46 protein-coding genes and 3 pseudogenes (2 of these 49 cut by a window edge) are annotated in these 57,671 nt (G+C 63.3%); 28 read left to right on the forward strand and 21 right to left on the reverse strand.

Going from position 1 to position 57,671, the window contains the following annotated elements; genetic code table 11:
• Positions 1-1,531 carry the 5' portion of an MGH1-like glycoside hydrolase domain-containing protein gene (locus tag AB4Y32_RS20425; RefSeq protein ID WP_368723082.1) on the reverse strand. The gene continues 1,211 nt to the left of window position 1, outside the view, so only the first 1,531 of its 2,742 coding nucleotides appear in the window; its start codon is at positions 1,529-1,531; the stop codon falls past the left edge of the window.
• A gap of 559 nt (positions 1,532-2,090) precedes the next feature.
• Between AB4Y32_RS20425 and AB4Y32_RS20430 the strand changes: the two genes are divergently transcribed.
• Both AB4Y32_RS20430 and AB4Y32_RS20435 read left to right on the forward strand, forming a co-directional pair.
• A complete protein-coding gene (locus tag AB4Y32_RS20430; RefSeq protein ID WP_368723083.1) occupies positions 2,091-3,035 on the forward strand; it encodes a pseudouridine-5'-phosphate glycosidase in 945 nt (314 codons plus the stop codon).
• Between the two features lie 377 nt (positions 3,036-3,412).
• Complete coding sequence (locus AB4Y32_RS20435) at positions 3,413-5,098, forward strand: outer membrane protein assembly factor BamB family protein (RefSeq protein WP_368723084.1); 1,686 nt, start codon at positions 3,413-3,415, stop codon at positions 5,096-5,098.
• Positions 5,099-5,127: 29 nt separating this feature from the next.
• Here the strand turns inward: AB4Y32_RS20435 and AB4Y32_RS20440 are convergent, their stop codons facing one another.
• Positions 5,128-6,156 (reverse strand): LacI family DNA-binding transcriptional regulator, encoded by a 1,029-nt coding sequence (locus AB4Y32_RS20440; RefSeq protein WP_368723085.1) that lies wholly within the window; start codon positions 6,154-6,156, stop codon positions 5,128-5,130.
• Positions 6,157-6,306: 150 nt separating this feature from the next.
• On the opposite strand from AB4Y32_RS20440, the gene AB4Y32_RS20445 reads away from it, so the two are divergent.
• The 3 genes from AB4Y32_RS20445 (at position 6,307) to AB4Y32_RS20455 (ending at position 9,624) form a co-directional block, all read left to right on the forward strand.
• Positions 6,307-6,849 (forward strand): gluconokinase, encoded by a 543-nt coding sequence (locus AB4Y32_RS20445; protein WP_368723086.1) that lies wholly within the window; start codon positions 6,307-6,309, stop codon positions 6,847-6,849.
• 72 nt (positions 6,850-6,921) lie between these two features.
• Positions 6,922-8,268 carry an MFS transporter gene (locus AB4Y32_RS20450; protein ID WP_368723087.1) on the forward strand — a complete coding sequence of 449 codons (1,347 nt, stop codon included), beginning with the start codon at positions 6,922-6,924 and terminating at the stop codon, positions 8,266-8,268.
• Between the two features lie 126 nt (positions 8,269-8,394).
• Complete coding sequence (locus AB4Y32_RS20455; RefSeq protein WP_368723088.1) at positions 8,395-9,624, forward strand: porin; 1,230 nt, start codon at positions 8,395-8,397, stop codon at positions 9,622-9,624.
• A 125-nt stretch (positions 9,625-9,749) separates the two neighbouring features.
• On the opposite strand, the gene AB4Y32_RS20460 is transcribed toward AB4Y32_RS20455, so the two are convergent.
• Positions 9,750-12,482, reverse strand: coding sequence for a UPF0182 family membrane protein (locus tag AB4Y32_RS20460; protein WP_368723089.1), 2,733 nt, complete (start codon positions 12,480-12,482; stop codon positions 9,750-9,752).
• 423 nt (positions 12,483-12,905) lie between these two features.
• Between AB4Y32_RS20460 and AB4Y32_RS20465 the strand changes: the two genes are divergently transcribed.
• The 4 genes from AB4Y32_RS20465 to AB4Y32_RS20480 all read left to right on the forward strand — a co-directional run bounded on the left by AB4Y32_RS20465 (position 12,906) and on the right by AB4Y32_RS20480 (position 17,647).
• On the forward strand, positions 12,906-14,171 hold the full coding sequence (locus AB4Y32_RS20465) for an ABC transporter substrate-binding protein (protein ID WP_368723090.1): 1,266 nt from the start codon (positions 12,906-12,908) through the stop codon (positions 14,169-14,171).
• Between the two features lie 127 nt (positions 14,172-14,298).
• Entirely contained in the window at positions 14,299-15,174 is an 876-nt protein-coding gene (locus AB4Y32_RS20470; protein ID WP_368723091.1) for a branched-chain amino acid ABC transporter permease, read from the forward strand.
• Positions 15,175-15,194: 20 nt separating this feature from the next.
• Positions 15,195-16,118: a branched-chain amino acid ABC transporter permease gene (locus tag AB4Y32_RS20475; RefSeq protein WP_368723092.1), complete on the forward strand. Its 924-nt coding sequence runs from the start codon at positions 15,195-15,197 to the stop codon at positions 16,116-16,118.
• On the forward strand, positions 16,115-17,647 hold the full coding sequence (locus tag AB4Y32_RS20480) for an ATP-binding cassette domain-containing protein (RefSeq protein WP_368723093.1): 1,533 nt from the start codon (positions 16,115-16,117) through the stop codon (positions 17,645-17,647). The genes AB4Y32_RS20475 and AB4Y32_RS20480 overlap by 4 nt, the downstream gene beginning before the upstream one ends.
• An 18-nt stretch (positions 17,648-17,665) precedes the next feature.
• On the opposite strand, the gene AB4Y32_RS20485 is transcribed toward AB4Y32_RS20480, so the two are convergent.
• The 3 genes and pseudogenes from AB4Y32_RS20485 to AB4Y32_RS20495 all read right to left on the reverse strand — a co-directional run.
• A complete protein-coding gene (locus AB4Y32_RS20485; protein WP_368723148.1) occupies positions 17,666-18,037 on the reverse strand; it encodes a DUF3564 domain-containing protein in 372 nt (123 codons plus the stop codon).
• A 57-nt stretch (positions 18,038-18,094) separates the two neighbouring features.
• Positions 18,095-18,430, reverse strand: a pseudogene (locus tag AB4Y32_RS20490) (c-type cytochrome); the annotation flags it as partial.
• Positions 18,431-18,623: 193 nt separating this feature from the next.
• Positions 18,624-18,836, reverse strand: a pseudogene (locus AB4Y32_RS20495) (response regulator transcription factor); the annotation flags it as partial.
• Between the two features lie 387 nt (positions 18,837-19,223).
• Between AB4Y32_RS20495 and AB4Y32_RS20500 the strand changes: the two are divergent.
• Positions 19,224-20,264 (forward strand): zinc-dependent alcohol dehydrogenase family protein, encoded by a 1,041-nt coding sequence (locus AB4Y32_RS20500; protein WP_368723094.1) that lies wholly within the window; start codon positions 19,224-19,226, stop codon positions 20,262-20,264.
• Here the strand turns inward: AB4Y32_RS20500 and phaZ are convergent.
• The 12 genes from phaZ to AB4Y32_RS20565 form a co-directional block, all read right to left on the reverse strand.
• Positions 20,239-21,597 (reverse strand): polyhydroxyalkanoate depolymerase, encoded by a 1,359-nt coding sequence (gene phaZ / locus AB4Y32_RS20505; RefSeq protein ID WP_368723095.1) that lies wholly within the window; start codon positions 21,595-21,597, stop codon positions 20,239-20,241. The genes AB4Y32_RS20500 and phaZ overlap by 26 nt on opposite strands.
• 697 nt (positions 21,598-22,294) lie before the next feature.
• A complete protein-coding gene (locus AB4Y32_RS20515) occupies positions 22,295-22,504 on the reverse strand; it encodes a ChaB family protein (RefSeq protein ID WP_087737442.1) in 210 nt (69 codons plus the stop codon).
• Between the two features lie 650 nt (positions 22,505-23,154).
• Positions 23,155-23,850 carry a response regulator gene (locus tag AB4Y32_RS20520; protein WP_368723096.1) on the reverse strand — a complete coding sequence of 232 codons (696 nt, stop codon included), beginning with the start codon at positions 23,848-23,850 and terminating at the stop codon, positions 23,155-23,157.
• Positions 23,847-25,718: a type IV pili methyl-accepting chemotaxis transducer N-terminal domain-containing protein gene (locus AB4Y32_RS20525; RefSeq protein WP_368723097.1), complete on the reverse strand. Its 1,872-nt coding sequence runs from the start codon at positions 25,716-25,718 to the stop codon at positions 23,847-23,849. The genes AB4Y32_RS20520 and AB4Y32_RS20525 overlap by 4 nt, the downstream gene beginning before the upstream one ends.
• A 226-nt stretch (positions 25,719-25,944) precedes the next feature.
• Positions 25,945-26,346, reverse strand: coding sequence for a SirB2 family protein (locus AB4Y32_RS20530; protein ID WP_368723098.1), 402 nt, complete (start codon positions 26,344-26,346; stop codon positions 25,945-25,947).
• A 37-nt stretch (positions 26,347-26,383) separates the two neighbouring features.
• Complete coding sequence (locus tag AB4Y32_RS20535) at positions 26,384-27,163, reverse strand: peptidylprolyl isomerase (protein WP_368723099.1); 780 nt, start codon at positions 27,161-27,163, stop codon at positions 26,384-26,386.
• A gap of 16 nt (positions 27,164-27,179) precedes the next feature.
• Positions 27,180-27,902, reverse strand: a complete 723-nt coding sequence (gene narI, locus AB4Y32_RS20540; RefSeq protein WP_368723100.1) for a respiratory nitrate reductase subunit gamma — start codon at positions 27,900-27,902, stop codon at positions 27,180-27,182.
• Positions 27,899-28,675, reverse strand: a complete 777-nt coding sequence (gene narJ / locus AB4Y32_RS20545) for a nitrate reductase molybdenum cofactor assembly chaperone (RefSeq protein WP_368723101.1) — start codon at positions 28,673-28,675, stop codon at positions 27,899-27,901. The genes narI and narJ overlap by 4 nt, the downstream gene beginning before the upstream one ends.
• A gap of 3 nt (positions 28,676-28,678) precedes the next feature.
• Entirely contained in the window at positions 28,679-30,202 is a 1,524-nt protein-coding gene (gene narH, locus AB4Y32_RS20550; RefSeq protein ID WP_368723149.1) for a nitrate reductase subunit beta, read from the reverse strand.
• Between the two features lie 27 nt (positions 30,203-30,229).
• Positions 30,230-34,036 (reverse strand): nitrate reductase subunit alpha, encoded by a 3,807-nt coding sequence (locus tag AB4Y32_RS20555; protein WP_368723102.1) that lies wholly within the window; start codon positions 34,034-34,036, stop codon positions 30,230-30,232.
• Between the two features lie 18 nt (positions 34,037-34,054).
• Positions 34,055-35,464: a NarK family nitrate/nitrite MFS transporter gene (locus tag AB4Y32_RS20560; protein ID WP_368723103.1), complete on the reverse strand. Its 1,410-nt coding sequence runs from the start codon at positions 35,462-35,464 to the stop codon at positions 34,055-34,057.
• Between the two features lie 742 nt (positions 35,465-36,206).
• Positions 36,207-36,362, reverse strand: a complete 156-nt coding sequence (locus AB4Y32_RS20565; protein WP_160111761.1) for a hypothetical protein — start codon at positions 36,360-36,362, stop codon at positions 36,207-36,209.
• Positions 36,363-36,413: 51 nt separating this feature from the next.
• On the opposite strand from AB4Y32_RS20565, the gene AB4Y32_RS20570 reads away from it, so the two are divergent.
• The 3 genes from AB4Y32_RS20570 to AB4Y32_RS20580 all read left to right on the forward strand — a co-directional run bounded on the left by AB4Y32_RS20570 (position 36,414) and on the right by AB4Y32_RS20580 (position 40,815).
• Positions 36,414-36,749 carry a hypothetical protein gene (locus AB4Y32_RS20570; protein WP_368723104.1) on the forward strand — a complete coding sequence of 112 codons (336 nt, stop codon included), beginning with the start codon at positions 36,414-36,416 and terminating at the stop codon, positions 36,747-36,749.
• 62 nt (positions 36,750-36,811) lie between these two features.
• A complete protein-coding gene (locus AB4Y32_RS20575; protein ID WP_368723105.1) occupies positions 36,812-37,534 on the forward strand; it encodes a response regulator in 723 nt (240 codons plus the stop codon).
• Positions 37,534-40,815, forward strand: a complete 3,282-nt coding sequence (locus tag AB4Y32_RS20580) for a hybrid sensor histidine kinase/response regulator (RefSeq protein WP_368723106.1) — start codon at positions 37,534-37,536, stop codon at positions 40,813-40,815. Before AB4Y32_RS20575 ends, AB4Y32_RS20580 begins: the two co-directional genes overlap by 1 nt.
• 708 nt (positions 40,816-41,523) lie before the next feature.
• Here AB4Y32_RS20580 and AB4Y32_RS20585 read toward each other — a convergent pair.
• The 3 genes and pseudogenes from AB4Y32_RS20585 to AB4Y32_RS20595 all read right to left on the reverse strand — a co-directional run bounded on the left by AB4Y32_RS20585 (position 41,524) and on the right by AB4Y32_RS20595 (position 43,698).
• Positions 41,524-42,246, reverse strand: coding sequence for a response regulator transcription factor (locus AB4Y32_RS20585; RefSeq protein WP_368723107.1), 723 nt, complete (start codon positions 42,244-42,246; stop codon positions 41,524-41,526).
• A 259-nt stretch (positions 42,247-42,505) separates the two neighbouring features.
• Positions 42,506-43,321, reverse strand: a pseudogene (locus AB4Y32_RS20590) (EAL domain-containing protein).
• Between the two features lie 8 nt (positions 43,322-43,329).
• The gene (locus tag AB4Y32_RS20595) at positions 43,330-43,698 is read right to left on the reverse strand and encodes a transposase (RefSeq protein WP_368723108.1); all 369 of its coding nucleotides are present in this window, start codon (positions 43,696-43,698) and stop codon (positions 43,330-43,332) included.
• A 595-nt stretch (positions 43,699-44,293) separates the two neighbouring features.
• On the opposite strand from AB4Y32_RS20595, the gene AB4Y32_RS20600 reads away from it, so the two are divergent.
• From AB4Y32_RS20600 to AB4Y32_RS20670, 15 genes are all read left to right on the forward strand, one after another.
• On the forward strand, positions 44,294-44,935 hold the full coding sequence (locus AB4Y32_RS20600) for a response regulator (protein ID WP_368723109.1): 642 nt from the start codon (positions 44,294-44,296) through the stop codon (positions 44,933-44,935).
• 157 nt (positions 44,936-45,092) lie between these two features.
• A complete protein-coding gene (locus AB4Y32_RS20605; RefSeq protein ID WP_368723110.1) occupies positions 45,093-46,505 on the forward strand; it encodes an MFS transporter in 1,413 nt (470 codons plus the stop codon).
• Positions 46,506-46,555: 50 nt separating this feature from the next.
• Complete coding sequence (locus AB4Y32_RS20610) at positions 46,556-47,356, forward strand: N-acyl homoserine lactonase family protein (RefSeq protein WP_368723111.1); 801 nt, start codon at positions 46,556-46,558, stop codon at positions 47,354-47,356.
• 19 nt (positions 47,357-47,375) lie between these two features.
• The gene (locus AB4Y32_RS20615; protein WP_368723112.1) at positions 47,376-48,161 is read left to right on the forward strand and encodes an SDR family oxidoreductase; all 786 of its coding nucleotides are present in this window, start codon (positions 47,376-47,378) and stop codon (positions 48,159-48,161) included.
• A 16-nt stretch (positions 48,162-48,177) separates the two neighbouring features.
• Positions 48,178-49,557, forward strand: a complete 1,380-nt coding sequence (locus AB4Y32_RS20620) for an MmgE/PrpD family protein (RefSeq protein WP_368723113.1) — start codon at positions 48,178-48,180, stop codon at positions 49,555-49,557.
• A 30-nt stretch (positions 49,558-49,587) separates the two neighbouring features.
• Positions 49,588-50,511 carry an NAD(P)-dependent oxidoreductase gene (locus tag AB4Y32_RS20625; RefSeq protein ID WP_368723114.1) on the forward strand — a complete coding sequence of 308 codons (924 nt, stop codon included), beginning with the start codon at positions 49,588-49,590 and terminating at the stop codon, positions 50,509-50,511.
• Positions 50,512-50,564: 53 nt separating this feature from the next.
• The gene (locus tag AB4Y32_RS20630; RefSeq protein WP_368723115.1) at positions 50,565-50,891 is read left to right on the forward strand and encodes an NIPSNAP family protein; all 327 of its coding nucleotides are present in this window, start codon (positions 50,565-50,567) and stop codon (positions 50,889-50,891) included.
• A 12-nt stretch (positions 50,892-50,903) separates the two neighbouring features.
• A complete protein-coding gene (locus tag AB4Y32_RS20635) occupies positions 50,904-51,815 on the forward strand; it encodes an NAD(P)-dependent oxidoreductase (protein WP_368723116.1) in 912 nt (303 codons plus the stop codon).
• Between the two features lie 22 nt (positions 51,816-51,837).
• Positions 51,838-53,268: an aldehyde dehydrogenase family protein gene (locus AB4Y32_RS20640; RefSeq protein ID WP_368723117.1), complete on the forward strand. Its 1,431-nt coding sequence runs from the start codon at positions 51,838-51,840 to the stop codon at positions 53,266-53,268.
• A gap of 159 nt (positions 53,269-53,427) precedes the next feature.
• On the forward strand, positions 53,428-53,823 hold the full coding sequence (locus tag AB4Y32_RS20645; protein WP_368723118.1) for a carboxymuconolactone decarboxylase family protein: 396 nt from the start codon (positions 53,428-53,430) through the stop codon (positions 53,821-53,823).
• Positions 53,824-53,896: 73 nt separating this feature from the next.
• Entirely contained in the window at positions 53,897-55,246 is a 1,350-nt protein-coding gene (locus AB4Y32_RS20650) for an MFS transporter (RefSeq protein ID WP_368723119.1), read from the forward strand.
• Positions 55,247-55,276: 30 nt separating this feature from the next.
• Positions 55,277-56,209, forward strand: a complete 933-nt coding sequence (locus AB4Y32_RS20655) for an NAD(P)-dependent oxidoreductase (RefSeq protein ID WP_368723120.1) — start codon at positions 55,277-55,279, stop codon at positions 56,207-56,209.
• On the forward strand, positions 56,206-56,601 hold the full coding sequence (locus AB4Y32_RS20660; RefSeq protein WP_368723121.1) for a cupin domain-containing protein: 396 nt from the start codon (positions 56,206-56,208) through the stop codon (positions 56,599-56,601). The genes AB4Y32_RS20655 and AB4Y32_RS20660 overlap by 4 nt, the downstream gene beginning before the upstream one ends.
• An 85-nt stretch (positions 56,602-56,686) precedes the next feature.
• On the forward strand, positions 56,687-57,478 hold the full coding sequence (locus tag AB4Y32_RS20665; RefSeq protein ID WP_368723122.1) for a carboxymuconolactone decarboxylase family protein: 792 nt from the start codon (positions 56,687-56,689) through the stop codon (positions 57,476-57,478).
• A gap of 7 nt (positions 57,479-57,485) precedes the next feature.
• Positions 57,486-57,671, forward strand: partial view of a hypothetical protein gene (locus tag AB4Y32_RS20670; RefSeq protein ID WP_368723123.1) — the 5' portion only. 27 nt of this gene lie beyond the right edge of the window; the window shows 186 of its 213 coding nt (coding positions 1-186); it begins with the start codon at positions 57,486-57,488; its stop codon lies beyond the right edge, outside the window.

A 57,671-nucleotide genomic window follows, 5' to 3' on the forward strand; every position in this document is an offset into this window, starting at 1 on the left:
CGAGAAACGCGTGATCGCCGACGCCCGTCAACTCGCGGTCGAGTTCATACACGCGCCACGTCGCCCATGCGTGGACGGGCGGATTCGCGTCGCCGAACGCCCACTCGTACGCGGGCAACTGCCCGTTCGGATGCATGTAGCGCTCTTTCACGAGCAGCAGCAATTGCTTCTTCGCGAAGTCGGGGTCGATCATCGCGAACGCGGCGGCATGAAACGCGAGATCCCACGATGCGTACCACGGGTACTCCCACTTGTCGGGCATCGACACGATGTCGCCATTGCACATGTGCCGCCAGTCCGCGTTGCGGCCATGCCTGCGAGGTTTCGGCGGCGTCGGCTGGCCGGGGTCGCCGTCGTGCCAGCGCGTCACGTCGAACTGGTAGTACTGCTTGGTCCACAACATGCCGGCCAACGCCTGACGCTGCACGAGCCGCGCATCGGCGTCGTCGATGTCGTGCTGAAGCGCCGCATAGTACTCGTCGGCCTCTGCTTGCCGGCGCGCGAAGAGGGCGTCCATGTCGAGCGGCACGGTGTCGCGCGCCGCTTCGGGACGCCAGCGCAGATACAGCACCGAGCGCTCGTAAGGCTCGAATTGCAGATACACGTGTGCCGCGGCGCGCGTGCCCTTGTCGCGTCGGATGGCCTGCTCGTCGCCCGCGACGAGATAGTCGTTGAAGCCGTCCTTGAATGGTCCCGCGCCATCGATGTCGAAGATGCGGCGCACATTCGTTTCGTTCTCGCAGAAGAGCCATTCGACGGGCTGCTGCGCCGAAGCCGTGACGATCATCGTGCCGAGCGACGGATTGTGCGCGACGACGCGCGCGCCTTCGTCCGCATCCGGCTGCAACGCGAGCGACGGCTTGCCGGATTTGCGAGACCACGCCCATCGGTTGCGAGCCCAGAACTGCGGCAGCACATGGAGCGCCGCGCGCCGCGATGCGCGATTCTCGACGGTCACGCGCATCACGATATCGTCGGGCGTGTGCTTCGCGTATTCGACGAATACGTCGAAGTAGCGGTTATCGTCGAACACGCCCGTATCGAGGATTTCATATTCGGGCTGATCGGCGCCGCGGCGCGCGTTTTCGTCGATCAGATCCTGGTACGGGTACGCGTCGTGAGGGTACTTGTACAGCATCTTCATGTACGAATGCGTCGGCGTGCCGTCGAGATAGAAGTAAAGCTCCTTCACGTCCTCGCCGTGATTGCCTTGCGCGTTCGTCAACCCGAACAGGCGTTCCTTGATGATGGAATCGCGCCCGTTCCACAGCGCGAGCGAGATGCACCAGTCGAGCGGGTCGTTGCCGAATCCCGCGATGCCGTCCTCGCCCCAGCGGTACATGCGGCTGCGCGCATGATCGTGCGGAAAGTAGTCCCACGCGGTGCCATATTCGCTGTAGTCTTCGCGGACCGTGCCCCATTGACGCTCGCTCAGATACGGTCCCCAGCGGCGCCACCCGTCGAGGTCCGGACCGTGTAGACGCGAGCCTTCCTTCGATTGCAGCAGATTGATTGCGCGTAGCGGTGGCATGGAACCTCCCGGGCCGAAATCGATCCTGCGGACAGATCAGGGTCTGTTCACATATGGAACGTACATGCGAACGCCCAAAACCGGCCGTCCCCTAAGGGGATTTCCTTCGGGGCGCAGGGCAACGAGCAAGGAGCGCCGTTTGGCCGCGCCAGACAAGCGACGCGCGACGCCGCCATGCGGCCGGTTTCGGGCGTTCCCCTATAACGAATCGGAAAGTCAGGGGTTGCCCCGTAAAGTGCCGCTCGCCGCGTCACGCTCCTTGCGAATATGCCCCGAAGGAAATCCCTTGGGGGACGCCCAGTATTCGCTGCGTCGCAGTCCTTGCGAGCGGCCCTTTACGGGGCAACGCATGTACGTTCCATATGTAAAACAGACCCTGGCGTGAACGTCTGTGCTTTTCCATCGAGAGCGGCGTGCGCGCGGAAGGTATCTTGAGGCGCACAACGGACCGCCGCCGGACGGCAATCTTGATGATAGGCGTCCCGCGCCTGCATGGCGACCCAACGGGCGGCCCTGTACGGCATACTTGAGCGAATCTCACAGAGCGGAAAACGTCGACATGGCTGCAGACCTCGCACACTCCTGGTTGACCTTCAGCGCGCCCGTCGCCGCTGCACGGGCCGGGCGCCGTCCGCTCGTGGCGCTTGAATCGACGATCATCGCGCACGGCATGCCGTATCCCGAGAACGTGCGCACCGCGCGCGAGGTGGAGGCCGTGATCCGCGAGCTGGGCGCCGAGCCGGCTACGATCGCCGTGATGGACGGACGAATCCGCATTGGCCTTTCAGACGACGAACTGGAACGACTCGGCCGCTCGGACGGCGTGCACAAGGTGAGCCGCCGCGATCTGCCTGCCGTGCTCGCGAGCGGCGAAACGGGCGCGACGACGGTAGCGGGCACGATGATCTGCGCGGCGCTCGCGGGCATCGAGGTGTTCGTCACGGGCGGCATCGGCGGCGTGCATCGCGGCGCATCCGAGACCTTCGACATTTCCGCCGATCTGCCAGAGCTGGCGAAGACCTCGGTGGCGGTAGTGTGCGCGGGTGCGAAGTCGATCCTCGACATCGGGCTCACGCTCGAATATCTGGAAACGCACGGCGTACCCGTGCTCAGTTGCGAGCAGGACAATTTCGCTGCGTTCTACTCGCGCGACAGCGGTTTTCGCGCGGACTACCGGCTCGACGATGCGCACGAGCAGGCACGCTTCATCCGCACGAAATGGGACCTGGGTCTGGCGGGCGGGGTCGTGTTGAGCACGCCCGTGCCGGAAGCGGCGGCGATGCCGTTTGATGAGATCGACGCGATCACATGCCAGGCGCTTGCGGATGCCGCCGCACAAGGCATTAGCGGCAAGGCCGTGACGCCTTTTCTTCTCGCGCGCATCAAGGCGCTGACGGGCGGACGCAGCCTCGCGACGAACATTGCGCTCGTGAAGCACAACGCGGAAGTGGGAGCGAGGCTGGCATCGGCGCTGTCGCGAGCGGACCAGGGCCCATCGGCATAGTCACCGTTGTCGCGATCGACTTTCGCTTGGTCCGCGCAGCCATGTACGCTCGTCTTGATCGCGCACTGGTTGCGCCCGCCTGCACAATGCCATCGCCGTTCACGTACTTTTCACTGCATCACAGCTTCGATGCACAGGCGCGGTGTCCGCGAATGACGGGCCGGGCACGCGCATTGCTCAGCAACGTCGGCGGATGCATTGCGAAGATGTCTGTGCAGCACCCGGACATGGGCCGTGCCGGATCGACCGTGCGTCGAATGCCGCGCGGCCGATTTCCATTAGTGGCCTTATGTGGCGATTGCCGCGACGCGAGCGGATAATCGTCGGACGGCCCCGGATGATCGACAGCGGGGCTTGCTTGATTGTGGGGTGGACACATGAAAGCTCACGGTCGCAAAAGCCTGATTTGCGCGATGCTGATCGCCGCACTGTATGTTGGTTGCAGCGGCGGCGGCGGTGGAGACAGCAAGAATGCCAGTTCCGGCAGCGGTTCGAGCCCAGGTTCTGGATCGGGCACCGCGGGAAATCCGCCGGCGACTGCGGCTCCAACGGTGGATGTCGTCACCTATCACAACGACATCGCGCGCACAGGCCAGCAATTGCACGAAACGAAGCTGACACCCGCGAACGTGAATTCGTCCACCTTCGGCAAGATCAACAACTTGCCCGTCGATGGCAAGGTCGACGCCGAGCCGCTCTATCTGGCGAACGTATCGATTGCGGGCGGCACGCACAACGTGCTGTATGTCGCGACGGAGAACGACAGCGTCTATGCGTTCGACGCCGATACGGGCGCACAGCTTTGGAGAGTGTCGGCGCTCGGCAACGGCGAAACGCCGAGCGATGCCCTTAACTGCTTCCAGATTTCGCCGATCATCGGCATTACGTCGACACCCGTGATCGATCGCGCGCGCGGGCCGAATGGCGCGATGTATCTGGTGGCGATGTCGAAGGATGCAACGGGCAACTATCACCAGCGCATTCACGCGCTCGACCTCACGACGGGCGCCGAGCTGTTCGGCGGCCCGACGACGATCAGCGCGTCGTCCCCCGGCGGCGGCCCGAACAGTTCGGGCGGCACGCTCACGTTCGATCCGATGCAGTACGCGGAGCGCCAGTCATTGCTGCTGCTGAACGGCAATGTCTACACGGGCTGGACATCCCACTGCGATCACCCGCCATATAACGGCTGGGTGATCTCCTATAGCGCGGATACGCTGCAGCAAACGGGCGTACTGAACCTCACGCCGAACGGCACGGGCGGCGCGATCTGGATGAGCGGCGCCGGCATGGCGTCGGACGGACAGTCGATCTATTTCCTCGACGCCAACGGCACGTTCGATACGACGCTCGACGCGAACGGTTTCCCCGTGAACGGCGACTTCGGCAATGCGTTCATCAAGCTGAGCGCGGCCATTCCCCCGAAGGTCGTGGACTATTTCGCCATGTCGGACACCTTGACGCTATCGCAAGCCGACGGGGATCTGGGCTCGGGCGGCGCGCTCGTGCTGCCAGATCTGACCGACGCGAGCGGCGCTGTCCGTCACCTCGCGCTAGGGGCCGGCAAGGACGCGACCATCTATGTGGTTAATCGCGATTCGATGGGCAAGTTCAACGCGAGCGCCAACAATGTTTTCCAGCAGATCAGCGGACAACTTACGGGACTCGAGTTCGGCATGCCCGCGTATTTCAACAATACGGTTTACTTCGGTTCGATCGGCGACAGCATCAAGGCCTTCGGCGTGAGCGGCGCAGGGCTGACGACGACTCCGACCAGCCGCACGCCGACGAGCTTCGGCACGCCCGGCGCGACGCCGAGCATTTCCGCGAACGGCAACGCAAACGGAATCGTGTGGGCGCTCGAAAACGGCGATTTCGCTGTGCTGCATGCGTACGACGCAACGAACCTCGCCGTCGAGTTGTACAACAGCAACCAGGCCGCGGGCGGGCGCGACCAGTTCGGCGCGGGCAACAAGTTCATCACGCCGATGATCGCGAACGGCAAGGTGTATGTGGGCACGCAAAACAGCGTGGCAGTGTTCGGCTTGCTAGGTGGAGGCTAGGGAAGGTCAGGCGATCGCGACGACGGGCATCACGCGCTTTCGCGCACGACCAGCTCGAAGCCGAGATCGACGACGGGTGACGCGACCGGCTCGTTGCCGATCATCGACAGCAGCAGCCTGGACGCAACGCGTCCGACTTCCGCTCGCGGCGTGCGTACCGTCGTCAGGCGCGGCACGCAATCCGCAGCGCCCGCGAGATCGTTGAAGCCGACTATCGCCACGCGGTCGGGAATCGCGATGCCTTGCCGTCGCGCTTCGAACAGCGCGCCTTGCGCGAGGTCGTCGTTGCCAAAGAAGATGCCGTCCACGTCCGGCCGCCGTTGCAGCAGCTGGCGGAACAGATCGCATCCGAGCCCGATCGACGACGGCGACGGCGTGAGCACTTCGAGGTCGGGGTCGTACAGGCCCTTGCGCCGTAGCGTCTCGCGAAAGCCCTCTCCGCGCTGCATCATCCGCGAGTCGAGCTGCGCGGCGACAAACGCGTTGTGGCGACAGCCGCGCGCAATCAGATGCTCCGCGACGGCTTCACCGGCGCGGGCCTGCGAAAAGCCGACGCAATGCACGCCCTCGGCTTCCTCGAGTTCCATGATGTGCACGCAAGGCACGCCGCTCGCGTCGATCAGGCGGCGCGCGCTCTCGGTCCGGTCGAAGCCGGTGACGATCAGGCCGCTTGGCGGCGACGCGAGGTAGTGACGGATCAGGTCTTCCTCGGCGTTGCGCGAGTAGTGCGAATTGCCGATCAGGATTTCGTAGCCGCGCGGACGCAACGCAGTGTGAATCGATTCGAGCACGTCGACGAACACCGCGTTCGACAACGACGGAATCACGACGGCGACAGCATCGCTGCGCGACGACGCGAGCGCGCGGGCTGCCGGATTGGTGACGTAGTTCAGTTCCGCCGCGGCGGCCTTGACCCGTTCCACATAATCGGGCCCGACCGAGCCCAGGCCGCGCAATGCACGCGACGCCGTAATCGTGCTGACGCCAGCAAGCCGGGCGACCGCTTCGAGGGTCGGCCGGCCCGTGCTTCGGGTTTTCCTGAGTGTCGATATCGCCATGATCGATTTAGGATAGCGCTGTCTTGCGTCCCGCGCAACAGCGTTCCTTCGACGGCTTCGTGCCGCCGTGCAGTAGGAGCGCCAAGGGTCACGGGACATAATTTTTGTTTGTATGAGATAGCGCTATCTCAAAGCTGAAAGGAGCCGCATATGATCGGACACGTTTCATCGCTCGTCGTCATGGGTGTCGCCGGATGCGGCAAGAGCAGCGTCGCGCAGGCGCTCGCGGCCCGTCTCGGCGGGGTGCTGATCGAAGGCGATGCGTTTCATCCGCAAGCGAACGTCGACAAGATGAAGCGCGGCATTCCGCTCACCGATGAGGATCGCGCGGGCTGGCTCGACCGCCTTGCGGAAGAACTCGAACGCGTCGCGAGCCGTGGAGAGCGTGCCGTGCTCGCGTGCTCGGCGCTGAAAGAGCGCTATCGCAACCGGCTGCGCAACGCGACGTCGTCGCTGGGCTTCGTGTTTCTCGATCTGCCGCAACGCGAGGCCTTGCGGCGCGTGGCGCAGCGCGACAGCCACTTCATGCCCGCGTCGCTCGTCGAAAGCCAGTTTGCCACGCTCGAGCGCCCCGTTGCCGAGCCGTTGACGCTGACGCTCGACGGCACCCGCTCCCTTCCCAGCCTTGTCACGGAGGCGGTCGCGTGGTGCGGCAACTCGCGGTCGCAGCCTGCAATCATGCAGCCGGCGTAAGACAGCGCTGTCCCGATTTTCTGCTTCGCGGCCCGATCGACGGGGCCGCAACGATAACTTTTCAAGGAGACCATGATGGCAATCGCATCAGGGCAACGCGTTCCCAACCGGCGCTGGGTCATCGGCCTGCTGCTGGGCATCGGCGTGCTCATCAATTACTTCGACCGGATCAACCTGTCGGTGGCGGCGCCGCAGATGAAAGAGGCGTTCAATCTGTCGCCGGCCGATATGGGCCTGCTGTTCAGCGCGTTCTTCTGGCCGTACGCGTTGCTGCAAGTGCCGGCGGGACTCTTTCTCGACCGCTACGGCGTGACCCGCGTCGGCCGTTGGGGCGCGTTCCTGTGGGGCCTCGCGTCGGCCATCACTGTTTTCGCGAGCGGATTCGGCGGCGTGTTCGCGGCGCGTGCCGTGCTGGGCATCGCGGAAGCGCCCGGCTTCCCCGTCAGTTCGAAGGCCACGGGCTACTGGTTTCCGCGCAAGGAGCGCGCGCTCGCGACGGCCATCTTCGATGCAGCGGCCAAGTTCTCGAACGTGATCGGCGTGCCGCTCGTCGCCGTCGTGGTCGTGAATGCAGGATGGCGATGGGGATTCGGCGTCACGGCGCTGCTGAGCTTCGCGTATTTCATCGCGTTCCTCGTCATCTATCGCGATCCGAGCAAGGACAGCAAGCTTTCTTCCGCTGAACTCGACTACATCCAGAAGGGCGGCGCGACGCCCGAAGGCACCTCGAGCGCAAGCGTGTTCGGCATGCTCGGCTACCTGCTGACCAAGACCAAGGTCTGGGGCCTGACGATCGGCTTTGCCGCCTACGGCTACTCGTTCTATCTGTTCCTGACGTGGCTGCCGGGCTATCTCGTTCAGACGATGCATATGAGCATCCTCAAGTCGGCGGGCTTCGCGGCGATTCCGTGGGCCGTGGCGACGGTGACGGACCTGGTTGTCGGCGGCTGGCTGATCGATCATCTGATCGCGCGCGGCAAGGACGAAACGCGCGTGCGCAAGGCGGTACTGGTGACGGGCATGCTGTTCGGCCTCGCCGTCTTCGGCGCAACGCAGACGACGAATCCCGGATGGGCGATCTTGTGGATCTCGATTGCGCTCGGCGGTCTCGCGGCGGCTGCGCCTGTCGGCTGGTCGCTGCCGTCGCTGATTGCGCCGAAGGGCGGCGTCGGCACCGTCGGCGGGATCATGAATTTCGCCAACAACCTGATGGGCGTGGCCGCGCCCATCGTCACAGGCTTCATCGTCGGCGCGACGAACTCCTTCGCCAACGCGTTCCTCGTGGCGGGCGTGATCCTGGCTGTCGGCATCGTGTCGTTCGTGTTCGTGATGGGACGCATCGAAGCCATTCCCGAACCGGACGATACCGACGAAGCGACGGGCCGCACCGTGACGAAAACATCGACGCCGGCGGGTTGAGCCGCGCGACGCAGCGGCGCGAATGCATTGGCGCGAAATTACATCGGTTTGAAAGCCTGATCGACTGGCAGGCACAGAACAACGAATCAATAACAGCCTCGATGAGGCATCTGGAGAAAAACGCAAATGAAAAAGAACCGTCAACGGCGCCTGATTGGTCTGGCGGCAGTCGCTTCCGTTGCTACGGCAGCGCATGCACCCGCGTTCGCGCAAAGCAGCGTGACGCTGTACGGCATCGTCGATAACGGCATCGGTTATCAGTCGAGCTCGACGACGCTCGGTTCGACATCGGGCGGCCACTCGGCGTTCAAGATGATCACGGGCGTATGGGCAGGCAGCCGTTTCGGCCTGAAGGGCGCGGAAGATCTCGGTGGCGGCACGAAGGCGATCTTCACGCTGGAAGAGGGCTTCAGCGCGAACAGCGGCGCGATGTCGACGACCAACCTGATGTTCAGCCGCCAGGCATTCGTCGGCGTGACGAACGGCACGTATGGCACGCTCACGGCGGGCCGTCAGTACGCGTCGTACTACCAGCTGCTGTCGCCGTATAGCCCGACGACCTGGCTCACGGGCTTCTACGGCGCGCACCCGGGCGACGTCGATGGCCTCGACACGATCTATCGCGCGAACAACACACTGCTGTACATGTCGCCGCAACTGTATGGCTTCAAGTTCAGTGGCTCGTATTCGTTCGCGGGCGTGCCGGGCAGCGTGAACCAGGGCTCGACATGGAGCACGGCGATCCAGTACGCACAGGGGCCGATCGGTCTCGCAGTCGGCTTCTCGCGCATCAACAACTCGACGGTCGGCGGCGGCGCATTCGGCACTGACTCGACGACCTCGAACGCGGGCGCGCAGACGGGCGTCTCGGCTGTGACGAACGGCTATCGCACGGCGCAGGCGCAGCAGCGCTTCGCAGTCGGCGCGGGTTATACGTTCAACAGCCAGTTCGATATCACGGCGACGTACACGAACGTGCAGTACATTCCGGGCACCGGCTCGTCGTTCCACAGCGAAGCGATCTGGAACACGGGCGGCATCGTGCTGCACTGGAAGCCGACGGCCGCATGGGACTTCGCGACGGGCTACAGCTACACGCGCGCGACGAAGTCCAACGGCATCACGAGCAGCGCGCAGTATCAGCAGTTCAACCTGTCCGAGTACTACTCGCTGTCGAAGCGCACGGGCCTGTACGCGTTGCAGGCTTACCAGCGCGCGAATGGCCAGACGCTCGGCAACAACGGTGCAGGCAACATCATCAACGCAACGGCGACGCTCGGCGACGGCTTCAACTCGACGCCTTCGTCATCGCGTAGCATGGTCGGCGTGGGCGTGGGTATCGTGCATCGGTTCTGACGCCGCTCGTGGCATTTGAAGCAGCAGAAGGGAAGTAGTACAGAGCGCCGCGATTGCGGCGCTTTGCATTTCACGCACGCATCATTCGATGTCGGGAGCGGGACGCGTGCCGCCGACCACACTCGTCAACGATGCTCCGGACGTCCGGCGCCGAGCGATTCGAGAAGCGGCCTGAGCGCATCGAGTTCCGAGCCGAAGCCGCTCCAGTCTCCTGCTTTTAGCCGTTCGAGCGCGCGGTTATAGTGCGCGAGCGCTTCGCGGGCGCGCTCGTCCGCTGTGCCCGGAGGCCGCGCCGCCGTTGGCGAGGTTTGCTCGAAGAGCGCTGCGAGGGCTTGCGCGAGGGTCTCCTGCATCACGACACGGTCCCCGTACGCGGCGATGACCCGCTTCAGTTCGGGCAACTGCCCCGACGCTGCGCGCAGATAGAGCGGCGACACGTAGAGTATCGAATTCTCGATCGGCACGACGACGAGATGCCCGCGAATGACGCGCGAGCCCATCTGGTTCCACAGTGAGATCTGCTGCGAGATCTCGGTGTTCTGCTGGATGCGCGCCTCGATCTGGAACGGCCCGTACACCAGCTTGTCTTTCGGGAAGGTGTAGACGATGAGCTTGCCGTATTCGGGTGGATCGCAACGAGCCGCGAGCCAGGCAATCATGTTTTCGCGCTGACTGGGCACCATCGGCAGCAGCAGGACGAATTCGGCGCGTGCCTCGCCGGGCAGCCGCATGATCATGTAGTACGGCGCCATCCGCGCGCCCTGGGCGTTGCCCGCATCGATGCCGCCAGGCTCGCGCGGGAATTGCCACAGGTCCTCGCGGTTGTAAAAGACTTCCGGCGCTTCCATGTGGTAGGTGCGATAGAGCTGTGCCTGAATCAGAAAGAGATCTTCCGGATAGCGGATATGCTGCCGCAGGTCTTGCGGCATCGCATCGAGTGGCTTGAAGAGTCCGGGAAAGATGCGCTGCCAGGTCCGCAAGATGGGATCGGCAGGATCGCTGACATAGAAATCGACCGTGCCGTTATAGGCGTCCACGGCTACCTTGACCGCATTGCGGATGTAGTTGGTGCCATCGGCGGTAGCAGGCTGCGAATATGGGTACCAGCGGCTGACCGTGTATGCGTCCAGTATCCAGAAGAGCCGCCCGCCGCTCACGACGATATACGGATCGTGATCGAAGCTCAGGAACGGCGCGATCGTGCGCACCCTGTCCAGAATGTTGCGATGAAAAATAATCCGGCTTGTGTTCGTGATGTAGCTGGTCAGCAGAATGTTGGGATCGGCGAACTGCCAGGCAAAGAGGAAGCGTCGCGCGCTGCTGCCGATGCCGACTCCGTCGCGACCGCTATAAGCCGCGTACACGTTTTCCTTCCCGTGGGGGAAGTCGAATTCCGGCACGCTGCCTTTCACGATCACAAAGTCCTGCTCGCCTTGACCGAAATAGAGGCGCGGCTCGCGAACCGTCGGGCCGCCATTGGCAGCGGGCGGAATGTCCTGCAGATAGAACGACGGCAAGCCTTCGGCCGATTTCTCGGTGACGGGCGACATCACAACGCCATTGCCATGCGTGAATAGCAGATGCAGGTTCACCCAGGTCTGCGCATTGGTGGGAAGCATCGACGCATCGAGTTCGCGCGCGGAGAGCATCACCTGTCTGTAGCCGGCGTCGAGCCGGTAGCGGTCGATGTCGACGGAAAGAAAACGGTAGTACGTCCTGATCTCCTGCAACTGCGCATAGGTATCCATCAACGGCTTCACATCCCACAGGCGGATGTTGTCGATGGTCGGGCGATTGGCCTGTAGCTCGGCCAGATTCAGTCCCTGTTCCGCGGCAAAAGGCCTGGCCGTGATTTGCGTGAGAGCGTAGGCCTGCCGGGTCAGCGCGATATTGTGCTTGATATAGGGCGTCTCCAGCCTGAGTTCGCTCGGCTTCACATAGAACCGTTGATAGAGCGCCGGATAGATCGCGGCGAATACGAACGAGCCGCCGAACACCAGCAGCGCCGATGCAATGGCAATTCGATAACTGCGCAGGCGCATGTTGGCCCATGAAGCGATGGATGCGGCGGCGGCAAGACCCATGAGCAGCCACAGCACGGGCAACCCGACGTGGATGTCCGTATAGCCCGCGCCGACGACGACGCCGTTGTCGTCATAGAGCAGCAGAAACCGGTCGAGCCAATAAGACCCGGCCTTTGCCGCAAAGAACAGCGCGAGCAGCGCCGAGCCCTGCATCGCGGCGGCTCGCGAGAGGCCGCGCGGCGGCTGTTCGAGCGCGATGTCGCCGCGCACGCCGTAGATCACGCCTGCAACGATGGCGCTGCAAAGGAGCACGCGCAGCAGCCAGTTCTTGAGCGCCACATAGACGGGCAGCGAGAAGACATAGAAGCCGATGTCTTTGCCGAAGAGGGGATCGCGTTCGCCAAACGGCACCTGACGAAGGTAGCGAAGCACGAGGTCCCAGTTCGAGGCTTCGAAGGCTGCGAGCAGCAGCCCGAGCAGCGCCGCTGCGCCGGCGATGGCCCAGCGCCAGCCAATGCGCGGCATGACGCGGCCGGTGCGCTCGTCGACGATTTCCAGCGTCGCCGATGACGGATCGAAGCGCCTCGCATGACGATGCGCGAGCAGACCGGATAGTCCGATCGCTGCTGACGAGACGACGAATACGGCGGCGAACAGGAGCACTCTGGCGTCGAGGATCGTCCAGAAGACGCGCGCGTAGCCGAGCGAAGCAAACCACATCCAGTCGACCAGGATGCGCGTGATGCGCCCGATGACGATCAGGCTGACGATGACAGCGGCAACGGTGATCGCGGTGCGTCGGATGCGCACGCGTGGAGTCACTTGCGAGGGCATGGTCCCTCCTTTGCCGGCTTATGTGTACGACCAGTGCGCGACCCGCTCGAACTGACAGTGCTCGCTGTTGACGCCCCCAATTGCTGCGCGTCGCGCACGATCAGATTGTAGACCGCCCGTCATGCAGCCGCTGCGCGCCATGCGAAACCATCGCAAAGCAGTGCAGCATGCGCGGCCGCATCTGTCCCGTCGTTCGGGACATGCGCATGCGTTCTGGCGTTCCAGCAGGAATCTTGACAGTGCTGACGTGAATGCGAACCGCGCTTTTTTCGCTTTGCACCATCGCAGCCGCGGCGCCGCCCTAATCGTAACTACCGATGTAGTACGCCGAATGCCGATGGTACTGTTGTGCGCGCACCCTTAATAGCTGCAACGTGTCTGGCAGATGTCGCTCCCCGATCGTAAAGAATTGGAGAACAGAACATGTCCAAGAACAAGATGTGGCGGGACCTGTATCGCGTCGTCGCGACGGGTATGGCGGTAGCAGGCCTTGGCCTCGCGGCCACGGCGTATGCGGCAGGGGACCCGATCAAGATCGGGGTCATCAGCGAGGAGTCCGCGGTGGCGGGCGCTTCGATCAGCAAGTCCGCGCAACTGGCGGCGGATGAGATCAACGCCCACGGCGGCGTCGACGGCAGACCCATCCAGATCATCGCCTACGACGATCACTCGTCGGCCTCCGACGGCGTGCGCGCATTCCAGCGCGCCGCGAATCAGGACAAGGTGGTGGCCGTGATCGGCAGCTACATCAGCGAGGTGGCGCTCGCAATGGAGCCTTGGTCCGCGCGCCTGAAGATGCCGTTCATCACGCCGGGCGCGGCGAGCAACGACATCTCGAAGCAGGTTCACAACGACTACGATCACTACAAGTACACCTTCCACGGCTGGATGACGTCGGCGTTCATCGCGCAGTCGATCTGCGATTTCTCGCACGACATACTGGTCGGCCAGTTCAAGATGAAGACGACGGTCGTGATGAGCGAGGATGCCGCGTGGACCAAGCCGCTCGACGATCGCTACCTCGAATGCCTGCCGAAAGCGGGGCTTCAGGTGCTCGATCACATCCGCTTCAATCCTGACACGTCAGACTTCACGCCGATCTTCAACCAGATCGAGAGCAAGCATCCCGATACCATCACGACGGGCATCAGCCACGTCGGCGTGCAGCCCACCGTGCAATGGCACGACCAGCAGGTGCCCATTCCGATGACGGGACAAAGCTCGCAGGCTACGACCACGAGTTTCTGGAAGGACACCAACGGCGCGACAGAAGGGGTCATCACGGCATCGGCAGCGGCGCCCGGCGTCGCGATGACGCCGAAGACGGTGCCGTTCGTCGATGCGTATCAGAAGAAATTCGGCGTGTCGCCTGCGTATTGCGGCTTCACGAGCTATGACCTCGTCTATATCCTCGCGGATGCGATCAGGCGCAACAAGGGCTCGACCGATCCCGACAAGATGGTCGATGCGCTCGAGAAAACGGACTACGTGGGCACGATCGGCCGCTGGCAGTTCTACGGCAAGAACGATCAGTTCACTCACGCGCTGAAGTACGGGCCCGGCTACATCACGGGCATCAACCTGCAATGGCAGGACGGCAAGCAGGTGGCGATCTGGCCGAAGTCAGTGGCGAACGGCACGGTCAAGTTCCCGGCCTTCGTCAAGGTGCAGCAGGCGTCCGCGAACTAGCCGCGCAACGGTGATGCAAGCTGCGGTGCTCCGGCGCCGCAGCGCATGTGTGCGCGTTCGGCAACGCAAGCGCGATCCGTCACGACAGATAGGGCATCCGTACCCCATCGACGATCAAAGGCCGGGCATGCTGCCACTGCAGATTCTTATCGACGGCTTTGCAATAAGTTCGCTCTATGCGTTGGGCGCAATCGGCTTCACGCTGATCTTCGGCGTGTCCGGCGTGCTCAATCTCGCGCATGGCGGCGTGATGCTGGTGGCCGCGCTGATGGGCTGGGTGCTCGCGGGCGAAGCGGGCCTCGGCACGTACCTTGGCACGCTGCTCGGCGTGCTGTCGGGAATGGTCGCCGCGTACATCACGTATTTGATGGTCGTGCGGCCCATCCAGCGGTCGGAGGCGATTCCGCGCGAGGAGAAGGAGATCTTCGTGCTGACGGGCACGCTGCTGTGGGGCATCATGATCCAGCAGGGCATGGCGTGGCTCTTCACCGACAACCCTGTGACGATGCGCCCGCTCATCAGGGGCGTCGCGAACATCGCAGGCGTGCGCACGCCGTTCAACGAGATCATCATCGCCGTCGTGTGCTGGGTCGTGATCGGCCTGCTCTGGCTGTTCGTGAACCGCACGCGGGTGGGCAAGGCACTGCTCGCGGCGTCGATGAATCCGCGCGGCCTCACGCTGCTCGGCTTCGAGCTGTCGCGCATCTACCTGCTCGCATGGACCATCTACGGCGTGCTGGCGGGCATCGCGGGCGTGCTGCTCGCATCGTTCCTCGGCGTGAGCACGAACAACGTGGGACAGCTGACTGCGAGCGCGTTTTCGATCGTCGTGCTCGGCGGACTCGGCAGCGTGTCGGGCTCGCTGATGGCCGCGTACGTCGTCGGCTATCTGGAGACGATCACCGCCTATCTCGTCGCACCGACGCTGCGGCCGTTGCCCGCGCTGATCCTGCTGGTGCTCGTCGTGTACGTCAGACCGCAAGGCTTTCTCGGACGGCGCTAACCGCACAGATGCAGACCATCATGACCGCTCCTTTCCGTTCGCGCGCAGTGTGGGCCATCGTGCTCGTCGCCATCGCGGCGACGCTGCCCTGGTGGCTGTCGGGCTACATACTCGGCGTGCTCACCGTCGGGTTCTATTTCGGTGTGTTCGCGATGTCGTGGGACCTGCTGTTCGGCTTCGCGGGCGAGGTCAACTTCGGCCCCACGTTCCTGATCGGCCTCGGCGCCTACACGGCTGCGATACTCGATGCGAACTGGGGCCCGCCCATCGCAGTTTGCGTCGCGGCAGGCGGACTCGTCGCGCTGATCGGCGGGCTGCTGCTCGCGGTGCCCGCACTGCGTTTGCGCGGACCGTACTTCGGGCTCGTCACGCTGGTCGCAGTGCTTCTGCTGCAAAACTCGATCGTGATTTTCGCGGGCGTGACGGGCGGCGAGATCGGCATGATGGTGCCCGACGTGATGTCGGTGGATGCCTCGCACAACTACTGGATCGCGCTCGCCTTCCTGATCGTCTGCGCGATCATGCTGTTCGGGCTGTCGCGTTCCGCGATCGGCCTGATCCTGCAGGCGAGCGGCCAGGACACGATCGGCGCGCAGGCGCTCGGCTTCAACGTGACCAAGCACAAGCTCGCGGCGTTCTGCATCAGCGCGGTGTTCTCCGGCGTCGCGGGCGCGATGCTCGTGTTCTATCAGGGCACAGCGTCCGTCAGCACGGTGGTGGATATCGGCATCGGCGTGCAGATCATCATCGCAGCAGTGCTCGGCGGCCGCCGCACGATACTCGGCGCCGTGCTCGGCTCGATCTTCCTGATCGTCGCGGGCGAATTTCTGCGTCCGCTCGGCCAGATCAACACTTTCGTGGTCGCAGCCGTCGCGCTCGCCGTGATTCTGTTCTTTCCGGACGGGCTGCTCGGCAACGTGCTGCGCGTGAGGGAGCGAGAATGAGCGATTCACCCCGTCTCGCCGTACGCGGGATCACCAAGCGCTTTGGCGGGCTCGTCGCGGTGAAGGACATCGGCTTCGACATACGGCCCGGCGAAATTCTCGGCCTGATCGGCCCGAACGGCTCGGGCAAGTCGACCGTGATGAAACTGATCATGGGCATCGAGCGGCCCAATGCGGGATCGGTGAAGGTCGACGGAGTGGAGATGGCGGGCTGGGCGCCGCACCGGATCGCGCGCGCGGGCGTGGGCATCGTGTTCCAGCACTCGCGGCCGCTGCATCGGCAAACCGTGCTGGAGCACATCAAGCTCGCGCTGTTGCCGGATTCGCTGATGAAACTCGCCGCCGATCCGCACGTCAACCGGCGCGCGCGGGAGATCGCCGAGCGCGTCGGGCTCGGGGCCGTGATGCAGCGTCATCCGGCGACACTGCCTTTCGCCGATTTGCGCCGCATGGAGATGGCGAAGGCAATCGCGCGCGATCCGAAAGTCGTGCTCGTCGACGAGCCGTTCGCGGGTCTGACGGCAGCGGAATCGGTGGCGTTCTCCGAGCTGATTCGCGGCTTTCGCGCGGAGGGGCGCGCGGTGCTGCTCGTCGATCACAACGTGAAGAGTCTCGCGGCGCTCGCCGACCGCGTGCTCGCGATGTACCTCGGCGAGCACGTCGCCGAGGGCACGGCCGACGAGGTCATGCAAAACGAAACCGTGCGCCGCGTTTATCTGGGCGGCAAGATCGAGACGCGCGAGAGGCCGCCGGGCGACATGAGCGCGAGGCCGAATGTGCTTCAGGTCGAGGACGTCGGCGTGCTGTACGGCAAGGCGCGCGCGCTCGACGGCGTGAGCCTTCATGTGCACGAGGGCGAGTTCGTGTCAGTCGTGGGGCTCAACGGCGCGGGCAAGACCACGCTCTTCAACGCGCTCTCGGGGCTCGTGCCTTATCAGGGGACGATCCGTTTCGGCGGTCAGGACCTGAAAGGGATGAGCGGCGCGGCGATCGCGCGCGCGGGCGTCGTGCAATGCCCGGAGACCCGTGAGCTGTTCAGCGACATGACGGTGCGCGAGAACCTCGACCTGGGCGGCTACCATCTCGCCGACGCGGGACGTGAAGAACAGCTCGCGTGGCTCTTCGAGTTGTTCCCGATCCTCAAGTCGCGCCAGGGACAAACGGCGCGCACGCTGTCGGGCGGCGAGCAGCAGATGCTCGCGATCGCCCGAGCGCTGATGATGCAGCCGAAGCTGCTGATCCTCGACGAGCCGACGCTCGGCCTCGCGCCCGTGATTCTGGAGCAGTTGTCGCGTGCGATGGAGAAGTTGCAGAAGACGACGCCCATCACTGTGCTGCTGGGCGAACAGAACGTCACATTCGCGCTGCCTCACGCGGACCGCGTGTATGTGCTCGAGCACGCGCGCATCGTCTGGGAAGGCACGCCGTCGCGCTTCGAGCGCGAAATGGGCCGAGGCTTTCTCGAAGCGGTTCCGGGCGAACCTTCGCAGATGGACGGATGCGATGCACGGGTGAGGATCAGCGGGTGATCGGGGACCGCCACTTGCTCAAACCCCGTCATTCGCGAACACGCTGTTCTCGGGTTCCGCATCGGTTTCGTCGACGCATTGCACATGCCATTGGCCGACGACGGGCGCATGATGCGCATGCCGATACCACAGCGCGTGGCCCGATTCGCCTTCGAACGGACCTTCCGCCGAAGTCAGATCGAGCCCCGGCAGCTCGCAAAACGGATGCACGCCCGCAGCGTCATTGACACGCGTGCTGCCCTTCGAAGAGACCAGCGTCCCCCATTGCGGAACATCAATCACGGCATGTCCCTCGCGCGACCATTTACGCGTTTCGCGGTCGAGCCAGAGAATCGCATAGACGGCGGGATCGGGGCATTCGAATGTATCGAGGTGGATGGTGATTCTCATCGATCGCTCCTTTATGGGCAGGATTCGGGACTCTTGCAACGCGCGCATCATGGGGACAATGACCCATTCGATCAGCGTATGCGCATCTTGCGCGAAAAGCGGGCCGCCGCGCTCGGCGGGCAATGGCATGGCCATATCGCACCAGTGCGCGCGACCGCCCATCCGCAGCTTGTGTTCGAGCTTGGCCGTCGCGTTCGGCGCGCCGCGATAGCGGTCCGCGATCTGATGAAACGACGGCGGAAGAAACGGCGCATCCGACGTATGGCAGAACATGCGATGCTGCTGACCGACCCGTTCCGTCGGTTCGTTGCGCTGCGCGAGCGCGGTCTGCGATGTCGCCAGCAACACGTTGCACGCGCAAACAAGCAACACAGGTAAACGCGCGCGGATCACGTTGAAGCCTCCTGGTTGGCTGACAGCTTCAATCTATCGCGCGACGCATGGATGCCCTTGAGCCAGGTCAACGGAGGCCGTGAGAGCGGCGCGATCGCTGGCGATCACGACGCGTGTCAAAACACCACGACGGCAGGTCAACGTTCCAGACAGCCCCATCGAGACGACAATGAACCCGTACCGCGGTGCAGGGCTAAATATCGTTCTCGTCGTCGAACAGCTTGTGGCAGATTGCGTAGCGCACGAGTCCGTTCTCGTTCGGCATCTGCATCTTTTCGAGCACGCGCGTCTTGTGCGTGCTGACGGGTCTTGACGCTCACGCACAGCTCATTGGCGATTTCGGTGAGGCTCTGTCCCGCGACGATGCGCCGGAACACACGTCGAACTCGCGGTCGGACAGTCGTTGCTGCAACGCCATTTCGAGGCGCGGATGCGCGCGAGCGCTCGTATCGAGGTGAACGAGGATGCTTTTGTAGCTCATCGTCATAGCTCCATGACAGAACGGGATGAACGGGCGCGAGCCCGATGCTGAAATCGAGTCTATGAGCCGAACACGCGGCGCCGTCGACGCATGTCAATCGCGCCCGTTTTGCGTAGGCGATTGATACAGGTCAACCGGTAGCCGCCGAGCGCTAATACAGTGGGACCAGCGAAGCCCTTGGCGAAGGCATTGCATACGGCGTCGCGCCGGCGCATGGCGACGCCCTGGTTGTTCGAAGTCAAGCCTGTCCGGCCGCGCAAGTCCGGACTGGACAGCGTGCAACCGTTGTATTGGTCACAGGAGAAATGCGATATGAAAGCACTCGTTTATCACGGCCCTGGCGAGAAGTCGCTCGACGAGCGTCCGATGCCCGAACTCTCGGCGCCCACCGACGCGATCGTGAAAGTCACGCGCACCACCATCTGCGGCACGGACCTTCACATCCTGAAGGGCGACGTGCCGACCTGCGAGCCTGGCCGCATTCTCGGGCATGAAGGCGTGGGCATCGTCCATAGCGTGGGCAGCGCGGTGAGCGGGCTATCGGTCGGCGATCACGTGCTGATCTCGTGCATCTCGTCGTGCGGGCAATGCGAGTATTGCCGGCGAGGCATGTACTCGCATTGCGCGACGGGCGGCTGGATTCTCGGCCACCGGATCGACGGAACGCAGGCCGAATATGTGCGCATCCCGCATGCGCAGACCAGTCTTTACCGCATTCCGCCGGGGCTCGACGAAGAGGCGCTCGTCATGCTCTCCGACATCCTGCCGACGGGCTTCGAATGCGGCGTGCTCAACGGCAAGGTTCAGCCGGGCAGCACGGTCGCCATCGTCGGCGCGGGACCGATCGGACTCGCGTCGCTGCTGACGGCGCAGTTCTACTCGCCCGCGCAGATCATCGTGATCGACCCGGACGCCAATCGCCTGGCAGTCGCGCAGCGATTCGGCGCGACGGCTTGCGTCAACAACTCGCACGCCGATGCCGTCGCGGAAGTGATGAAGCTGACTGAATCCGTGGGCGTCGATTGCGTGATCGAAGCGGTCGGCATTCCCGCGACGTTCGAGCTTTGCCAGGGGCTCGTTGCACCGGGCGGCACGATTGCGAATGTCGGCGTGCATGGGGTCAAGTGCGATCTGCATCTGGAAAAGCTGTGGGATCGCAACATCGCGATCACCACGCGTCTCGTCGATACCGTCAGCACGCCGATGTTGCTGAAGACGGTGAAAGCGGGACGCCTCGACCCCGCACAACTGATCACGCATCGCTTTCAGCTCGTCGACATTCTTGCCGCGTATGAGACGTTTGCGCACGCCGCCAACACGCATGCGCTCAAGGTGCTGATCGAGGCATCGTAGTGCGAGCTGGCGCTTTCGTCGACGCGTCACGCGTGTCTCCCGCCAACGGGTCCTGTCTCGCGTCGCCGTGCGGGATTGCGGACGCGTCTCTTTCGACATCGCGCCAGAAGTCGCACAGGCCGGGATGCACGGCGTCGCGCCAGCGTTCGCCCGTAAAGAGATCGTAGTGATTGCAGCGTGGGACGGTGATCTTCCCACCCGCCCGCGCGCGCGACGTATTGCACAGGTCGTGCGCGCAATGCGTTTGCCCTTCGCCCGCGATGTCGTCGTGGTCGCCTTCTATCGTGCACAGAGACGTATCGCGAAGCGCGTCCGTCGTTACGTGCCGTCCCGCGACGGACCATGTCTGCTGCGGCAGCAGATGTTCATGAAACACGACGCGAATAATGTCGAGGAAATAGCATTCCGCCATGTCCAGCACGGCGGCGTACTCGTTCAGCGAACGCAACGCGTTCAGCGCGCCGGGCATGTCGCCTGCGAGCCAGCTCGCCCAGTAACGGCCTTCGAGGCGCAGATGCCGTTCCGGGTGCGCGGCGTTGATGGCCGCCTGCTGCACGAAGCCCGGATACACGCGCCGTCCGGCTCCCCGATACGGCGCGGGCACGGCGTCGATCGCGTGGGTGCGAAACCAGTCGAGCGTGTGCGAACGTGCGAAGCGGTCTATGAGCGTCGGATGCAGACGCGTATCGATCGGCCCTCCCAGCAGCGCGACGCTGGCGAATGGAGCGTCCTGCGAGCTCGCGAGCAAGGCGGCCGCCGCGAGCGTCGGAACGGTCCCCTGGCAGACGGCCATGACGTGCACGGGCGTTCCGTGCGCGCGAGCGGTGCGCACGAAACGTTCGAGCGCGAGCACGTAATCGTCGAGCGGCAGAGGGCCGGCTTCGGGTGGCACGTCGCGGGCGTCGGCCCAGTCGGTGATATACACGTCGCGGTGTTCGAGCAACGTTTCGACAGTTTCCCGCATCATCACGGCGTGATGGCCGGCGAGCGGCGAGCAGAGTATGACGGGCCACTTCCCGGCCGCCTCCGGCGCGATGCGGTTGCGCGTGAACTTGCGCAGCGTGCCGACGGGCAGCGTATCGGCGATGGATTCATCGATGGGAATCCAGCTTTCGTCAGTCGTGACGTCGCCCGCGACGGCATCGATCGCGAACGGCGGCGCCTGCTCGAACGCACATGTGGATCTGAGAATCCAGTCGCGGAACGCACTCGCCGCTTCCGTGGGCATCGCCCAAGGCGCTTGCGCAGCGGGCGTGCACGCCGATTCTTCCGGCAGCCTTTCGGCCATCGCCCGAGTCAGGCGTCGTTGTGCATCGATGAGGGCGTACCACATGATCGGCTCTGTGCATCCGTCGATAGCGCAGGTAGCGTTGCATACGGCGAAAGCCTGAGCATACATCGCGTGCAGCGTGAGGACGAGCGCGACGCAGCGACTGTTGCGCACGCGCTCGCGTGTCCGTGCGCGCGCGGTGTCATGAGCGCGCGTGGACGGATGGCGTGTCGGGCTCGCCGAGCAGGCGGCCGAGGATGCGCGGCGTCACATCGTCGACCCTCGGGAATCGGGGCAAAGCGAGCAACGTCGAAAAACTTTTCGACGCGACGCGAGCTCAGCGTGAACCCCGCGACATAGCCTATCTCTCGCGCAATGCGCATAACGTCGACGTCGCAAATGCCGAATGGCCAGGCGAGCATGTCGACGTGCGCGCCGAGTTCGGCTTCGATCTGCTCGCGTGGATCTTGCAGGCGTGCCGTCGCGAGCGGGCTGAGATGCAAAGAAAGGACGATGAGCGACATGCTCACCGCGACGTTGAATCCCGCTGTCGACATGTCGATGTCCGTCGATCGCACCGTCGATACGCTCAAGCTCCGATGCGAAGCGGCGCAACGCGATCCGGGCGGCGGAGGGACCAATGTCGCGCGCGTGCTCCACCGCGTGGGCGCGCGCCATGCGGCGCTTTTTCTCGCGGGCTGCGATCATGGCCGGACGCTGTGCAGCCCGAAAAGCGCGCCGTGTTTTCACAACGACACGTCTAGGACTTGCGGACCCACGTCTCGCCTTCCTTGTCATATGAACGTTTGACGGCCGCCCACGCGATCCGGTGAGCCGCCTCTTCGCGGCGCGGATCGGCGGCATGCGCTTCGAACGCGTGATTGAACGCGGCGCGATAGATATCCTGGGCATGTGAGGGAAGGTGATCCCGGACGGACGCCGGAAGTTCCTCGTTTGTCTGATAAGGCATCGCATCTCCTGTTGGACAGGCCGTGAACGCGTGACACGCCTGGACAGAAACCCATGATGCTTTGACGCTTCGCGCGTCTCTGCAAGACACGGCAAGCATCGCGCTGCCCGCGCCGATCCCGCTTCCTCCGTCCGAACGGGGCACGCCAGAAGTGGCCCGCGGTTCAAATGGATTTGACAACCGACGGCTAGCTAATGATCGGTCGGTGCATCAGCGTGTGCAGTCTGCGGCGCAAACTTCATTCCACGTGGGCGGTCGGCTCGCACGCGCGTCGAGATCGGCAGTTGTCCATGCTGTTCGCGTTTTCCGGAGTGCCATGTACAAGGCTTCGATCCTTCGCGTCAGACTGCTCGTGCTTTTGCTGGCGAGCCTTGCGGTACTATCGAGCGCGGCCATTGGACAGACACGGCCGCAGACGACTACGTTGGACAGCCTCGCCGTCGGGGTGATCGAAGGAGGCTGGCCCCCGATTTTGATCGTGAACAACGGTCGGCTGTCCGGCGCCGCATTCGATTTCCTGAAGGCCGTACTGGACCCGCATGCGCTGCAGACGTTCCGCGCCAGCGTCCTGGCGGGCGATGCGGCGCAGTACGTCGCGGCAGGCGAACGGATGCCGCGCAGTTGCGGGAGATTGCCGCGCATCTCGCGCGTCAGTGAAACGAAAACGGCACTGGGGAATCCTGCGTCGCGCGCGCGACGGCATAAGTGGCCGCCTGCACGCGCGAGCTGAGCTTCAGCTTGCGCAGAATGTGCTGCACGTGAATCTTGACGGTCGTTTCCGCAATGTTCATCGCACGCGCGATCTCCTTGTTCGTGCGTCCTTGTGCGACTTGCGCGAGGATTTGCTCTTCGCGCGGCGACAGATTGCGGATCGGGTCTTCTTCGGATGACGCTTTTTCGTCCTTGCCTTGCAACGACTGAAACGCGGTGACGAGCTTGCTGGTCATCTCCGGGCTGACGGTCGATTCGCCTGCCATCGTTCGCACGATCGCCGTGGCCATCACATCGCTGTCGACGGTCTTCAGCAGATAGCCGCGCGCACCGCCGCGCAGCGCCGCAGCCAGATCGCTTTCGTCCTCGCTCACGGTCAGCATCAGCACGCGCGCCTGTGGTGCCGCTTCGAGAAGCCCCGGCAGCGCATCCACGCCGTTGACGCCCGGCAGATGGTTGTCGAGCAGGATGATGTCCGGTCGCGTTTCGGCGGCGCGTCGATAGGCCTCGCCGGCATCGCCCGCCTCGGCGACCACTTCGAAGCGCGAGTCGGCTCTCAACAGCGCGATGACGCCGCGCCGGAACAGCGTGTGATCGTCGACCACGAGTACGCGGATCAATGTCGGGTCTGTCATGCTGCCAGCCTCCTGCGTTCGGGCAAGGTGAGTACGATGCACGTTCCCGATCCGGGCATCGAGTCGATTGAAACGGCCGCGCCGATGCGCTCGGCCCGCTCGTGCATGATCCGCAAGCCGATATGCCGATCGTTCTGCACTGCGCAGCTGACGAAGCCGCATCCGTTGTCGCGGACCGTCACGCGCCATTGCGGTTCCTGCTGCACGTCGAGCCACACTTCGGTTGCGTGAGCGTGCTTGCGGATGTTCGACAGCGCTTCCTGAACGACGTGCAGCACCTGCACCTGGACATCGGCCGGCAGCGGCACGCCGTGTCCTTCGACGGACAGATGTGTCGCGAGCCCCGTCTGGTGCTCGAACTTTTGCAGCGTCGTGCGCAGCGCGGGAATGACGTCTTCGCCGCTCGTGCGCGTGCGGAAATTCAGCAACAGCTCGCGGACGTCGGACAAGCTCTCGTGAATGCCGGCATCGAGTTCGCACACAGTCCGCTCGACACGCGGCTCGTCCGCATGTTTGAGCGCGCCGCGCAACAGGCCGATCTGGATCTTCATGAAGGCGAGGCTTTGCGCGATCGAGTCGTGCATTTCGCGCGCAAGCAGATTGCGCTCAGCAGCGACGGCCGCTTCGCGTTCCAGCGCCCCCGCGCGCAGGCCTTCAAGCGCGACGGCAAGATGGCTCCCCATCGTTTCGATCAACACGCGGTCCTCGTCCGTCAGCGTCGCGGGGGTGTTGAAGAACAGATCCAGCTCGCCGACCATCCGGTCCTGCAATTTGACGGGCACGCCGATCACCGTGCTGAAACCGGCTTTCGAGCAATGCCCGAGCGGGCCGGGATGATCCGGGCGGATAGAAATCACGCGCGTGCTTGCTTGCGCGTGCTGCTGGCCGCAATGGCATCCGCCCGTCGGAATGCATTTTTCGCTTTCGGAAATTTCCGTCGGCAGGCCGTCGGACGCCACGAGCAGGTAGCGCTGGTTGGCTTCGTCGGTCCATCGCACGGCGGTCGCATCGGCTTTCACCGCCAGCCGCGCCAGTCTCGCAAAGCCGCTCGCGAGTTCGTCGAACGTCGCCGCGTGCGCAGCAAACGCGCTTGCCTCATAGAGCGTGCTCAGCCGCGCATTTTGCGCGGCGAGCCGTTCGGTCTTTTCCTCGACTTTCACCTCCAGGTTCTGATAAAGCTCCTGGAGCGTTTCGGCCATCCGGTTGAAGCCTTCGGACAGCGTGCCGAATTCGTCGTTCGAGTCGACTTTGACGCGCGCTGCCAGATCGCCTTCCCGCACGCGAGCGAGTCCCGTCTTGAGCCGTTCCAGCGGATTGAACACGAAGATATAGGCCGAATAAAGCAGCGTGACCGCGCTGGCAATCGTCAAGCCGATCATGAAAACCTGCAGCATATTCAGGATCGCGGTCAGATAGGACACACGCCCCTCGATGGCCGACACGAGCCGATCGATATGCTTGACAAACTCCTCGGCCTCGGCGGCCGCCTGCGCCGAGTCGGGCGCGGGGGAAGCGGTCCAATGGCTGCGCACCACCGTCCATGCGCGCTGCACGTCCGCGAAGGCTGCCGTCGAGCGCGCGTCGTGCGGCACGAACAGTGGCCGCGCCGGATCGCCGTTGCGCAGCAGCGCGACGCTTTGCTCGAACTGATCGGCTTGCGCGTTGATGTGCGCGGGATCGCCGCGCGCGAGCGTTTGCGCGAGCCGCCAGGTTTGCATGCGCATGCGGCCCGCTTCGTTGACGGCGGCCGCGCCGCCTTCGAGCTGCCAGCTTGCCCATAGCGTGTAGCCGATCGAAACGGATGCCGCAAGCAGCAGCAAACCGCCGATGATGCCTAGCTTTGCCGCGAGAGTCTGGAACTTTTTCATTGACGTCGATGGGTGGCTCGGAACCGTCTGCCGCGAACTCCGCTAACGGTCGACATCCAGAAACCTTCTCTTGACAATGTGCCTTCGCCTGGTCGAGAGAAGTCTGATCCAGATCAAGCGTTTGCTAGTTGTGTCGTCAGGCTGGTTGCTCTGGCGACATCGGGCGGCAAAGCGGTTGCGGGTGACATGGCGCGTCGAACGACGCATGACCCAGGACGGGAGGTCGCTACGCCTGCGCGAACAGTCCGAGCGGACGATGCGTGACGGCAACCGACACGATCAGCAGATACAGCGCGATCGCGCATCCGAGGCTCACGCATCGGACGAACCGGGTGCGGCCGTGTTTCAGCGCAAACGATCCAGCCACGATATAGGCGACGAGCATGAGCAGCTTGGCGCCAAGCCATGCGTCCCGTACGGGATTCAGATGCAGCATGAGCCACAACGCGCCGCCCGCTGCCAGCAGTGACGTGTCGATCACATAGCTGAGCCGTCGCCAGCCCGGACGCGTCGGCCAGGCTCGCCCGGTCAGCACAGCCGCGCCGCGCGTCGCGAACAGCAGGCCGCTGCCGGTGACGAACGACACATGAGCGAGCTTCACATACGGATAAAGTTCGATCAACGGCATGGAATGGACAAGGGGGCAAGGGCTTCGATAGGGCGGGTTACTGGACGAGCGGCGTTGCGGCCGCTTCGATATCGACGCCGATGATATCCGCATGCGCGGCCTCGAGGCTGACATACTGACGCACTGCCGTCGAAAACGCCAACTGCCGCAGCGTCTGCGCGACGGCTGCGCGCACCGTCTCGAACTCTTGCTGCGCGCCGGGCTTGCGTGCGAGGACTTCCACCACATGCAGGCCAAAGCGGCTATGCACGAGCCGTGGCAACACGCCGATCTCCGTCTGGCCGAAAAGTTGTGCGGCGAATTCGGGCGCGCATTCGTCGGTGGCGAGCCAACCCAGGTCGCCGCCCTCAGCGCCGCTCGGGCAATTCGACAACTCGGCCGCGGCGCGTGCGAAACGGTCGTCGTTGTCGGCGTCGCTGCATCGCACGTCGAGCAGACACGCTTCCGCCCGCTGACGAAGCGCGTTGACGTCGACGCCTTGCGTCACGGCGAACAGCACATGCCGGGCATGCACGCGTTCGCCCACCGCATAGCGCGCGGGATGAGCGGCGTAGTACCGGCGGCACGCGTCGTCGGCCGGTTCCGGCACGTGCAGCACGCGTTCGAGCAGCGCGTCGATGGCGGCCGTCGCCGCGGGGCTGGTTGCCCCGTCCCCGGATGCGCGGTCGTCGGCGTCGAGCAGTCCTTGCGCGATGGCCGCCTGCCGCAATAGTTCGGTGCAGGCGCGTTGACGCAGCGTTCCGGCGTCGAGCACTTCATCCGGACGATGAAGTGCGACGCCATTGACCGTTGCGACGTCCGGCAGATCGTTCTGCATGTTCGCCTCCCTGAGTTCAGAGCTTGCGGGCCGACTGACCACGCGACGGCAGGTTCAGCCGACGCGAGCGTACGAGCTGGTAAGGCCGGAACACATAAGCCACCGATGCGAAGCCGCTCCACACGTGCACGAGCCGGCTGAACGGGAACAGCAGGAAGATCGTCATGCCGAGCACGATGTGCAGCCTGAACGGCCACTCGACTTCAAGCAGTCCGCTCGCATCCGGGCGGAATGTCACGATCCGCTGGGCCCAGTCGGCGAGCACGAGCATCGTGTGCGCGTCCGCGCGGTCGGCAAACGAGAAAGGCAGCGTGATAAGGCCGAGGCACAGTTGCAGCCACAGGATCACGAGAATCGCGATATCCGTGCGGCGGCTCGTGAGCCGGATGCGCGGATCGGACAGGCGCCGATGAAGGAGCAGTGTCAGTCCGACGAAGCAGATGAGTCCCGCCGTTCCGCCAGAAACGATCGCCAGCAATTGCTTGTGCTGCGCGCTGATGAACGGCTCGTAGAGCGCATGCGGCGTCAGCAGGCCAACCGTGTGCCCGAACAGCAGGAACAGGATGCCGATGTGAAACAGGTTGCTGCCCCAGCGCAGCTGCCCGGCCCGCAAGAGCTGGGACGAATCGCTCTTCCACGTGTACTGGTCGCGATCGAAGCGGATAAGACAGCCCAACAGGAACACGGCGAGGCACAGGTACGGATAGACGCCGAAGAAGAAGTTGTGCACGGGGTTCATGCCGATGCTCCTTGCTCAGGTTGCGTATGAAGTTGCGTATGAGCTTGCGTATGAGGTTGCGTAAAAGGTTGCATGCAGGATTGCGTTTGAAGAGACGAGCGCGCGTCTCTGACGATGCGCACGGGCTGCGGCTCGCCGGGGCGTCGCTGGCCCTGGGACGAGCAGCCGTCGAAGGCGGCGGGCTCGCTCCATGTTTCGTCGAGGCCCGGCTCTTGCGGCAGTTCGACGGCGCGCGCCTGTTCTCCCGCGAGATCGAGCAGCGCGGCCAGCACGCTCGCATACGCGCTTTGCCGCCTGGTCAATGCGCTGTACAGGTTGCGCAGGATATGCGCGACTTCGCCGAGCAGGCCCTTCGCGGATTCAGGCGGCTGCGTCGATGCATATTCGAGCAGCACGGTCAGATGATCGGGCAGTTCATCCGACGCGAGATACAGCCCCGCCTGCTCGTAGGTCTGGATCAGGTCGATCATCGCCGGCCCGCGCTCACGCGAGTCGCCGTGCACGTGCTCGAACAGATGCAGCGCAGTGCCGCGGCCGCGATCGAACAGGTCGACGTAAGCGGCCTCGGTGTCGAAGCCGTCGTCGCGCAGCAGCGTGTCGATGAGCGAGTCGATCTCGCCACGCCGTTGCTCGCAGAGCGTGTCTTGCGCATGCAGCGCGTCGCGCATCTCGGGCAGGGCCGCTCGCAACGCCGCATCCGGATAGTCGAGCAGATGGGCGAGCACGCGCAGCGTCGTCTTGAGCGAAGGCTGATCGGTATGGATGGTCGACATCGCTCAGACCTCCACGCGAATCGGAATCGTGCGCTTCTTCTCGCTTCCGAACAGGCTCGTTTCCGTCACGCCCTCGGAGCAGCCGTTGCCGAAGCTGAACCCGCAGCCGCCGCGTACATTGAACGCGTTCTCCGCATATTCGCGGTGCGACGTCGGAATGACGAAGCGGTCTTCGTAGTTCGCGATGGCCATCACGCGATACATCTCGTCGACTTCCGCGACGCTGAGTCCGACCTGCCGGAGCACCGCGTGGTTTTCGCGTCCGTCGACGTGACGGCCCCGCTGCCACGCGCGCATGGCCAGCATGCGTTCGAGCGCGCGTACGACGGGCGCTGTGTCGCCGGCCGTGAGGAGGTTCGCGAGATATCGAACGGGAACGCGCAACTGGCTCACGTCCGGGATTTCGCCGTTCGCGCTCACGTGCCCGGCGTTCGCGGCAGCCGTGATGGGCGAGAGGGGCGGCACATACCAGACCATCGGCAGCGTGCGGTACTCGGGGTGCAACGGCAGCGCGACCTGCCACTCGACAGCCATCTTGTAGACAGGGCTCGCGCGCGCCGCGTCGAGCCAGTTCCGCGGCACGCCGTCCTTGAGCGCCTGCGCGATCACGGCGGGATCATGCGGATCGAGAAAGACGTTAAGCTGGGCCTGATACAGGTCCTTGTCGTGCTCGACGCTCGCCGCCTGTTCGATGCGATCGGCGTCATAGAGCAGCACGCCCAGATAGCGGATGCGCCCGACGCAGGTTTCCGAGCAGACTGTTGGCTGGCCGGCCTCGATGCGCGGATAGCAGAAGATGCATTTCTCCGCCTTGCCGCTCTTCCAGTTGTAGTAGATCTTCTTGTACGGACAGCCGCTCACGCACATGCGCCAGCCCCGGCACTTGTCCTGATCGATCAGCACGATGCCGTCTTCTTCGCGCTTGTAGATCGAGCCCGACGGGCACGACGCGACGCACGCCGGGTTCAGGCAGTGCTCGCACAGGCGCGGCAGATACATCATGAAGGTGTTCTCGAACTGGCCGTAGATGTCCTTCTGGATATCGTCGAAATTGCGGTCCTTGCTGCGCTTGCTGAATTCGCCGCCGAGAATCTCTTCCCAGTTCGGCCCCCAGACGATCTTCTCCATGCGCTGCCCGGTGATCAGGCTACGCGGCCGCGCAGTGGGCGCCGCCTTCATTTCGGGCGCGCGATGCAGGTGGTCGTAGTCGAACGTGAAGGGCTCGTAGTAGTCGTCGATCTGCGGCAGATTCGGGTTCGCGAAGATCTTCATCAGCAGCTTCCACTTCGCGCCCTGACGCGGCGCGATCGAACCGTCCGCGCGGCGCTCCCAGCCGCCGTTCCACTTGTCCTGGTTTTCCCATTCCTTCGGGTAGCCGATACCCGGTTTCGTCTCGACGTTGTTGAACCATGCGTATTCGACCCCTGGCCGGCTGGTCCACACGTTCTTGCAGGTCACGCTGCAGGTATGGCATCCGATGCACTTGTCGAGATTCAGCACCATGCCGATCTGTGCGCGTACTTTCATCATTGACTCCTTCTGTTCGTCGGCAGGTCAGGGCTTTTCGCCCCGGGTCTGGCATGCCCGCGCGAGTTCGTCATTGCGCGGGGTATCCAGCCAGTCGACGTTCTTCATCTTGCGCACCACCACGAACTCGTCGCGGTTCGTGCCGATCGTGCCGTAGTAGTTGAAGCCGTAGCTCAACTGCGCGTAGCCGCCGATCATGTGCGTGGGCTTCAGGACGATGCGCGTGACGGAGTTGTGGATGCCGCCCCGCACGCCCGTGATCTCCGAGCCCGGCGTGTTGATGATCTTTTCCTGCGCGTGGTACATCAGCACCATGCCGGGATTCACGCGCTGGCTGACCACGGCGCGCGCCGCGATCGCGCCGTTGATGTTGAAGACCTCGATCCAGTCGTTGTCCTCGATGCCGGCACGACGCGCGTCGTCCTCGCTCAGCCAGACGACGGGGCCGCCGCGGTTCAGCGTGAGCATCAGCAGGTTGTCGCTGTACGTGCTGTGAATGCCCCATTTCTGGTGCGGCGTGATGAAGTTCAGCACGACCTCGGGATGACCGTTCGGCTTGATCTCGTGGATACCCGATGTAGCCTTCAGGTCCACGGGCGGGCGATAGCTCGAAAAGCCTTCGCCGAATGCGATCATCCACGGATGATCCTGATAGAACTGCTGCCGCCCGGTGAGCGTGCGCCACGGAATCAGTTCATGCACGTTCGTATAGCCCGCGTTGTAGCTCACGGTCTCGCTTTCGATGCCGCTCCACGTCGGCGAGCTGATGATCTTGCGCGGTTGCGCCTGCACGTCGCGATAGCGGATCTTTTCGTCTTCGCGATAGAGCGCGAGGTGACGGTGATCGCGCCCAGTCGCCTTCGAGAGCGCTTCCCACGCCTTCACGGCGACATGTCCGTTCGTTTCGGGCGCGAGTTGCAGGATCACTTCGCACGCGTCGATGTCGGACACGATGCGCGGCATGCCCTTCGTCGAGCCTTCCGCTTCCGTGATGCCGTTGAGCTGGCCGAGCTGCGTGACTTCCGTTTCCGTCTTCCACGCGATGCCCTTGCCGCCGTTGCCCGCCTTGTTCATCAGCGGGCCGAGCGCGGTGAAGCGCTTGTACAGGTTCGGATAGTCGCGCTCGACTACTGCGACCTGCGGCGCGGTCTTGCCCGGAATCAGCTCGCATTCGCCCTTGTGCCATTCCTTCACGCCGAACGGTTGCGCGAGTTCGGCGGGCGAGTCGTGCATCAGCGGCGTGAGCACCACGTCCCGCTCGACGCCTAGATGCCCGACGCACACTTCGCTGAAGGCCTTCGCGAATCCCTTGTAGATCTCCCAGTCGGAGCGCGACTGCCAGACGGGATCGACGGCTGCCGAAAGCGGATGGATGAACGGATGCATGTCGCTGGTATTGAGGTCGTTCTTCTCGTACCAGCTTGCGGTGGGCAACACGATGTCCGAGTACAGGCACGTCGTGCTCATGCGAAAGTCGAGCGTCACCAGCAGATCGAGCTTGCCTTCGGGCGCTTGTCCGTGCCACTTCACTTCGGTGGGCCGGGCGTCGCTGTCGCCGAGGTCCTTGCCCTGCACGCCGTTTTCCGTGCCGAGCAGATGCTTGCAGAAATACTCGTGACCCTTGCCCGACGAGCCGAGCAGGTTCGATCGCCACACGAACATGTTGCGCGGCCAGTTCTCCGGTGCATCAGGGTCTTCGCAGCTCATCTGCAGGCTGCCGTCGCGCAGCCCGTTCGCCACATAGTCCTTTGCTTCAATGCCCGCAGCGGCGGCGTCCTTCGCGAGATGCAGCGGGTTCGTCCGCAGTTGCGGCGCGCTCGGCAGCCATCCCATGCGTTCCGCGCGCGCGTTGTAGTCGATCATGCTGCCGCCGTAGACCTGCCTATCCGCGAGCGGCGAGACGATTTCCTCCATGTCGAGCTTCTCATAGCGCCACTGGTCCGTGTGAGCATAGAAGAAGCTCGTGCTGTTCATCTGGCGCGGCGGACGCGCCCAGTCGAGCGCGAAGGCGAGCGCCGTCCAGCCCGTCTGCGGGCGTAGCTTCTCCTGGCCGACGTAATGCGCCCAGCCGCCGCCGCTCTTGCCGATGCAGCCGCACATCATCAGCAGGTTGATCACGCCGCGGTAATTCATGTCGGCGTGATACCAGTGATTCATCGCCGCGCCGATGATCACCATCGAGCGGCCTTGCGTCTTGTCCGCGTTGCTTGCGAACTCGCGCGCGACGGTGATGATCTGGTCGCGCGGCACGCCTGTGATCGATTCGGCCCAGGCGGGCGTATAGGCGGCGTTGTCGTCGTAGCCGGACGCGCCGCTGCCGAGGCCCCGATCGATGCCGTACTGCGCGGCCTGGAGGTCGAACACGGTCGCCACCAGCGCGTCGCGGCGTTCGCCTTCCTTGCCGAGCGGAAGGCGCACGGCGGGCACGCGGACGTGATTGATCTGCCCGTTCAGCGGATTGGCCGTGAAGTGCGGCGACTCGACACCGCCGAAGTAGGGCAGCGCGACATCGACGATCTCATGCGCCTGCTCGCCGTCTTCGAGCACGGAGAGTTTGAGCTTGACCTGGGCGTCGTGGCGCGCTTCCTTGTCTTCGAGATTCCATTTGCCCGTGTCGTCGCGATCCTGCGCGCCCCAGCGAAAGCCGATCGAGCCGTTCGGCAGCACCGCGCGCCCGGTCGTGTCGAACGCGATCGTCTTCCATTCGGGGTTGTTGCGCTGTCCGAGCTCGCCGTTGAAATCGCTTGCGCGCAGGTAGCGATCCGGCACGAGCGTCGTGCGCCCGTCGGGCAGCGTGTGCTCCTTTAGCATCACCAGCATCGGCAGGTCGGTGTAGCGCCGCGCGTAGTCGTCGAAATAGGCGCTGCGTGTCCTGAAGTAGAACTCGTTCAGCACCACGTGGCCGAACGCCATCGCGAGCGCCGCGTCTGTGCCTTGCCGCGGATGCAGCCACAGGTCGGACAGCTTCGCGACTTCGCTGTAGTCAGGCGTCACGGCGACCGTCTTCGTGCCCTTGTAGCGGACTTCGGTGAAGAAGTGAGCGTCGGGCGTGCGCGTCTGCGGGACGTTGCTGCCCCACGCGATGATGTAAGAGGAGTTGTACCAGTCCGCCGACTCGGGCACGTCGGTCTGCTCGCCCCAGACTTGCGGGCTGGCGGGCGGCAGGTCGCAATACCAGTCGTAGAAGCTCATGCAGACGCCGCCGATCAGGCTCAGGTAGCGGCTTCCCGCTGCGTAGCTGACCATCGACATCGCCGGAATCGGCGAGAAGCCGATCACGCGGTCGGGGCCATGCTTTTTGATCGTGTAGACGTTGGCCGCGGCGATGAGCGCGTTCACTTCGTCCCACGTGCTGCGCACGAAGCCGCCCATGCCGCGCACCTTCTGATAGTCGCGACGGGCATCCGTGTTTTCGACGATCGACGCCCATGCGTCGACGGGGTCGCGATGCACGCTGAGCGCCTCGCGCCAGCGCTTGAGCAGCCGGCCGCGCACCATCGGGTGCTTGATGCGGTTCGCGCTGTACAGGTACCACGAATACGATGCGCCGCGTGCGCAGCCGCGCGGTTCGTGATTCGGCATGTCCCAGCGCGTGCGCGGATAGTCGGTCTGCTGCGTTTCCCACGTGACGATGCCGCCCTTCACGTAGATCTTCCACGAGCACGAACCCGTGCAGTTCACGCCGTGCGTGCTGCGCACGATCTTGTCGTGCGACCAGCGGTTCCGGTACGCGTCTTCCCAGGTGCGGTCTTCACCTGTGGTCAGACCGTGGCTGTCCGCGAAGCGCTCCTTGGGCAGCGCGAAGTGGCTCAGTCGGTCGAGAAAGTGGCTCATATGATTGCGCTCCGGGGTTCAACAAGGCATCGGCGCGTTGCGGCGGGCGTAATGCCACCAGGTCAACGCGATGCAGATCAGGTAAAAGGCGATGAAGGTGTACAGCGCGGCCTGCGGGCCGCCCGTCAGGGCGATCGAGCTGCCGTAGCTCTTCGGGATGAAGAAACCGCCATAGGCCGCGATCGCCGCCGCGAAGCCGAGCGTGGCGGCCGCTTCCGTGTTGCCTTCCTTCGTTGCGCGCTGTACCGCGTCGCGGTCGTTGGGGTCGACTTCCTTCAGCTTCGAGGACAGGAAGATCACCGGGAACATGCGGAAGGTCGAGCCGTTGCCGATGCCCGTCGTCAGGAACAGCACGAGAAAGCTCATGAAGAAGCCCGAGAAGGCGCCGCCCGACGGACCCGACGGCAGGAACCAGAGGACGCCGCCGACCGCGCATGCCATCACGACGAAGTTCCACAGCGTCACGCGTGCGCCGCCGAGCTTGTCCGCGAGCCAGCCGCCGAAAGGCCGCACGACGGCGCCGACGAGCGGCCCGAGCCACGCATACGCGAGGGGATTCACGCCGGGGAACTGGCTCTTGATCAGCAGCGGAAATCCCGCCGCATAGCCGATGAACGAGCCGAACGTGCCGAGATAGAGGACGCACATCAGCCAGTTGTGCTTGCGCCGGAAAATGACGGCCTGATCGGCGAACGACGCCTTGGCCTCTGCGAGATCGTTCATGCCGAACCACGCGGTCAGTGACGCAAGCGCGATCCACGGGACCCAGACGAACGCGGCGTTCTGCGTCCAGACGTGCGAGATGTGCCCGTCCTTGACGATGCTTTGCGGATCGCCGGCGAATACGCCGAAGATCCCCGCCGTCACGACGAGCGGACTGAGGAACTGCACCACCGACACGCCCAGGTTGCCGAGCCCCGCATTGACGCCGAGCGCCGAGCCTTTGCGCTCGCGCGGGAAGAAGAAGCTGATGTTGGCCATGCTCGAGCTGAAGTTGCCGCCGCCGAAGCCGCATAGCAACGCAAGCGAGAGCATCGTCGGATAGCTCGTGGACGTGTCCTGCACTGCGATGCCGATGCCGATTGCAGGGATCAGCAGCGACGCGGTGGAAATCGCCGTCCAGCGTCGACCGCCGACGAGCGGCACCATGAACGAATAGAAAATGCGCAGCGTCGCGCCGCTGAGCGCGGGCGCGGCGGCGAGCCAGAAGAGCTGGTTGGTCGAATAGCGGAACCCGAGCGTCGGCAGGCTCACGGCCACGACGCTCCACACCTGCCAGATCGCAAACGCGAGGAACAGGGCCGGCACCGAGATCCACAGGTTCAGCTTGGCGACGGCTTCGCCCTCGCGTTCCCAGAACGCTTTGTCCTCGGGTGTCCAGATTTCGATCACGCGGCCGCGCCGCGCTGATAAGGGTCTTGAACTCATCGTGCTTCTCCTTTGATACGTCCGGCGTGCATGGGCAGCACGACCGGACTGCAAGTCTCTCGGCACGATTGTGTTCGTCCGGCATCGGGATGAATATCCGCCGGATGGTTAGTCGGAGCGTTCCGTTGGAACTAGGGAGAAAGGCCAGGACATAGTTCTTTCGAACTATGTCGATTGCGGAGTACGCGAAGGTTGAGACGGATCAATGCGATGGACGGGAATTTCGGGGCCGCCGTCAGGGCTGCATCGATGAGCATTTGCTGAGCCGATTATCGAAAGCACCTCATGCAAATTACGCAAATACGGCGCGTCAACCGGTTGAACAATCGCGACCGGATTAATCGAAGCCAAATAGATACACCGGCCATCGCAAAAATTCGAAATCCTTCTATAGGACTGAAGCGTGATAAGGCTTCAAATAACGCTCAGCCAGTCGTCACCGCAATACGGCTGGCGAATATGCTCCGATTTCGACCTTGCCGCCCCGTGTGGGGCGGCTTTTTTGCGCCGCGATTTCAGCATCGCAGCGGGCCGGAGCGTGGAGCGAGGCAAATGAGCGATCGCAATGCAAAGCGGTAGAAATCGGTCACTCATCGCGCGCGAAATCGACATTCTTCTATATCTCGACGAAGACGGTTTCTTTACAGTCTGAATAACGCGCAGACACAAGCAAACCGACGCGTTTGCCGCGTCGCGCAGCGGGTAATGCACTCCCGCGATCTTTACGCCCATCGGTACTCAGCTACTTTTCTTCAATCAGGCCCAATGTATGTTCGCTTCCAGGCAGTTCAGCCCAACATTGCGAAAGTGGTGTGAAGGCGTGGGTGGCGCTTCGATATTTCTGCTGCCGGCCTTTTTCTTGCTGTCGCTTGCGCTGCTCGGCGTTTTGAGTCTGCATGGCACTACGTCTCGCGCGATGGTGTCGGCCGCGCTCGCATTGTCTGCGTCGATGGTCGTCGTGACGGGGATGCTGCTGGCCGCGAGCGAACAGCTTCGGAGGACGCAGATCGCCAATCTGCTGCGCATGCCGATACGCGGCCTCGAGCCATCGATGCACCACGCCGCGCGCGCGTCCGTCACAGAAGATCAGGGATGCCAGGGAGCGTCGCCGGATTGCGCGCTGTGCGAGATGAACGGCGGCAGCCTGCGCCTTGCCTGCGAGCACCGCGTCTGTTGCGATGGCGAGAGCGCATGCAATGCCTCTTTTTCATCGTCAAAGAAGGGCTTTATTCACATTTCTGTTCACAATGAACAGCGCACATTCGATTCGCGGATTTCTCAATAAAACCAGGCATGTCTTACAATGTAAAGGGCCGTGTACCCAACCCGCGGAGATTGTGATGAACCATGCTGTTCGTCTGTTCGATCTGTCGAGGCAAATACCAACGGCTCTTCGGTGCGTTCATGAGCGGCACGACGCGTAACGTCCGGGTCGTGCTGGCTGACGACCACCCGGTCGTCCTTTGGGCCATTTCCGACACGTTCGCCGACATACCGGGCTACACGGTAGTGGCAAAGGCCCATTCGGGCGCGGAACTGATTCGCCTGCTCGAAAATGAACCCGCCGACCTCATCATTACCGATCTCGTGATGCAGGGCGACGAGCAGGTCGAACTCGACGGGCTGCGTCTCGTCAGCATGCTGCGCCGCGCGCATCCGGAGATTCCGCTCGTGGTCTTTACGATGGTCACGAGCGGCGGCATGTTTCACGAGCTCTGCAAGATGGGCGTTGCCGCGATCGTGAGCAAGGAAGAGCCGACGTCCGAACTTGCGCAGATTTGCATGCGGGCTTTGGTCAGCAAGGAAACGGTCATTTCGCCGAAGATCGAGCAGCGGCTCGCGCGCGAAGGCGCGCGGACGAAAGACCTCGGCCGCGAGCAGAAGCTCTCGCCGCGTGAACTCGAAGTGGTGCGCCTCTTCGCGCAAGGTCTCTCTGTGACGGAGATCGCGCGCACGTTGAACCGCTCGGTGCCGACCGTCGCGACGCAGAAGCGCTCGGCCATGCGCAAGCTGCACGTCGAGAATCACGCCGAGCTCGTCAAATACGCAACCGAGATGGGACTTGCCTGATGGAGCGTCTCTTCGCTTCAGGGCAGGATTCGCCCCTCGAGATGCTGCGGATGCTGGAGCGCAACCTGAAGCGCGAGCGCCGCATCTTCTCCGTAGCCGTCGGATTGCTGATTGTCGCGGCGCTATCGGCGGCGATTGTCACGGGACTCACGTTGCTGAATACCTCGTTGAAGCGTGAACAGGAGGCGGCGCATCTGCTGACGACCAACGTGAATGCAGCGCTCGGCGCCCAGCAAAGCATGTTGACGACGGGGCGTCTGCTGCTCGAACTAAGCGGACAGGGTTTGCTCGGTTCACCCGTCAGGAAGGGCGGCGAGAGGTGCGTCGCCTGGCGGCGCGACCATAGCGAATCGCGCATCCAGTTTGCCTGTGACGAAGCCGTTCAACTGCTCTCGCGCGGCAGCCGCACGCCAACGCTGCAATTTGGCCTGCTCGATGCAAGCGCGTCATACGGATACGGCTTCTTTCCGGCAGATGCCAATGTGCGCGACCCGAATGGCACAGACCGGCTCACAGTACTGGCGCACTGGATCAAGGCAACCATGGCGGCGCGCGATATCGATGAACTCGATGCCGTGCGCGAGCGGCGCACGATGTGGTTCAAAGCACCGGCTTCGCTCGGCTTCCATGCCCATACGTTCATTGTGTTTTCGATTGTTGCAAAGGACGACCAGCCTTATGCGTTCGTTGCGACGAGAATCGATCTGGACCGTGTGGTTGCCGACTCGATCCCGGAGTCGATGGAGTCCGATGCCGCGTTGTTCGACCCACAAGGCGAGATGTTGGCGGGCGACGCGGCTGCGAATGTGTTCTACGCGGAAAAGCATCTTCGGCCGGGAGCGGCGGGCGTCTTTCGCTGGATTCCGGGTCATGGCTGGGGCGCGCGCTCGCAGCCGCTGATCTACGACATCGGGCACATCGTGCTTTCGCTGCCTGTCTACAAGGATCTGGCAGCAAGGCGCACCGAAGCATTCGTGATCCTGGTCCTGACCCTGGCGCTGGTCGGCCTGCTGCTGGCGATGTACCGCTACTGGAACTATCGCTATCTCACGCGCACTTATGACCAGGCGTGCCTCGCAGTCGAAGGCGAGATTCTCAATCACCTGCTGGTGCATTCGACGCCCGTCGGATTGTGCATCGTCCTGAGGTACGACTTCCGGATCATCGCGGCGAATCAGATCGCGCGCACCGTGCTCGACCTGGGCGAAACGCCGACGCGATTGCCGCTCGGCTTGTGCGAAGCCTTCGAAAAGCGCGGCATTTCGCCAACGCCGGCGCGAAGCGATACGGGTATCGAGCAGTTCGAATATTCGCAACCGCGGCCCGGCGCGGACGATCTGCACCTGAAGATCGCGTTTGCACCCGCCGTCGTCAACAAGACGGATGTGCTCTTCTGCGCGATCGCCGACATCACCGAGCAGCACGAGGTAGAAAGGCTCTTGCGCGCGGCGAAGGAGACGAGCGACAACATGGCCAAGGCCAAGCTCAATTTCTTCGCGTCGATGAGTCACGAGATCCGCACGCCGCTCGCGTCGCTGGTCGGCAATCTCGAACTGGTGGCACTCGGCCCGCTCGCCGCCGAACAGGCCGCGCGGGTCCAATCCATGCAGGCCTCCGCAGGCGCGTTGTTGCAGGTCGTGAACGACGTGCTGGACTTCTCGAAGATGGATGTCGGCGAGATGCGCCTCGCGGAAGACTGGGGCTGCATCCGCGAGCTGATTCTTCGCGTCATGATCGCGCACGCGCCGCTTGCGAACCGTCAGGGGCTGAAGCTTTTCGTCGTGATCGATCGCGCGTGTCCCGAGCGGTTGCTGTTCGATCCGATTCGCGTCTCGCAGATATTGAACAATCTGCTGGGCAATGCGCTCAAGTTCACGCACTTCGGCAAGATCGTGGTGCGCGCGGACTGGCGCGATGCGGCGCTTCAATTGAGCGTCGCGGATACGGGCGTGGGCATCCCCGACGAGCTGCGTCAAAGGCTTTTTCAGCCCTTTACGCAGGGCGAAGGACACCGGCTTACGCAGGCGCGCGGAACAGGTCTTGGTCTTTCCATTTGCGCGCGGCTGTGCGAACTGATGCGAGGGCGGATCGCGGTCGAAAGCATCGAAGGCGTCGGGACGCGCATCGCGGTTTCGCTGCCGTTGCGCAGCGAGGCGCCCGCGGCGGGGCCCAGCGAAGAACCGCTTGCGGGGCACGCGGCCATTCTTTGCCGTGCAAGCGAATATCGCGAGTGGTTCGATTGCCTTTACGATCCGCGAGCCAGCTCGTTGACCTATGTCGACCCAGGCATTGGCGCGACGGAGCTCGACGGCTGCGAATATCTCATCGCAACCGATGAGTTTCCCGTGGCCGATATCGCGCGTGTCTGGCAAGACACGTCCCGCGTGATCCGGATGACGCAAGACGGCCCGCTGGTGCCTGCGATTCGCGAGGACGGCTCGCTCGAAGTGAGCATCTTCAGTCTGCGCGGATTCAGGCAGGCGGTGCAGTCGTTGACGCAAGGACCGCATGCCAGGGCGCGTCTGTTCGAGCCCGCCGCAAGAGAGAGCGCGGCGAGACCGCGAACGAACGAGATGTCGACCGTTCTCGTCGCCGAAGACAACCTGCTGAATCGCGGGCTGCTGCGCGATCAGCTTCTGACGCTAGGCGCGAAAGTGATTGAAGCCGCCGACGGCGAGGAAGCGCTCGCACTACTCTGCAAACACCATGTCGATATCGTGCTGACGGACATGGACATGCCGAAGATGACGGGTGCTGAACTGCTTGCCGCCATTCGCGCGAAAGAGCCCGAACTGCCCGTGTATGCGGTGAGCGCGAGTGCGAGTGCGCAGGACGTCGAGCAAGGACGCGCTCGGGGCTTTACCGACTATCTGACGAAGCCCGTTGCGCTGTCGGTGCTGGCGGCCGTGTTGGCACGTGCGCCCGAAACGCCGTATGAGAAGACGCTGGGCGACGATAACGACGAAGAACTGCCGCCCAGGTTTCCCGCTGTGCCCGCCGACTACGTCCGGATGATCGTGCAGCAGACGGACATGGATCTCGCTGCACTCCATCCGATTCGGGAGAGCCGCGACACGCAGGCGTTGCGCCATTGGGCGCATCGCGTGTCGGGCGGGCTGTCGGTGCTGGGGCCGTCGATGCTTCGCGACCAGTGTCAGGAACTTCGTGCGGCGATCCGCGAAACGGAAAATTGGTCCGAGGACGTCGAGGCATTCGTGTCGATCGTTCAGGACGAACTGACGGAACTGCGTGATCTTTATATGGCCTCGCTCCACGATTAGCGGTTCAGCGCGAGTCATCGGGTTCGCGGCAAATCAACCGATTTCTATATCGACGGCGCGTATGTCTCGCTAGAGTTCTACTCCCGACTCACTCCATTTCCCATTGGCGGACACGCGCGTAATCTGCCGCGCGATAACGCCAGGCAAGCAATATGTCCCGTCCCATCTTTCGCCGGCGCCGCATGGTCCGCGTGCGCGTCAGTACTTTTATTTTGCTGTCGGCGTGCGCTGTGGTTGCAGTATTGTGCGCGGCCAAAGCGTTCGCGGCGTCGCGTTCGACTCACTATCCGACGCCGGAATCCGAACTGCGCAAGCTCACCATGATGCAATCGGCAAGTGACGATGCCAGAGCTTCGAATGAAGCCTACGGCGGGCGAGAGGAGTGGGTGTGCGAGCCGGTTCAGGCAAGCGGAGCGTGCCGTCGCCGTGCGGGCAGTAAGACGTCGCCTCGTTGACGATGCCTTTGCAGACCATGCGCCCGCTCGTCTGGAGCGCACTGCGGGGCTGAAACGCTATGCAGCGGCGAGCTTTCGGCGATCAGTTGCAGCATGTGACCGTTGATGCGCGCGACGACTTCCGACCAGTCGCATCCGAAGGGCCGGCGGAATAGCCGCATCGTGTCAATTCAGAAAAGGCGAGCGCCTCAACGCGAGCGGTCGAGGCGCCGTGGAAAGAAGATCGAAAAGAGAGGGACCGTCGACCGCCGGATCACGCGAATTCGAGCATCTGATCCACGCTCGATCTGTCCAGCCACAGGCCATGCCCGGCGGCAAAGCGATACATTTCGGACTCGCCGGAAAAGCCCAGCCGCTTGCATGCGGCCATGCGTTGCATGCTAATGGTGTTAGGGCGACGATTGAGCAGGCGCGCCGTCTCGCAGACCGTCAACCCGCACAGCATCAGCCCCGCGACTTCCATCTGCCGACGTGTGAGTCCGGCGAACCGCCGCAGTTGAGGTAACGCGTCGAACTGGTCCAGCGCGGCCTGCATGATCGGAGAGAAGTAGCGCTGCACCGACGCGACGCGCCGAACAGCGGTCACGACCTCGGAAATCTCTTCGCGCTTGCTGACGATGCCCGCAATTCCGCGCTTCACCAGACTTCCAATCAGGAATGGATCTTCGAACTCGCTATACACGAGCACAGGTAGCTCCGGATATTCGCTCGAAATAGACGCGAGAAAACGCCATCCATTGAGCGCACGTTCGTCAGGCATCGAGTAGTCTGTTATCAGCACGTCGCAAGCGGTGCTATTCAGCAATGCCATCAATTGAGAAGAATTGCTCACTTCGCCGATCACGTTAACGTCGGCTTTTTCCAGCGCTTTTCGAAGTCCGTATAGTACGAGCGGATGATCGTCAGCGATCGCAACTTTGATGCATTTGTCTTTCACATTCATCCCTCGAAAAACGAATTGATGTTGCTCTTTCAATTCGACGACATGTCAGCAATGTCGGCCGTCCCTGTCTGTTGAAATCACAATGGCGTACGCGCGGCACCGGAGGTGCCGTCCCGATCATATCGAAGCCGACGATCCGGTTTAGACCGCCGACTGTTCCGACGTCGGATTTTCTACGCTGTCGGCAACAGAAGCTGATTGAGATACTGTCGTTCATGATCTGTTTCAAACAATAACAGACGTGAAGGAATCCTTTGTATAGAAAGGCGTTGAAAATGAAGTAAGTGGCAAGCTAACTTGCCGCCTGCCTGCGCGACAAAGATTCCATCAACGCCTGTTGGGGAAGCGCTTTCGAAATAGCGAAGCCTTGCACGAAATTGCAGCCAGCCGTACTCACCCGTTCGAGATCGGTAGCCGTTTCGACGCCTTCAGCCGTGATGTGCAAAGCAAGACGCTTGCCGAGCAGTACGCAGGCATCCAGCGCTGCGCGGGCTCTCGAGTCGTTCTCCGCATGTTGAACGAAGGCGCGGTCGATCTTCAGTTCGGTGAAATGGCACTGCATCAGGCGAAGCAACGAGCTATGGCCGATGCCGAAGTCATCGATTGCGATTCCAAAGCCGCAGGCTCTCAATTCTTCGGTGGCTTCAGGCAGCGCGGCATTGTCGTCGGCTGAACCCGTTTCGACAATTTCGAGCGCGATATGCTCTGGCGCAGCGCCGCTTTCCTGCACCGTTCGAAGCAGATGCTCTGGCGCGGCGCGTTCTCCCAGCATGCTGGCCGGCACATTGACCGAAACCGTAAGCGGATAACCCATTGCTGATCAGTCGTGTTGCGCGGCAAGCGCCTGCGACAGCATCGAATACGTCAGCTGCTGGAGTGCAGCGGGCGTAGCGCTTTCCAGTAGCCCCGCCGCAGACGAGGCGCCGTGAACCGGGTGCATCACTCGCGCAAGTGCCTCCACGCCGACGATTTTGCCCGTCGCAAGCTCGAATTTCGGTTGATACCACGCCGATATGGGCGGCAAGTCGTCCTGCTCCAGCCAATCATCGGCGCGTGCGCGCTGGCGGGCCTGAGGGGGAATGCGGAGACTTTGCGCTTGACCGTGCATCACATCCCTCACACGGGTTCCGGCGATTGGCTGTGGTGTTGCGCAGAGGGCGCCTGCTGCCGCAAGCGCGATCGGGCCTTTATCGACTGGAGCATCGTTTCGGCAGATTCGCCGAACAGTTGTGGAAGCACTTCAGCCAGCAAGCCCTGCTGCGACCAGATCTTGAAGCGGCGATGACACGTGCGAAAGTCGGGTGTGCGCGTCGGCAGTGCGGACCATGGTGCACCGTTCGAGATGACCCACAGCACGCACTCGAAAACTTCCCGATTGCGATAACCGGGACGACCACGCGTGTCCGCCTTCGGCTCACGCTCAAAAAACTGACTCACGCGGGTCCATTGCTCGTCTGTCAACGCAGATTCGAATTTCACGTTCATATCGCTCTCCAGGAAGACTTGCAACGATACGAACGTGAGCGGGACGCTTCCATCGAATAACTTCGAATCTCAACGAGATGATCCGCATTTCAAGGCGCACGCAATCCAGGCGAACGAATCTCCAATAAATAGAAATCCTTCTATAGTTCGATCGCAAGAAAAAGCCCACTGTGTGGGGGTGCGCCGAAAAAAGAGAGAAGAAGATGTGTACGCGATACTCGAATCGAGCGCGTCCAGCTTGCCGGTGACGACCACTCGGTGCAATCGAAGAAATGTCGACTCTTTCAACATCAGGAATAGTTTGATATGCGCCATTGGTTGATCTTGCACATCGTTCACGGCCGGCGTGAGTCAGACAGTGGTTTCTTTAAGGCCTGACGTTGCGAAGGGGTGCGCTGTGAGCGGGCTGATCGTCATTTTGACGTTGTACGAATCCGCGTTGTGTCCAGCGCCCTTTGCAAGGCCACTTTCGCCGTTGTCTTTCGAACGATGCATATCGGCGGACGATCGAAACGGCCGGGACAACCCATTCTCCTGGTCGCAAGGCTGGGGAGTTCGATAGCTCTGCAAGATTATGGCGAATTTAGCGAACTGCGTGAACGTCGCGGTCGCAGACGATCATCCCATTGTTGTCCTGGCGATTTGCGAGGCGTTGGCTGCCATGCCGTCTCTCAACGTTGTGGCTACCGCGCCTACGGGTACAGAGTTGCTGCGTGTCGCGGAGTCAGGCGCTGTCCAGCTGATCGTCACCGACCTTGTCATGCATTCGAAAGACCCGGATGACGACGGCCTCAAGCTCGTTCAGCGTTTGCGCCGGCAACGGCCGGATGTTCGGATCGTCGTATTCACGATGACGACGAACAGAGGCGTTCTCCATCAATTGTGTCGCATCGGCGTGTCGGCCATCGTCGGCAAGGACGAGGACGTCAGGCTGCTGGCCAGGGTCTGCATGCGCGCTCTCGTCGAGAAAGAAACGATACTTTCCTCGACCATCATGCGCAGCCTTTCGATGGCGGGGAAAACCCAAAGAGATTTGCGGCGTGCACAACCCTTGTCTCCGCGCGAAACCGAGGTTGTCCGGTTGATTGCGAATGGGATGTCGTTGACGGAGATCGCGCGGAAGCTGAATCGCTCGAAAGCGACCGTTGCAACGCAGAAGTACTCGGCCATGCGGAAACTGCACTTCGATAACGGCGCAGACCTCGTCCGCTTCGCATCCGAATTCGGCCTTTCATGAACCGTACCCTCGCTCGACCACGTCGCGCCAGCAATTTATCTTCTTGACGGATTGTATGACAGGAATATAATCCGTCGACAAGCGGACGGTTTGCCTTCTAATGATCTGAAAAGAAGGCCGGCCAGTCGAAGAACGCCAACATGACGGAGACAGCACCATGCAGATGGATGCCAACATCGGAGCGCGTCTGGACAGACTTCCTCTGTCCGGCTTCCATTGGCGTCTGCTTGGCCTGATCGCGGCCGGCATGTACTTCGATTCGTTCGACATCTACATCGCCGGCACGGTCCTTGCGGCGATGGTTCACAGCGGCGAATCCACGCTGAGCCTCAACGCGACGTTCGTATCCGTCACCTTTATCGGCATGATGACGGGCGCGTGGCTTTCCGGGCTGCTCGGTGATCGTTTTGGCCGCCGCTTCTGCTATCAGTTCAATCTCGGCATCTACGGCTTCGCGTCGATTGCGGCGGCGCTCGCGCCGTCCATCTACTGGCTGATCTTCTTTCGTCTCGTGATGGGCGTCGGCATGGGCGCGGAAATCGTCGTCGGATACGGGACGCTCAGCGAGTTCATTCCCGCCGACTGGCGCGGCCGCTTCGGCACGATCCTCAATCTGATCATCAATACATCGCTGTTCCTGTCGACGTTTCTCGGCTGGCTGATCGTGCCGCACTACGGCTGGCGATGGATGTTCGCGATCGCGGGATGCGGCGCGCTGGTCGTCTGGTTCCTGCGCAAGTCGATGCCGGAATCGCCGCGCTGGCTCGCATCGCGTGGACGCGCCGACGAAGCGCGGCAGATCGTCGAGCGCATCGAGACGGCGTGCGGCAGCACCGCGAGCCGCGCGCCGAGCATCACGGAGTCATCGGCGCGCGAATTCTATTTCAGCGAAACCACCGAAACCGGCCGTCTCGGCGATCTGTTCTCGCGCCGACTGCTGACGCGCACGATCACGGCCATCACGGTTCTCGTCGCGCTGTTCACCGTCAATTACGCGTTCGTCAGCTGGATACCGACGTTCCTCGTCAAGCAAGGGCATAGCGTGTCGAACTCGCTCGGCATCACGGCGCTGATGTTCGCGGGCGGTCCTGTCGGCTCGCTGATCGCATTTGCACTCGCCGAGCACCTTGGGCGGAAGTGGGGCAACGTATTGTTTTCGCTCGTATGCGTGGGCTTCGGCATTGCTTATCCGTTCGCGCAATCGGCGGTGGCGATCACGGCGCTCGGCTTTGCGATCACGTGCTGCGTCTATGTGCTGTCGTCGTTCAGCGTCGCGACGTACGTGCCCGAACTGTTCCCGACGGAACTGCGGCTGCGCGGCTCGGGGCTTGCGAACACGGCGGGCCGCGCCGTCAGCATCGTCGTGCCGTATGCGGTCGCGAGCGCGTTCACGCGCTTCGGCATTGCGGGCGTGCTGACGATGATCGTCGGCACACTGCTGGTTCAGGCGTTGATCGTCGGCGTGCTCGGCACGGAAACGAAGCAGCGCTCGCTCGAAGCGATCGCCGCCGATGCCGAAATTACGAGCGCAGAAGCACAGGAAGGAAGCGCGACGGCCGCAATGGAGTGAATGGCCGCGCGCATTTCCACGCGATTACCACTTGAAAGGACAATCGAGACATGTCATCGCCCGCTGAGAACTACGGGATCTATGCAGTCAAGTACGCGCATTTCGAGCGCCGCTCTGGCGACAACTTCATCGGCGGCGACTCTCATGACGTGCCAATGCCGCTCGATTACTTCGTATGGGCCGTGGTGGGCGAGTCGCGCACGTTCATCGTCGACACGGGCTTCGATCAGGCGATGGCCGACAAGCGCGGCCGCACGATCACCAACACGGTCGAGAGCGGGCTGAGGCAGATCGGCATTCGCGCGGATGCCGTCGAAGACGTGATCATCACGCACATGCACTACGACCACGCCGGCAACCACTCGCTGTTTCCGCGCGCGCGTTATCACGTACAGGACCGCGAGATGGCGTATTGCACGGGCCGCTGCATGTGTCATCACGCGCTGAGCCATCCGTTCGAACCCGAGGACGTCAAGTCGATGGTCGGCCGTCTGTTCGATGGACGCGTGCAGTTTCATGAAGGCGCATCGGAGATCGCGCCGGGGTTGAGCGTGCATTGGGTCGGCGGCCATACGAACGGCCTGCAGATCGTGCGCGTGCATACGCAGCGCGGCTGGGTCGTGCTCGCATCCGACGCGTCGCATTTCTACGCGAACATGCAGGAGCATCGGCCGTTTCCTGTCGTCTACAACGTCGGCGACATGCTGCAAGGCTATGAAACCGCGCATCGGCTGGCGAGTTCGCCGAATCACGTGATTCCCGGTCATGATCCCGCCGTGCTGACGCGCTATCCGTCGCATGATCGCGAGACAGAAGGCTGGATTGTGCGGCTCGACGCTGAATCGCGCTAGGCAAGAGAGAGAGGCGCACATGACGTTGAAAGGCAAGGGCGCGCTCGTCACGGGTTCGTCGAACGGATTGGGACTCGCGATGGCGCGTGCCCTCGCGGGCGCGGGCTGTGACATCGTGCTGCACGGCCTCGAAGCGCAGCAGCAGATGACGCGTACAACAGACGAACTGGCGAACGCTTTCGACGTCAACGTTGCCTACGTGCAAGCGGATCTCGCGACACCCGCGGGCGTCGATGCGCTGATCGGCGCGGCGCGCGAGCGCGCGAACTCACTCGACGTGCTGATCAACAACGCAGTCGTCCGGCATTTCGCAGGCATCGAAGCATTTCCGCTCGATCACTGGAACAACGCGCTTGCAGTAAATCTGACGGCAGCGTTCCGCGCGATTCAACAGGTGTTGCCCGGCATGCGCGAGCGCGGCTGGGGACGCATCTTCAACATGACGTCGGTGTATGGCACGCGCGCCGTCGCCAATCGCGTCGACTATGTGACGAGCAAGACGGCGCTGCTTGGCCTAACGCGCTCGGTGGCGATCGAAACGCTGAATCAGGGCATCACGTGCAACGCAATCTGTCCGGGTTCGGTGCTCACGCCGAACATCGACGGCCGCATCCATGCGTTGATGGACGAGCGCGGCTTGAATCGAAGCGACGCCGTGCGCGAATTCCTCAAGGGCAAGCAGCCGACGGGCGAACTCGTCGATGCCGCGCATATCGGCGACATGGTCGTGTTTCTTTGTGGGCCATCGGCGAGCCAGATCACGGGCGCGATGATGCCGATAGAAGGAGGCTGGCTTGCAGGCTGATTGCAACGATACCGGCATGATGCGTAACGTGGGCAACGGCGAACTGACCCGCACGCTCGCGCGCTTCGTCGCCGATACGCAGTGGCAAGACCTGCCCGCTGCCGTGCGCAGCGAAGCGAAACGCGCGCTCGTCAACTACTTCGCGGTCGCTCTCGCGGGCTCGCACGATCCGACGCTCGACAAGGCCGTGTCGGTTTATGGCCGCTTTCGTGCAGATGATGATGCGACGATCGTCGGCCGCAGCGAGCGCACCGACATGCTGAACGCAGCCGCGCTCAACGCGATGAGCGCAAACGTGTACGACTTCGACGACACGCACATCCCGACGATCATCCATCCGACGGCGCCCGTCGCTGCCGCGCTTTTCGCGCTCGCCGAGTCGCATGCGATGAGCGGCGAAGCGCTGCTGCTCGCGTTCGTGCTCGGGGTCGAAGTGGAGTGCCGCATCGGCAATGCGGTGTCGCCGGAGCACTATCAGCGCGGCTGGCACATCACGTCGACATGCGGTGTGTTCGGCGCGGCGGCCGCTGTTGCAAAGGCACGCGGGCTCGGCGAAAACGAAATCGTATGGGCGCTCGGCAATGCGTCCGCGCAAACGGGCGGACTGGTCGAAACGCTCGGCACGATGTCGAAGAGCATCAGCGTCGGCAATGCGGCGCGCAATGGGCTGTTGTCGGCGCTGCTCGCAGAAGATGGGTTCTCGGGACCCGAAGCGCCGCTCGAAGGCAAACGCGGCTTCCTGCGCGTGACGGCAACGAACCCGAAGTGGCATGCGCTCACGCAAGCGCTCGGGCGTGAGTGGGCGTTGCTGAGCAACACCTACAAGCCCTATCCGTGCGGCGTCGTGCTCAACCCGGTGATCGACGCGTGCCTCGATTTGGGGCGCATGATCAGCAACGACATGCGCTGGTCCATCGACGATATCGAACAGGTCGAGCTGACAGGTCATCCGCTGCTGCGCGAGCGCACCGATCGTCCGGGCGCACGGACGGGCCGCGAATCGCAGGTCAGCGCGCAGCATGCGGTGGCCGTTGTGCTGTCGCGCGGCAAGGCGGGGCTCGAAGAGTTCAGCGATGCCGCCGTCGCCGATCCGTCGCTGCGCGCGCTGGAAAGCCGGCTTCGTTTCGTCGATGACGCATCGTGGCCCGTCGAAGCGGCGCAAGTGACGATCGTGCTGCGCTCGGGCGAGCGCCTCTCGCATCGCGTACATGCCGCGCGCGGCAGCCTTGCCGCGCCGCTTGCCAACGTCGAGCTTGCGGACAAGCTGCATCGGCTCACGACATATGGCCGCTCGGGCGTCGACGCGCAACCGCTCGTCGACCGCTTATGGAAGTTCGAGCACGAGCCCGACGCGGCCGCCGTGGTGCGTCTCACGCGCGCTCGCGGCTCAGATTGAAGCAGGGATTTTTCATTCACGAGGATTGTCATGTCGAGTAGTCAGGCATCAAGTCAGCAACGCGGACCGTTGCTCGGTTTCGTCGGCGTCGGCACGATGGGCCGGCCGATGGCGCGTCGGCTGATCGAAGCGGGTCATGCCGTCGCCGTGTACGACCGCGATGACGCAGCCGTCGCGGAACTCAAGGCGATCGGCGCACAGGCGGCTGCATCGGTGCGCGAAGTGGCCGATAGCGCGCGCATCGTGTTCACGAGTCTGCCCACGCCCGCGATCTTCAGGAACGTCGCGCTCGGCGACGGCGGTCTTGTCGAAGGCAGCGCGATAAAGATCCTCGTCGATCTGTCGACGGTCGGCTCGCGCATCGAAAAGGAAGTCGCCGATGGTTTGCTCGCAAAGGGAATCGAGACCGTCGATGCGCCCGTGAGCGGCGGCGCGGCGGGCGCAAAGAAAGGCACGCTCGCGATCATGGCGGCGGGCAATCCCGTCGCGCTCGAAGAAGTGCGCGGCTTCTTCGACGTGCTCGGCAAGGTGTTCGTCGTCGGCGACAAGGCCGGGCAGGGGCAACTGCTCAAGCTGCTGAACAACATGCTGTCGTCGACGGCCTTTGCGATCACGTCGGAGGCATTCGTCGCGGGCATGCGCGGCGGGCTGGACCCGGAAGTCATGATGTCGGTGATCAACGCGGGCAGCGGCAAGAACGGCGCGACGCTCGACAAATTTCCGAAGCACGTGCTGCCGCGCACATTCGATTTCGGCTTTCCTGTCGGCAGCGTGTGCAAGGACATTGGCCTTGCCGTCGACGAATGCCAGGCGCTCGGCGTGCCGATGTGGGTAGGCAGCGTCGCGCGCCAGGTGTGGAACTACGCCGCGATGCAGGACGGCGCCGCGCGCGACATGACGGAACTCGTCAAGTACGTCGAACGCTGGTCGTCAGTCGACGGGCTTGCGGACTGAGCCGCTTCTGTTTCTGACAATGCGAACGCAAAAGCACAACCACGGAGAATCACATGATCGTTGAAATGCGCATCTATCACTGCGCGCCGACGCGCTTGCCGGCCTTGCTCGAACGCTTCACGAACACGACGCTGGGCTTCTTCGAAAAGTACGGCATCGAGCAGATCGGTTTCTGGACCACGCTGATCGGTCCGAGCAATCACGCGCTCACCTACATGTTGAAGTGGGAAAGCCTCGCTGAGCGCGAGCAGAAGTGGAACGCGTTTCAGGCCGACGCCGAATGGATCGCGAAGCGCGCCGCGACGGAAGCGGAAAAGCCGATTGTCGAGCGCATCGAAAATCACTTCCTCACGCCGACGGTATTCTCCGCGCTGCGCTAGGAGACGGCCCTTATGACACAGCAACAACTGAGGCGCATCGGCTTCATCGGGCTCGGCATGATGGGCGGGCCGATGGTGCAATGCCTCGCCAACGCCGGCTTCGACCTGTACATCGACGACGCCGACGCAACGCGCGCCGATACGCTCGCCACACAAACGGGCGCGCAGCGTCTGCGCAAGGACAATGCCGCGTCGCTCGACGCATTGATCACGATGCTGCCGAACTCGGCGATCGTCGAAAGCGTGCTGCTCGGCGGCGGCGTGGACGGCTGGGCGAGCCTGCTGACGAAGAGCGCCGTCGTCATCGACATGAGTTCGTCGGAGCCGGAACGCTCGCGCAAGCTTGGCTCGGTGCTCGAAGAGCGCGGCCTTGCGTATCTGGATGCGCCCGTATCGGGCGGCGTGAAGAAAGCGAAGGAAGGCACGCTGGCGATTCTCGTCGGCGGCCGCGAAGACGTGCTCGCGCGATGCAAGCCCGTGCTCGAAGCGATGGGCAAGAGCGTTTTGCACATCGGCGGCGCGGGCTCGGGGCACGCGGCGAAGGCGCTGAACAACTACGTGTCGGCGGCGGGACTGGCGGCGACGGTCGAGGCGCTGCACATCGCGCAACGCTTCGGCATCCAGCCGGACGCGATGACGGATGTGCTGAACGCATCGACGGGCCGCAGCAACACGTCGGAAAACAAGGTGAAGCAATTCATGCTAAGCGGTACGTTCGCCTCCGGCTTCGCGCTGCAATTGATGAACAAGGATCTGAAGATCGCGCGTGCGCTCGCGCAGTCGGTCGGCTATCCAATGACGCTCGGCGCGACCTGCACGGCGATGTGGGACGAAGCCGCTCAAGGTTCGACGCCCACGACCGACCACACCGAAATGTACCGCCTGCTCGATGCGTATCGCCTGCTCGATGGCGATGCGCGCTGATCCTTCTGCTCTGGAGCCTGCCATGTCACATGCAGCGCAGTTTTATATCGACGGACGCTGGGCCGGGCCCGCGTCCCCACGATGGTTCGATATCGTCGATCCGTCGACTGAAGTGCCGTTCGAGCGGCTCGCGCTCGGCAATGCGCAAGACGTCGACCACGCGGTGGCCGCCGCGCGCCGTGCGTTTCCCGCATGGTCCGCGACGCGCGTTGCGGAGCGCGTTGCGTTGCTGCGTCGCGTACTGAGCATCTATGAGCGCCGCTACGACGAGTTCGCGGAAGCAATGCGTCGTGAGATGGGCGCGCCCATCGCATTCGCGCGCAACGGCCAGGCGGCACGCGGCACAGCGCATCTGAATGCGCTCATCGACGTGCTCGAGCGCTTCGCATTCGAAGAGCAGCGTGGCAGCACGCGTGTCGTGCTCGAAGCGATCGGCGTGTGCGGACTGATCACGCCGTGGAACTGGCCCGTCAATCAGATCGTCGTGAAGATCGCGCCCGCACTCGCGGCCGGTTGCACGATGGTGCTCAAGCCAAGCGAGTATTCGCCGCTGAGCGCGCTGCTGTTCGCCGAAGTGCTCGACGAAGCGCAAGTGCCCGCGGGCGTGTTCAATCTGGTGAACGGCGATGGTCCGGGCGTCGGCGAGGCGATCGCGAGTCATCCGGATATCGACATGGTGTCGTTCACGGGCTCGACGCTAGCGGGCGTGCTGGTCGCGCAGGCGGCCGCGCCGAGCGTCAAGCGCGTTGCGCAGGAACTGGGCGGCAAGTCCGCGAACATCCTGCTCGACGACGTCGATCTCGACGAAGCGATGAAGCGCGGCGTCGCCGCATGCTTCACGAACTCGGGCCAGTCGTGCTCGATCCCGACGCGCATGCTGGTGCCGCGTCATCTGATGAACGACGCGGCGCAGATCGCGAAACGCGTGGCGGAAGCCTATCGCGTCGGTCCGACCGACGAGCCGTCGACGCAACTCGGACCGCTCGTGAACCGCAACCAGTTCGAGCGCGTGCAGGCGTTGATCCAGAAGGGCATCGACGAAGGCGCGCGGCTCGTGACGGGCGGCACGGGATTGCCGGCGGGCATCGAGAAGGGCTACTACGCGAAGCCCACCATCTTCGCCGACGTCACGCCCGACATGACGATCGCGCGCGAGGAAATCTTCGGGCCGGTGCTGTCGATGATCGCTTATGACAGCGAAGAGGAAGCCATCGCGATTGCCAACGGCACCGACTACGGTCTCGCCGCTTACGTGCAATCGGGCGACCTCGCGCGCGCCCGCAAGGTCGGCCGTGCGCTGCGCGCTGGCGGCGTGCATCTGAACTATCCGCCCACCGATTTCAACGCGCCGTTCGGCGGCTACAAGCGATCGGGCAACGGCCGCGAGTGGGGCGAAGCGGGCTTGCGCGAGTATCTGGAAACGAAGGCGCTGGTCGGTTACGGCGCGGATTGATGGGCAATGGTCCGCGACAGGAAACTGGTAGCGGACCAGAAGCCGGCCGAACAGCGGCCAAAAAATTTTGCGTGTCGGGATTGTCCGACAATCATCGCGTCAGGCAGTCTGGGTGCGTGGAGCGGTTGAACGGGTAGAGCAACAGAGAGGACCTTAAAGATGGACAGCAACGGACGTTTCGAAAAGGGCTTTGAAAACCGCAAGGAAGTGCTCGGCGCGGGGCACGTGGAGAAGTCGTGGGCGAACGCCGACGACTTCAACCGGCCGATGCAGAAGTACGTCACGGAGTGCTGCTGGGGCGACATCTGGGGCGACACGACGCTGTCGTTCAAGACGCGCAGCATGCTGAATCTCGGGATGCTCACGGCGATGAGCCAGCATCACGAATTGTCCGTGCACGTGAAGGGCGCGCTGCGCAACGGCGTGACGAAAGAAGAGATCCGCGCGGTGCTGATGCAGGCGGCCATCTACTGCGGCGTGCCGCTCGCGCTGGCGGCGTTCCGCGTCGCGACGGAAGCGATCAAGGCGTACGAAGCGGAGACTTCTGCCGTCTGAATGCAAACTCGCTGATTCACGGATTCGCTCACACGAAAGCACCACGCGGTGCCGACAAAGAATGGAGACATCGATGAAGACCCTCACAGCGACTGACGTCATACAGTCCGAACGCGAGCAGTCGATAGAAACGAAAAGACGCAATGCCATCAAAGGCGCGTTCTTCTCCGAATACATCGACATGTTCGATATTTACCTGCCCGTCGTCGTACTGTCGCCGGTGCTGGCGTTCTTTCAGCCGCCGCATCTGTCGAGCGGCATGGAGACGATACTCGCGTCGCTCGTGTTCATCACGACGCTGCTCGGGCGGCCGATTGGCGCGCTGCTGTTCGGGATGATCGCGGACCGCATCGGGCGCCGCAAGGCGTCGATCTGGTCGGTGTCGGGCTTCGGCGTCGTCACGCTGCTGATCGCGCTGCTGCCGGGCTACGAGAGCATCGGCATCGTGTCGTACTGGCTGCTCGTGCTATTGCGCTTCGTCGACGGCATCTTTCTCGGCGGCGGCTACACGGGCGCCATGCCGCTCGCCATCGAGTATTCGAAGAAACAGCAGCGCGGCTTTGTCGGCGGCTTCATCATCGCGGGCTTTCCGGCTGCATATGTGTCGATCAATCTCGTCGCGATGCTGATGTTCGCGCTCTTTCCGCTCAACGGCATGCACTCGCCGTACGCGCAATGGGGCTGGCGCATTCCGTTCGTGCTGGGCGCGGTGCTCGCGGGCATTCTGGCGATGTACTACGTGCACAAGGTCGCCGAATCGGAGATCTGGGAAAGCGAAACGGCCGAGAAAGGCACTCAGCCGGAGAAGCTGCCGCTGACGGACCTGCTGCGCGGCAAGAGCGGACGCAACCTGCTCCAGGTGCTGGTCATGATGACGGGCTTCTGGCTCACGCAAAACATCATCACGATCTTCCTGCCGACCGGGCTGCTCGTGAAGACGCTGCATCTGACGGGCTTCCAGATGACGTCCACGTTGATGATCACGTACTTCGTGCTGTTCTTCAGCTACATCGGCTCGGGGATGATCGCGCAGGCGATCGGGCGGCGGCGCTTCTTCACGATCGTCGGCCCGCTGATCGCGACGGTCGGCGCGGCCTTGCTGTATGTGATCGCGAACGTCGACGGGCTGTCGCTGACGACGATCATCGTGCTGGTCTGCGTGCTTGCCGTGCTTGTCACGTCGCCGTGGGGCGTGATCGTCACGTACATCAACGAACGCTTCGTCACCGATGTGCGCGCGACGGGCTTCGGCGTCGGCTTCAGTTTGTCGGTGATCATCCCGTCGTTCTACGCGTTCTACATGGACTGGCTCAGCGCGTTCATGCCGTTGCGGCTGACGTCGGTCGTGCTGCTGTGCATCGGCGGACTGATCGGCGCAATCGGCGCGCTGATGGGACCGGAAACGAAGGACGTCGACTTCTGACGAACGACTACCAGTAAGGGAATAGCGCAAATGAACAAGGAACGGATCGGATTCATCGGTCTCGGCAACATGGGCGGCCGCATGACCCGGCGTCTCGTCGATGCGGGCATCGCCGTGCTCGGTTACGACACCATGCCCGAGCGCGCGAAGGCAGCGGGCGCGCAGGTCGCGGCGAGCGTGGCGGACGTGATGAAGTTCGCCGACGTCGTCATGCTGTCGCTGCCGGACAGCAAGGTTGTCGAGGCCGTGGTCGAAGGCGAGGGCGGCGTGCTCGCGAATTGCCGCGCCGGACAGATCGTCGTCGATCTGAGCACGGCGGCCGCGAGTTCGACTATACGGCTCGCGCAGCGCTTCACGCGATGCGGCGCACAGTATGTCGACGCGGGCATCTCGGGCGGCGCGGCGGCCGCCGGGAAGGGCGCGCTGACGCTGATGGTCGGCGGCGACGCGAGCGCCGTCGCGGCGCTCAAATGGGCGTTTGCGCCGATCAGCGCGAAGGTCGCGCACATGGGCGCGAGCGGAGCGGGACACACGACCAAGCTGCTGAACAACTTCCTCAATGCCGTGAGCCTCGCGGCGAGCTCGGAAGTCATGGTGGCGGGCAAGAAGGCGGGTCTCGATCTGCATCTGCTGCTCGACGTGCTCAACAGCAGCAGCGGCGTGAACTTCGCGACGCTGAACCGCTTTCCGAAGATCGTCGACGGCGACTATCTGGAAGGCGGGCTGACGGGCAAGCTGATGACGAAGGACGTCGTGCTCTATGTCGATCGCGCGCGCGAGCTGGGCGTGGTGTCGCTGAACGCGGCGGGGCCGCTCGCGAGCTTCGGGCTGGGCACGGCGCTCGGCTATGGCGATGTGATCAGCAACCGGGTAGTCGATGCGATCGGCGACGTGTCGGGCGGCGTGCGGCTGTTCGACGGCGAGGTTCGCAACCAGGAAAAAGCAGAGGAGAAGCAGGTATGAAGGTATTTCATGGCAGGGCGGACGGCAAGCCGTCGGAGCAACGCGGCGAGACGTTTTCGGGCACCGTGTGGGCCGACCCCGTAATGCCGCCGACGGACGGCGTCACGATCAACACGGTGTTCTTCGCGCCGCACGGGCGCACGTACTGGCACACGCACGAGCACGGCCAGGTGTTGCAGGTGACGGCGGGCAAAGGCTGGATCTGCAAGGAAGGCGAAGCGCCGCAGGGAATCCGCCAGGGCGATATCGTGTTCATCGGGCCGAACGAGCGCCATTGGCACGGCGCGAGCGACGGCAGCTACATGGTGCACATCGCCACGTCGATCGGCAAGGCGACGTGGCAGGAAGAAGTAGCCGAGGCCGATTATCCGAAGGGACTCGACGCGCGCTGACGCCAAGCGCGGAATGCGGTGCGCGAGGCGTGCCGTGTTCCGCGCGGGCGGGCATTCGATCATCGCCATCATGAGGAACGAGTGAATGGATCAGGGAGCGCAGCCGGCGCGCGCGCAACGCGAGCCGCAGCAGATCAAGGACGACTTCGTGCGCGTGCACGGCGTCTGGAACGCCGCATGGGACAGCATGCTTCGACTCGATGCGGGCTTTGTCGATGCGTATGTGCAGTTCTCCGCAGTGCCGCAGCGTAGAAATCATCTCGACGACAAGGTGCGCGCCTTCATCTCGCTCGCCGCCGATGCGTGCGCAACGCAGTTGTATGGGCCGGGCGTCGCGCATCATCTCGAACGCGCGCTCGCCTTTGGCGCGACGGGCGAGGAGCTGATGGAAGTGCTCGAACTGATCAGCACGATCGGCATACACACGAGTAATGTCGGCGTGCCCGTGCTGCTCGAAGTGCTCGAAGAAGAGGGATTGCGCGCCGGGCCTGCGCCGCTCGACGAACGGCGCAGCGCGCTGAAGGAAGCCTTCGAGAAGAATCGCGGCTACTGGAATCCGACATGGGAAGGCCTGCTCGAACTCGACCCCGATCTGTTCGAGGCTTATGTCGCGTTTTCGTCGGTGCCGTGGCGCACGGGCGTGTTGAGTCCGAAGGTCAAGGAGTTCATGTATTGCGCGTTCGACGCTTCATCGACGCATCTGTATGTGCCTGGGCTCAAGCTGCACATGCGCAACGCGCTGCGCTACGGCGCGACGGCGGAAGAACTGATGGAACTGCTCGAAATCGTCAGCACGACGGGCATTCACGGCGCGGAGCTCGGCGCGCCGCTGCTCGAAGCGGCGCTCGCGAAGCAACGCGTGGCTGCGGAGGCCTGATACGCCGATGAAACGCCACAGCACGAATTTGCCGCGCGATGTGATGCGCGATATGGTGCGCGGCCCGGCGCGCGAGCCTGCGCGGTCGCCAAAGGCATTGCGTACACGCGAGCCGGACTCGACGTTCCGCGCGTTCCAGGCGGCGCCGCTGTCGCGGCTGGCGTCGAACGGCAATGAGCACGCGCACGTCCGC

The organism is Paraburkholderia phymatum (genome assembly GCF_040965635.1).
Lineage (GTDB): Bacteria > Pseudomonadota > Gammaproteobacteria > Burkholderiales > Burkholderiaceae > Paraburkholderia > Paraburkholderia phymatum_B.

What these genes read in the sequence shown, in the direction of transcription:
- narI (WP_368723100.1), bottom strand. Translation starts at nt 27,902, where the DNA reads ATGAACCCCGTGCACAACTTCTTCTTCGGCGTCTATCCGTACCTGTGC.
- AB4Y32_RS20620 (WP_368723113.1), top strand. Translation starts at nt 48,178, where the DNA reads ATGATGCGTAACGTGGGCAACGGCGAACTGACCCGCACGCTCGCGCGC.
- AB4Y32_RS20660 (WP_368723121.1), top strand. Translation starts at nt 56,206, where the DNA reads ATGAAGGTATTTCATGGCAGGGCGGACGGCAAGCCGTCGGAGCAACGC.
- AB4Y32_RS20460 (WP_368723089.1), bottom strand. Translation starts at nt 12,482, where the DNA reads ATGCCCTCGCAAGTGACTCCACGCGTGCGCATCCGACGCACCGCGATC.
- AB4Y32_RS20595 (WP_368723108.1), bottom strand. Translation starts at nt 43,698, where the DNA reads ATGAACGTGAAATTCGAATCTGCGTTGACAGACGAGCAATGGACCCGC.
- narJ (WP_368723101.1), bottom strand. Translation starts at nt 28,675, where the DNA reads ATGTCGACCATCCATACCGATCAGCCTTCGCTCAAGACGACGCTGCGC.
- AB4Y32_RS20430 (WP_368723083.1), top strand. Translation starts at nt 2,091, where the DNA reads ATGGCTGCAGACCTCGCACACTCCTGGTTGACCTTCAGCGCGCCCGTC.
- AB4Y32_RS20480 (WP_368723093.1), top strand. Translation starts at nt 16,115, where the DNA reads ATGAGCGATTCACCCCGTCTCGCCGTACGCGGGATCACCAAGCGCTTT.
- AB4Y32_RS20580 (WP_368723106.1), top strand. Translation starts at nt 37,534, where the DNA reads ATGGAGCGTCTCTTCGCTTCAGGGCAGGATTCGCCCCTCGAGATGCTG.
- AB4Y32_RS20635 (WP_368723116.1), top strand. Translation starts at nt 50,904, where the DNA reads ATGACACAGCAACAACTGAGGCGCATCGGCTTCATCGGGCTCGGCATG.
- AB4Y32_RS20440 (WP_368723085.1), bottom strand. Translation starts at nt 6,156, where the DNA reads ATGGCGATATCGACACTCAGGAAAACCCGAAGCACGGGCCGGCCGACC.
- AB4Y32_RS20560 (WP_368723103.1), bottom strand. Translation starts at nt 35,464, where the DNA reads ATGAGTTCAAGACCCTTATCAGCGCGGCGCGGCCGCGTGATCGAAATC.
- AB4Y32_RS20445 (WP_368723086.1), top strand. Translation starts at nt 6,307, where the DNA reads ATGATCGGACACGTTTCATCGCTCGTCGTCATGGGTGTCGCCGGATGC.
- AB4Y32_RS20500 (WP_368723094.1), top strand. Translation starts at nt 19,224, where the DNA reads ATGAAAGCACTCGTTTATCACGGCCCTGGCGAGAAGTCGCTCGACGAG.
- AB4Y32_RS20465 (WP_368723090.1), top strand. Translation starts at nt 12,906, where the DNA reads ATGTCCAAGAACAAGATGTGGCGGGACCTGTATCGCGTCGTCGCGACG.
- AB4Y32_RS20630 (WP_368723115.1), top strand. Translation starts at nt 50,565, where the DNA reads ATGATCGTTGAAATGCGCATCTATCACTGCGCGCCGACGCGCTTGCCG.
- AB4Y32_RS20555 (WP_368723102.1), bottom strand. Translation starts at nt 34,036, where the DNA reads ATGAGCCACTTTCTCGACCGACTGAGCCACTTCGCGCTGCCCAAGGAG.
- AB4Y32_RS20645 (WP_368723118.1), top strand. Translation starts at nt 53,428, where the DNA reads ATGGACAGCAACGGACGTTTCGAAAAGGGCTTTGAAAACCGCAAGGAA.
- AB4Y32_RS20650 (WP_368723119.1), top strand. Translation starts at nt 53,897, where the DNA reads ATGAAGACCCTCACAGCGACTGACGTCATACAGTCCGAACGCGAGCAG.
- AB4Y32_RS20655 (WP_368723120.1), top strand. Translation starts at nt 55,277, where the DNA reads ATGAACAAGGAACGGATCGGATTCATCGGTCTCGGCAACATGGGCGGC.
- AB4Y32_RS20530 (WP_368723098.1), bottom strand. Translation starts at nt 26,346, where the DNA reads ATGCCGTTGATCGAACTTTATCCGTATGTGAAGCTCGCTCATGTGTCG.
- phaZ (WP_368723095.1), bottom strand. Translation starts at nt 21,597, where the DNA reads ATGTGGTACGCCCTCATCGATGCACAACGACGCCTGACTCGGGCGATG.
- AB4Y32_RS20435 (WP_368723084.1), top strand. Translation starts at nt 3,413, where the DNA reads ATGAAAGCTCACGGTCGCAAAAGCCTGATTTGCGCGATGCTGATCGCC.
- AB4Y32_RS20475 (WP_368723092.1), top strand. Translation starts at nt 15,195, where the DNA reads ATGACCGCTCCTTTCCGTTCGCGCGCAGTGTGGGCCATCGTGCTCGTC.
- AB4Y32_RS20575 (WP_368723105.1), top strand. Translation starts at nt 36,812, where the DNA reads ATGCTGTTCGTCTGTTCGATCTGTCGAGGCAAATACCAACGGCTCTTC.
- AB4Y32_RS20515 (WP_087737442.1), bottom strand. Translation starts at nt 22,504, where the DNA reads ATGCCTTATCAGACAAACGAGGAACTTCCGGCGTCCGTCCGGGATCAC.
- AB4Y32_RS20455 (WP_368723088.1), top strand. Translation starts at nt 8,395, where the DNA reads ATGAAAAAGAACCGTCAACGGCGCCTGATTGGTCTGGCGGCAGTCGCT.
- AB4Y32_RS20450 (WP_368723087.1), top strand. Translation starts at nt 6,922, where the DNA reads ATGATGGCAATCGCATCAGGGCAACGCGTTCCCAACCGGCGCTGGGTC.
- AB4Y32_RS20520 (WP_368723096.1), bottom strand. Translation starts at nt 23,850, where the DNA reads ATGACAGACCCGACATTGATCCGCGTACTCGTGGTCGACGATCACACG.
- AB4Y32_RS20640 (WP_368723117.1), top strand. Translation starts at nt 51,838, where the DNA reads ATGTCACATGCAGCGCAGTTTTATATCGACGGACGCTGGGCCGGGCCC.
- narH (WP_368723149.1), bottom strand. Translation starts at nt 30,202, where the DNA reads ATGAAAGTACGCGCACAGATCGGCATGGTGCTGAATCTCGACAAGTGC.
- AB4Y32_RS20570 (WP_368723104.1), top strand. Translation starts at nt 36,414, where the DNA reads ATGGTCGTCGTGACGGGGATGCTGCTGGCCGCGAGCGAACAGCTTCGG.
- AB4Y32_RS20615 (WP_368723112.1), top strand. Translation starts at nt 47,376, where the DNA reads ATGACGTTGAAAGGCAAGGGCGCGCTCGTCACGGGTTCGTCGAACGGA.
- AB4Y32_RS20565 (WP_160111761.1), bottom strand. Translation starts at nt 36,362, where the DNA reads ATGCAGACTCAAAACGCCGAGCAGCGCAAGCGACAGCAAGAAAAAGGC.
- AB4Y32_RS20625 (WP_368723114.1), top strand. Translation starts at nt 49,588, where the DNA reads ATGTCGAGTAGTCAGGCATCAAGTCAGCAACGCGGACCGTTGCTCGGT.
- AB4Y32_RS20470 (WP_368723091.1), top strand. Translation starts at nt 14,299, where the DNA reads ATGCTGCCACTGCAGATTCTTATCGACGGCTTTGCAATAAGTTCGCTC.
- AB4Y32_RS20525 (WP_368723097.1), bottom strand. Translation starts at nt 25,718, where the DNA reads ATGAAAAAGTTCCAGACTCTCGCGGCAAAGCTAGGCATCATCGGCGGT.
- AB4Y32_RS20605 (WP_368723110.1), top strand. Translation starts at nt 45,093, where the DNA reads ATGCAGATGGATGCCAACATCGGAGCGCGTCTGGACAGACTTCCTCTG.
- AB4Y32_RS20665 (WP_368723122.1), top strand. Translation starts at nt 56,687, where the DNA reads ATGGATCAGGGAGCGCAGCCGGCGCGCGCGCAACGCGAGCCGCAGCAG.
- AB4Y32_RS20485 (WP_368723148.1), bottom strand. Translation starts at nt 18,037, where the DNA reads ATGAGAATCACCATCCACCTCGATACATTCGAATGCCCCGATCCCGCC.
- AB4Y32_RS20535 (WP_368723099.1), bottom strand. Translation starts at nt 27,163, where the DNA reads ATGCAGAACGATCTGCCGGACGTCGCAACGGTCAATGGCGTCGCACTT.
- AB4Y32_RS20610 (WP_368723111.1), top strand. Translation starts at nt 46,556, where the DNA reads ATGTCATCGCCCGCTGAGAACTACGGGATCTATGCAGTCAAGTACGCG.